Origin of the sequence: Pseudobacteriovorax antillogorgiicola, from assembly GCF_900177345.1 — a bacterium.
In the GTDB taxonomy this organism is placed as follows: domain Bacteria; phylum Bdellovibrionota_B; class Oligoflexia; order Oligoflexales; family Oligoflexaceae; genus Pseudobacteriovorax; species Pseudobacteriovorax antillogorgiicola.
On sequence record NZ_FWZT01000015.1, the window covers coordinates 115,343 to 173,013 of the forward strand.

General features: G+C 46.6%; 51 protein-coding genes and 1 pseudogene (2 of these 52 running past the window's edge). 22 read left to right on the forward strand and 30 right to left on the reverse strand.

The features are described from left to right. The 4 genes from B9N89_RS18970 to B9N89_RS18985 form a co-directional block, all read left to right on the forward strand. Positions 1–470 carry the 3' portion of a c-type cytochrome gene (locus tag B9N89_RS18970; RefSeq protein ID WP_132319796.1) on the forward strand. Its footprint begins 76 nt before the window's first position, so the window shows 470 of its 546 coding nt (coding positions 77–546); the start codon falls outside the window, past its left edge; its stop codon occupies positions 468–470. Between the two features lie 207 nt (positions 471–677). Continuing rightward, positions 678–2,603 (forward strand): response regulator, encoded by a 1,926-nt coding sequence (locus B9N89_RS18975; protein ID WP_132319798.1) that lies wholly within the window; start codon positions 678–680, stop codon positions 2,601–2,603. Then, complete coding sequence (locus B9N89_RS18980) at positions 2,593–4,728, forward strand: response regulator (RefSeq protein ID WP_132319800.1); 2,136 nt, start codon at positions 2,593–2,595, stop codon at positions 4,726–4,728. Before B9N89_RS18975 ends, B9N89_RS18980 begins: the two co-directional genes overlap by 11 nt. An 89-nt stretch (positions 4,729–4,817) precedes the next feature. Then, on the forward strand, positions 4,818–5,714 hold the full coding sequence (locus B9N89_RS18985) for an HDOD domain-containing protein (protein ID WP_234996131.1): 897 nt from the start codon (positions 4,818–4,820) through the stop codon (positions 5,712–5,714). 17 nt (positions 5,715–5,731) lie between these two features. On the opposite strand, the gene B9N89_RS18990 is transcribed toward B9N89_RS18985, so the two are convergent. Beyond that, entirely contained in the window at positions 5,732–6,151 is a 420-nt protein-coding gene (locus B9N89_RS18990; protein ID WP_132319804.1) for a hypothetical protein, read from the reverse strand. A 208-nt stretch (positions 6,152–6,359) separates the two neighbouring features. After that, a complete protein-coding gene (locus tag B9N89_RS18995) occupies positions 6,360–7,025 on the reverse strand; it encodes a class I SAM-dependent methyltransferase (protein ID WP_132319806.1) in 666 nt (221 codons plus the stop codon). Positions 7,026–7,220: 195 nt separating this feature from the next. Here B9N89_RS18995 and B9N89_RS19000 point away from each other — a divergent pair, with 195 nt between their 5' ends. After that, entirely contained in the window at positions 7,221–8,939 is a 1,719-nt protein-coding gene (locus B9N89_RS19000; protein WP_159455489.1) for a sensor histidine kinase, read from the forward strand. 54 nt (positions 8,940–8,993) lie between these two features. On the opposite strand, the gene tdh is transcribed toward B9N89_RS19000, so the two are convergent. From tdh to rlmM, 3 genes are all read right to left on the reverse strand, one after another. Further along, entirely contained in the window at positions 8,994–10,028 is a 1,035-nt protein-coding gene (gene tdh / locus B9N89_RS19005) for an L-threonine 3-dehydrogenase (protein ID WP_207912275.1), read from the reverse strand. Between the two features lie 11 nt (positions 10,029–10,039). After that, entirely contained in the window at positions 10,040–11,227 is a 1,188-nt protein-coding gene (locus tag B9N89_RS19010; RefSeq protein ID WP_132319810.1) for a glycine C-acetyltransferase, read from the reverse strand. 95 nt (positions 11,228–11,322) lie between these two features. Continuing rightward, complete coding sequence (gene rlmM, locus B9N89_RS19015) at positions 11,323–12,357, reverse strand: 23S rRNA (cytidine(2498)-2'-O)-methyltransferase RlmM (protein ID WP_132319812.1); 1,035 nt, start codon at positions 12,355–12,357, stop codon at positions 11,323–11,325. Between the two features lie 167 nt (positions 12,358–12,524). On the opposite strand from rlmM, the gene B9N89_RS19020 reads away from it, so the two are divergent. Beyond that, the gene (locus B9N89_RS19020; protein WP_132319814.1) at positions 12,525–13,502 is read left to right on the forward strand and encodes a GGDEF domain-containing response regulator; all 978 of its coding nucleotides are present in this window, start codon (positions 12,525–12,527) and stop codon (positions 13,500–13,502) included. Between the two features lie 31 nt (positions 13,503–13,533). Next, complete coding sequence (locus B9N89_RS19025; protein WP_132319816.1) at positions 13,534–14,400, forward strand: hypothetical protein; 867 nt, start codon at positions 13,534–13,536, stop codon at positions 14,398–14,400. Here B9N89_RS19025 and B9N89_RS19030 read toward each other — a convergent pair. Continuing rightward, a complete protein-coding gene (locus B9N89_RS19030) occupies positions 14,327–15,049 on the reverse strand; it encodes a hypothetical protein (protein WP_132319818.1) in 723 nt (240 codons plus the stop codon). The two genes, B9N89_RS19025 and B9N89_RS19030, sit on opposite strands and share 74 nt — an antisense overlap. Before the next feature lie 162 nt (positions 15,050–15,211). On the opposite strand from B9N89_RS19030, the gene B9N89_RS19035 reads away from it, so the two are divergent. Then, the gene (locus tag B9N89_RS19035; RefSeq protein ID WP_234996132.1) at positions 15,212–16,213 is read left to right on the forward strand and encodes a FecR family protein; all 1,002 of its coding nucleotides are present in this window, start codon (positions 15,212–15,214) and stop codon (positions 16,211–16,213) included. Here B9N89_RS19035 and B9N89_RS19040 read toward each other — a convergent pair. The 3 genes from B9N89_RS19040 to B9N89_RS19050 all read right to left on the reverse strand — a co-directional run bounded on the left by B9N89_RS19040 (position 16,210) and on the right by B9N89_RS19050 (position 20,880). Continuing rightward, positions 16,210–18,009: a DUF885 domain-containing protein gene (locus tag B9N89_RS19040; RefSeq protein WP_132319822.1), complete on the reverse strand. Its 1,800-nt coding sequence runs from the start codon at positions 18,007–18,009 to the stop codon at positions 16,210–16,212. The genes B9N89_RS19035 and B9N89_RS19040 overlap by 4 nt on opposite strands. Positions 18,010–18,123: 114 nt before the next feature. Then, on the reverse strand, positions 18,124–19,407 hold the full coding sequence (locus B9N89_RS19045; RefSeq protein WP_132319824.1) for a sensor histidine kinase: 1,284 nt from the start codon (positions 19,405–19,407) through the stop codon (positions 18,124–18,126). A 99-nt stretch (positions 19,408–19,506) separates the two neighbouring features. Further along, positions 19,507–20,880, reverse strand: a complete 1,374-nt coding sequence (locus tag B9N89_RS19050; RefSeq protein WP_132319826.1) for an ABC1 kinase family protein — start codon at positions 20,878–20,880, stop codon at positions 19,507–19,509. A 290-nt stretch (positions 20,881–21,170) separates the two neighbouring features. On the opposite strand from B9N89_RS19050, the gene B9N89_RS19055 reads away from it, so the two are divergent. Beyond that, positions 21,171–22,529 carry a hypothetical protein gene (locus B9N89_RS19055; protein WP_132319828.1) on the forward strand — a complete coding sequence of 453 codons (1,359 nt, stop codon included), beginning with the start codon at positions 21,171–21,173 and terminating at the stop codon, positions 22,527–22,529. Positions 22,530–22,796: 267 nt separating this feature from the next. Here B9N89_RS19055 and B9N89_RS19060 read toward each other — a convergent pair whose 3' ends face one another. Further along, complete coding sequence (locus tag B9N89_RS19060; RefSeq protein ID WP_143478219.1) at positions 22,797–23,036, reverse strand: hypothetical protein; 240 nt, start codon at positions 23,034–23,036, stop codon at positions 22,797–22,799. Between the two features lie 271 nt (positions 23,037–23,307). Here B9N89_RS19060 and B9N89_RS19065 point away from each other — a divergent pair, with 271 nt between their 5' ends. Together B9N89_RS19065 and B9N89_RS19070 are read left to right on the forward strand one after the other, a co-directional pair. Then, positions 23,308–24,249 (forward strand): type 1 periplasmic-binding domain-containing protein, encoded by a 942-nt coding sequence (locus B9N89_RS19065; protein ID WP_132319832.1) that lies wholly within the window; start codon positions 23,308–23,310, stop codon positions 24,247–24,249. A 41-nt stretch (positions 24,250–24,290) separates the two neighbouring features. Next, a complete protein-coding gene (locus tag B9N89_RS19070; protein WP_132319834.1) occupies positions 24,291–27,467 on the forward strand; it encodes a DEAD/DEAH box helicase in 3,177 nt (1,058 codons plus the stop codon). Positions 27,468–27,470: 3 nt separating this feature from the next. Here B9N89_RS19070 and B9N89_RS19075 read toward each other — a convergent pair whose 3' ends face one another. Further along, positions 27,471–28,508: a metal-dependent hydrolase gene (locus B9N89_RS19075; RefSeq protein ID WP_132319836.1), complete on the reverse strand. Its 1,038-nt coding sequence runs from the start codon at positions 28,506–28,508 to the stop codon at positions 27,471–27,473. A gap of 142 nt (positions 28,509–28,650) precedes the next feature. Further along, the gene (locus B9N89_RS19080; RefSeq protein ID WP_159455490.1) at positions 28,651–29,394 is read right to left on the reverse strand and encodes a substrate-binding periplasmic protein; all 744 of its coding nucleotides are present in this window, start codon (positions 29,392–29,394) and stop codon (positions 28,651–28,653) included. 375 nt (positions 29,395–29,769) lie between these two features. Between B9N89_RS19080 and B9N89_RS19085 the strand changes: the two genes are divergently transcribed. Continuing rightward, positions 29,770–32,487 carry a HAMP domain-containing protein gene (locus tag B9N89_RS19085; protein WP_132319840.1) on the forward strand — a complete coding sequence of 906 codons (2,718 nt, stop codon included), beginning with the start codon at positions 29,770–29,772 and terminating at the stop codon, positions 32,485–32,487. A gap of 84 nt (positions 32,488–32,571) precedes the next feature. Here the strand turns inward: B9N89_RS19085 and B9N89_RS19090 are convergent, their stop codons facing one another. The 3 genes from B9N89_RS19090 to B9N89_RS19100 all read right to left on the reverse strand — a co-directional run bounded on the left by B9N89_RS19090 (position 32,572) and on the right by B9N89_RS19100 (position 35,882). Beyond that, positions 32,572–33,282, reverse strand: coding sequence for an outer membrane protein OmpK (locus tag B9N89_RS19090; protein WP_132319842.1), 711 nt, complete (start codon positions 33,280–33,282; stop codon positions 32,572–32,574). Between the two features lie 102 nt (positions 33,283–33,384). After that, a complete protein-coding gene (locus tag B9N89_RS19095) occupies positions 33,385–35,088 on the reverse strand; it encodes a hypothetical protein (RefSeq protein ID WP_143478220.1) in 1,704 nt (567 codons plus the stop codon). 11 nt (positions 35,089–35,099) lie between these two features. Next, the gene (locus tag B9N89_RS19100) at positions 35,100–35,882 is read right to left on the reverse strand and encodes a hypothetical protein (protein ID WP_132319846.1); all 783 of its coding nucleotides are present in this window, start codon (positions 35,880–35,882) and stop codon (positions 35,100–35,102) included. A gap of 519 nt (positions 35,883–36,401) precedes the next feature. Here B9N89_RS19100 and B9N89_RS19105 point away from each other — a divergent pair. Further along, on the forward strand, positions 36,402–36,812 hold the full coding sequence (locus tag B9N89_RS19105; protein WP_132319848.1) for a response regulator: 411 nt from the start codon (positions 36,402–36,404) through the stop codon (positions 36,810–36,812). Positions 36,813–36,822: 10 nt separating this feature from the next. Here B9N89_RS19105 and B9N89_RS19110 read toward each other — a convergent pair whose 3' ends face one another. Next, positions 36,823–37,299: a Fur family transcriptional regulator gene (locus B9N89_RS19110; protein ID WP_132319850.1), complete on the reverse strand. Its 477-nt coding sequence runs from the start codon at positions 37,297–37,299 to the stop codon at positions 36,823–36,825. 376 nt (positions 37,300–37,675) lie between these two features. On the opposite strand from B9N89_RS19110, the gene B9N89_RS19115 reads away from it, so the two are divergent. Together B9N89_RS19115 and B9N89_RS19120 are read left to right on the forward strand one after the other, a co-directional pair. Beyond that, on the forward strand, positions 37,676–37,918 hold the full coding sequence (locus B9N89_RS19115; protein WP_132319852.1) for a type II toxin-antitoxin system Phd/YefM family antitoxin: 243 nt from the start codon (positions 37,676–37,678) through the stop codon (positions 37,916–37,918). A 12-nt stretch (positions 37,919–37,930) separates the two neighbouring features. After that, complete coding sequence (locus tag B9N89_RS19120; protein ID WP_159455491.1) at positions 37,931–38,320, forward strand: type II toxin-antitoxin system VapC family toxin; 390 nt, start codon at positions 37,931–37,933, stop codon at positions 38,318–38,320. Positions 38,321–38,497: 177 nt separating this feature from the next. Here the strand turns inward: B9N89_RS19120 and B9N89_RS19125 are convergent, their stop codons facing one another. Genes B9N89_RS19125 through B9N89_RS19150 form a run of 6 tightly spaced genes read right to left on the reverse strand, consistent with a single transcriptional unit; the run spans position 38,498 to position 42,993 of the window. Then, positions 38,498–38,830 carry a hypothetical protein gene (locus tag B9N89_RS19125; protein ID WP_132319856.1) on the reverse strand — a complete coding sequence of 111 codons (333 nt, stop codon included), beginning with the start codon at positions 38,828–38,830 and terminating at the stop codon, positions 38,498–38,500. Positions 38,831–38,837: 7 nt separating this feature from the next. After that, entirely contained in the window at positions 38,838–39,710 is an 873-nt protein-coding gene (locus tag B9N89_RS19130) for a hypothetical protein (RefSeq protein ID WP_132319858.1), read from the reverse strand. Further along, a complete protein-coding gene (locus B9N89_RS19135; protein WP_268808820.1) occupies positions 39,710–40,258 on the reverse strand; it encodes an ATP-binding cassette domain-containing protein in 549 nt (182 codons plus the stop codon). The genes B9N89_RS19130 and B9N89_RS19135 overlap by 1 nt, the downstream gene beginning before the upstream one ends. Positions 40,259–40,307: 49 nt before the next feature. Next, entirely contained in the window at positions 40,308–41,258 is a 951-nt protein-coding gene (locus B9N89_RS19140; protein ID WP_132319862.1) for a metal ABC transporter substrate-binding protein, read from the reverse strand. A 5-nt stretch (positions 41,259–41,263) separates the two neighbouring features. Continuing rightward, positions 41,264–42,361, reverse strand: coding sequence for a hypothetical protein (locus B9N89_RS19145; RefSeq protein ID WP_132319864.1), 1,098 nt, complete (start codon positions 42,359–42,361; stop codon positions 41,264–41,266). 8 nt (positions 42,362–42,369) lie between these two features. Continuing rightward, the gene (locus B9N89_RS19150) at positions 42,370–42,993 is read right to left on the reverse strand and encodes a hypothetical protein (RefSeq protein ID WP_132319866.1); all 624 of its coding nucleotides are present in this window, start codon (positions 42,991–42,993) and stop codon (positions 42,370–42,372) included. Positions 42,994–43,534: 541 nt separating this feature from the next. Between B9N89_RS19150 and B9N89_RS19155 the strand changes: the two genes are divergently transcribed. Continuing rightward, a complete protein-coding gene (locus B9N89_RS19155; RefSeq protein ID WP_143478221.1) occupies positions 43,535–43,729 on the forward strand; it encodes a hypothetical protein in 195 nt (64 codons plus the stop codon). A 315-nt stretch (positions 43,730–44,044) separates the two neighbouring features. Next, positions 44,045–45,277 carry an EAL domain-containing protein gene (locus tag B9N89_RS19160; RefSeq protein WP_132319870.1) on the forward strand — a complete coding sequence of 411 codons (1,233 nt, stop codon included), beginning with the start codon at positions 44,045–44,047 and terminating at the stop codon, positions 45,275–45,277. 256 nt (positions 45,278–45,533) lie between these two features. Here B9N89_RS19160 and B9N89_RS19165 read toward each other — a convergent pair whose 3' ends face one another. Further along, a complete protein-coding gene (locus B9N89_RS19165) occupies positions 45,534–46,751 on the reverse strand; it encodes a cytochrome D1 domain-containing protein (RefSeq protein WP_132319872.1) in 1,218 nt (405 codons plus the stop codon). Positions 46,752–47,140: 389 nt separating this feature from the next. On the opposite strand from B9N89_RS19165, the pseudogene B9N89_RS32450 reads away from it, so the two are divergent. Next, a pseudogene (locus B9N89_RS32450) lies at positions 47,141–47,485 on the forward strand (DUF1428 domain-containing protein); the annotation flags it as partial. An 81-nt stretch (positions 47,486–47,566) separates the two neighbouring features. Here B9N89_RS32450 and B9N89_RS19175 read toward each other — a convergent pair. From B9N89_RS19175 to B9N89_RS19185, 3 genes are all read right to left on the reverse strand, one after another. After that, the gene (locus B9N89_RS19175) at positions 47,567–48,262 is read right to left on the reverse strand and encodes a response regulator (protein ID WP_132319874.1); all 696 of its coding nucleotides are present in this window, start codon (positions 48,260–48,262) and stop codon (positions 47,567–47,569) included. Between the two features lie 17 nt (positions 48,263–48,279). Next, positions 48,280–49,356 (reverse strand): HDOD domain-containing protein, encoded by a 1,077-nt coding sequence (locus B9N89_RS19180; RefSeq protein ID WP_132319876.1) that lies wholly within the window; start codon positions 49,354–49,356, stop codon positions 48,280–48,282. A gap of 239 nt (positions 49,357–49,595) precedes the next feature. After that, positions 49,596–50,390, reverse strand: coding sequence for a hypothetical protein (locus B9N89_RS19185; protein WP_132319878.1), 795 nt, complete (start codon positions 50,388–50,390; stop codon positions 49,596–49,598). Between the two features lie 249 nt (positions 50,391–50,639). On the opposite strand from B9N89_RS19185, the gene B9N89_RS19190 reads away from it, so the two are divergent. Continuing rightward, positions 50,640–51,671 (forward strand): serine/threonine protein kinase, encoded by a 1,032-nt coding sequence (locus B9N89_RS19190; RefSeq protein WP_132319880.1) that lies wholly within the window; start codon positions 50,640–50,642, stop codon positions 51,669–51,671. A 47-nt stretch (positions 51,672–51,718) separates the two neighbouring features. Here the strand turns inward: B9N89_RS19190 and nadA are convergent, their stop codons facing one another. From nadA to B9N89_RS19205, 3 genes are all read right to left on the reverse strand, one after another. After that, positions 51,719–52,759, reverse strand: a complete 1,041-nt coding sequence (gene nadA / locus B9N89_RS19195; RefSeq protein ID WP_132319882.1) for a quinolinate synthase NadA — start codon at positions 52,757–52,759, stop codon at positions 51,719–51,721. Between the two features lie 174 nt (positions 52,760–52,933). Next, a complete protein-coding gene (locus B9N89_RS19200) occupies positions 52,934–53,386 on the reverse strand; it encodes a hypothetical protein (protein ID WP_132319884.1) in 453 nt (150 codons plus the stop codon). A 40-nt stretch (positions 53,387–53,426) separates the two neighbouring features. Further along, complete coding sequence (locus B9N89_RS19205; protein WP_132319886.1) at positions 53,427–54,527, reverse strand: tetratricopeptide repeat protein; 1,101 nt, start codon at positions 54,525–54,527, stop codon at positions 53,427–53,429. 236 nt (positions 54,528–54,763) lie between these two features. Here B9N89_RS19205 and B9N89_RS19210 point away from each other — a divergent pair, with 236 nt between their 5' ends. The 3 genes from B9N89_RS19210 to B9N89_RS19220 all read left to right on the forward strand — a co-directional run bounded on the left by B9N89_RS19210 (position 54,764) and on the right by B9N89_RS19220 (position 57,230). Further along, positions 54,764–55,258: a DUF420 domain-containing protein gene (locus tag B9N89_RS19210; RefSeq protein WP_132319888.1), complete on the forward strand. Its 495-nt coding sequence runs from the start codon at positions 54,764–54,766 to the stop codon at positions 55,256–55,258. 67 nt (positions 55,259–55,325) lie between these two features. Next, a complete protein-coding gene (locus B9N89_RS19215) occupies positions 55,326–56,057 on the forward strand; it encodes an FHA domain-containing protein (RefSeq protein WP_132319890.1) in 732 nt (243 codons plus the stop codon). Positions 56,058–56,267: 210 nt separating this feature from the next. Further along, positions 56,268–57,230, forward strand: a complete 963-nt coding sequence (locus B9N89_RS19220; protein WP_143478222.1) for a S1 family peptidase — start codon at positions 56,268–56,270, stop codon at positions 57,228–57,230. A 57-nt stretch (positions 57,231–57,287) separates the two neighbouring features. Here B9N89_RS19220 and B9N89_RS19225 read toward each other — a convergent pair whose 3' ends face one another. After that, on the reverse strand, positions 57,288–57,671 hold the 3' end of the coding sequence (locus tag B9N89_RS19225) for a hypothetical protein (RefSeq protein ID WP_132319894.1). It continues 1,020 nt past the right edge of the window; 384 of the gene's 1,404 nt are visible here — the last part of the coding sequence; its start codon lies beyond the right edge, outside the window — the gene reads right to left on this strand; the stop codon is at positions 57,288–57,290.

Below are 57,671 nucleotides of genomic sequence, written 5' to 3' on the forward strand. Positions count from 1 at the left end.
AGCCGGAGGCTGACGCTCCTGCTGATACTGTCGAAGCGCCGCAAGATGAAGTTCATTCTATGGCTAAGCCAACAGGGCAACCCGATGAAGACGGGGCAATCTTTGAGAAAAAGAAGGTAACTCCGGTTCAGATCCTGAAGATGAAAGAGATCGAAAACGATGGCCAAGACTTTGCGTATACGAAGGATAACACCGATAAAGGTAAGGCAATCTATATGGCGCAGTGCTCTCGTTGCCACGGAGTTGAGGGTCGCGGTGATGGGCCAGAAGAGCGACAGCTTTCCATTGCCCCTACCAACCTCCGAGAGTGGGAGTTAAAATTCGGCTCATCCATCGAGGATCTTGTCTATACCATTAACTACGGTAGAAGTGAGGGCGAGATGCCCGCCTTTCGGGACCAGCTTAGCGAAGAGGACATATGGACCGTGGCTTATTATGTGGAAGCCTGGGTTTCCCAAGCTAATCCATAGAGAAAGCGAACGTCCGCCCTCTGCTTTGGGAGCCATGATGGAAACTATTCCAAATTTGTAAAGCTATAGAGGGCGGCTCTGACCTGATAGAATGACTCCAAAATTCCCACCCCAAGAAGTGTTCGATCCGCTTAAGATGTTCCGACGTATCTGAAGACTTATTTCGATGTTCGAGTCAACCGTTGAGAATCATCGGGAGGCAGAACTTTGAAATCTAAGTACGATCTATCCATATTTATTAAGGAAAATGCCTTAGGGATTGTATCCGATCTTGGCCCTTTGGCAAGACTCCGGGATCGCACCCACGCTCTCGTAGAACTCAATCTATTTCAAGTAGAGTTTATCACTAGAAGTGCAATTAACGAGCTGATTGCAGAGGTGGATATGTATCCTCATTTTGTCTTTGTGATCAATCAGGTGCGCTTCAGTGTTCTAAAGCAAATCTTTATCACAGGTCAACTTCCCTCCCACGTAAAAGTAGATCAAATTAGAGTAGAGGAGCGAACTGGTGGATCGGCTGGTGTGGAGAGAGACAGATGTCGCAGTTTACCAGTCCTCGACCTGATCAAGAACCTCGGACAGAGCGAATCTTGTAACGGTAGCCACTTCCTAAACGAGCAGACACTTGCATGCTTCTTTAATCACGTTCTCACTCAGGTAGATCTCAGACCTCTGTATCCCACCAGCTTAGAATTTTGGCAATCCTACGGTGCATTTGTGGGTACAACATTCGATCATGTGACCTTTCAAATCCAAGGTATTTACTTTTATATCGAAAGTCTTCTACCGTCGTTACCCATGAGCTTTGAAGAAAATGATAACTTGACTGTAGAGCTTTTCACTGACTTCTCAGAGCTTACGAAGCAGCTTCACGTGATCGACGATATTATCGATTTTCGCCTTGAAAGGTTGTTGTCTGTGGATTGGAGTGATGACTATTGCCCCGATAGTGAGATACTGGATTTCTTGCTGGCAGTAGAACGGGCGACCAATGTGGTGCCATGCTTAGAAAACCTGGCTGATGATGTCGGTCGGAAGTTCAATCGCTGGCTTGATTGTGCGCCCCTTGCTCTCAATCCACAACTAAGGCAGCGCAAAGCACTTCTTTCAGCCAACTTACAAAGCTTCGACCTTTATCGACAAATGATCGAGCACCGGTTGGATGAAGTTCGTGCCCTGAGACTACTCATCGGTCAGTCAGGGGATCATGTCATCAGCCGCTGGCAGAAAATTATTAGCGGAAGCATCCGTTCTAGGTTCGAGGTGAAGGCTTTTCAAGCATTCTTTGGCAGCCGTTTCGATCCTTTCATCGAGCCGGAAGAACGCTTAGATTCAGGTTCTGTGTTAATATTCGAAAGAGAGGTCAAGGCCATGGAGCAAAAACTTGATGAGCGTCCTACGGTACTGGTTGCGGAAGATGAGGCGATGCTTCTTGATTCCATTTCTATCTTCCTCCATGAAGAGGGTTATCACGTCATTGAAGCAAAGGATGGGGCAGAGGCTTTTGAACTTTTTCGGCAGCACAAGGTTGATATTCTTGTAACTGATATTCGCATGCCGAAAATGACTGGTGACGTGTTGATCGCAGATATTATGAAGGTTCGACAGCTTCCCATCGTGGTCTTTACTGGCTATTCTGATGTGCCAAACTATAGATTACGAGATCTTGGTGCCAGCGATATCATTGCAAAGCCTGTAGACTTTTCTGAATTGAGCGATGCGATCCGTAGGCGCCTAAGAAAAAACCACTTGGAAAGTGAATTAGAGGCGGTTGCTCACCTAAAGCTTCTTGAAACTCGTTTGGAGAATGAAAACGCAGATCGTACTATTCGCCTGGGCCGTGATGGTTTCTTTCTGTGCGGAGATTGGACTGGGTACAATCGGGGTGACACTGTTCGTTTCAATATTGATCATGAAGACCCCAAACTACCCTTGCTTGTCGGGGTTGGAAAAATCTATTGGGCAAACCACAGCAAATATCGTGATGAGGAAATTTGCCCTGGGATCATGATCGAGTTTTTGTCTCTCGACGATCAAGGTGCTTCGGTTAAGGCATGGCTAGAAAAGGCGTCACCACTAAGCTCTATTCCTTTAATTTTGGAAAGTGAGCGCGGGGGCAGAAATGCTGCATGATAAAGAAAGAGCAAGGCTTTTGCTCGTCGAACCAGCTTCGACAGTGCGGCAAATGATTTCAGATGTCCTTAAAGACATGGGATTCAATAATATCATGCTTGCATCGAAGGGTAAGGATGCTTTGCATATTCTTGAAGTGGAAACTGTGGACTGGCTCATTACGTCCACCTTGATCAATGACGATGTGAATTTCATTCACCTCCTTGACATCATCGTGAAACAACCAGAGCTGCGGCGGGTCCGAACCAGTGTTTTAATTGAGTCAGACACAGAAGAGTATGTATTGCCCTTGGCATTTGAACTAGGGCTGTTCTCGTGGCACAGGAAGGCCTATGTGAAAGAAAACATCGTTGGAGAGTTTGAAGACCTGTTCTCCCTATTCTCTATTAAAAAGAAGAGCGATATTCTTACCTCAGCCGAATACCTTAGAAAGTATCTAGATGAATCGAGAAGCTATCGCAATCGCCTCATCTTTGAGCAAAACTTACTGAGTCTATTCCCAGGGTCGAGTCAATGTCTGCTGGCACTGGCAGAAGCTCAGAAACTCAATGATCGGGAAAAAGATGCTCTGCTTACATTGCAACAAGTGGAGATACTCAACCCTAAACTTAAGCCACTTTGCGACAGAATTCGCAATTCAATAGATGCGTCACTTGATACAGCTTTGCGAGAGGGCAAGGCTCAAAACTGCTTGTCTCTCAAGCGGTGTGTGGTTATCGATTCTGATACTGATGCCCTCCATCATATTAGCGAGCTATTAAGCCATATTGGGGGCAAGTCCATCGAGTGTTTCGAAGATGGCGATACTGCTTTCTTGAGCTTGAAGCAGCAGCCAGAGCCCAGTGCTATTTTTATGGAATGGCGCGTTCCAGGAATTACCGGACCTGTATTGATCCAAAGAATTCGCAATCATGGATTGTCCTCAGTTCCAATTATCATTGTGAGTTCTTTGGTAGACAAACAGGATGTTAACCTCATCAAGGAAATGGGAGTTGATGACCTTCTTCACAAGCCCTTTGAATCAGATAAATTTTATGCGACTTTGATTTGGTGTATTCAACAGAATCGCAAGCCTTCAGAACAGCGATCTTATGAGCTAAAGATCCAACGTTTGCTTGATCAAGAAAAGTTCGCAGAAGCGGAACGACTTTCCTTTGAGTTTTTGAAGGACCCTCGTATCAATAACATCGATAAAATTGCTGTCCAAGCCCAACTTAAGTTTGTGGAAGGAGATTTTAAGAAGGTAGTCAACCTTTGTTTCACGGTTTTAAAACAGCGCCCTGAAGACTTGAAAATTCTCAATCTTCTCGGTAAAACTTACCTTAAATTGTCACGATTCGAAAAAGCACTCCTTTGTTTCGACAAGGCTCAAAAGCTCTCGCCAGCGAATATCAAGCGATTGATCGATATTGCGGACATAAATCTGGAGCTAGGCAAGGATGAGGACTTCGAAGGAGCGGTTCAAAAAGCAAAAGAGATCGATGGTGAATCAGAGTTAGTGAAGCAAGTTGATTGTCGCCTCGCTCTAGAAAAAGGTGAAACTGCGACGTCGAGGAGTCTTTTTAAAGAAATCGATCACCTTCCTAGCATTGTTCGCGATATGAACAATCGGGCGGTCGCCTTGGCTAGAAACGGCCGGTATGAGGATGGTATCAACTTGTATCAAAACACTTTGGTGTCCTTCAATAAAGACCATCAAGAGCTTCATAAGATTGTTAGTTATAACTTAGCCATGGCCTATGCTCGCTATGGCGACTTAGTGAAGGCTGAGTCAACTTTGGCTTCCTTGGGCGATGGTGACTTTGGAATCTATAAGAAGATTAAGTCATTGCTGGCTAAGGTAAAGGTATGCTTGCAGGAGGGGCGGTCGCTCACCTTCAATACCAGTTTTGAAGAGCTACATCAATCACCTGTGAGGGATGGCGAGGCTCAGGATGAGGAACAAGAACTTGTGGATATCGATCAGGAGCTAAGTTCACTGACAAATGCTCTTCAGGCGCAGCAAGGAGATATTTGCTGTCATCTTTTGTTTTTCGATGTTCAAGGCCTATGTATGGAAGCAGAGAAGCTAAGGGATAACGGGCCGCACTTCAAGCTGCGGCAAGCAATTGGAAAAGTTGTCTAATGAAAGAATGTAAGACTTGTGGTCGAAAGTTTAGTTCAGAGCGTGATTTCCTCAGCGGAACGTCACGGTGGAGAACCTGCTTGAATCGTGTGATTATGTTCAACTGTAGCTGTGGATCGACCCTCACCATCAAAGGTGAGTTGTTTGACTGGTTTAGCCCGACAAAGCTGATGAGTCCGGAGCAGAAACTTGCATTTGGCGAGATGAAAATGGATGACTCTTTGCCTAGAGTTTCGGCGCAGATTTTCGAAATTCAGGAGAAGGTGCTAGACGAACGTCTATCGGCACAAGCACTGGCGGACGCCATCCGAGGCGAACCAGCATTGGCTGCGGAAATCCTCCATTTAGCGAATCTAAAGGTCGGAGGGAAGGCTGGCCGCGTTCAACAGCTAGCTCATGCAATTGCTTATCTGAGTAGAAAAGAATTGCAGCAATTTGTCTTGATGGCAACGGTCAAAGATTTTTCATTCAAGGCGAAGATCTTTTCTTTTGAAAAGTTTTGGAGGAAATCTCTTATGACTGGAAGAGTTGCCAGTTACCTTTGCCCGAAATTTTTCCCGAAATGTGCTGAGCTAGCGTTTATCTATGGTTCTCTATTGAATGTGGGTAAGCTTGCGTTAGGATTTTACCAGCCTCGGCTTATTGATCGTCTCATCAAGACTAGCTTGGATGCTGATCTAAGTTGGAACATGGTCGAAGGTGAACTAGCATTCAATCATCGAATGCTGGGCACTGTCGCAGGCATTATCTGGGCTTTTCCGAATGACTTGATCGAGATCATTGATGATCATCATACCTCATTTACCAAGAGTACATTTAGTTCACTGCTACGGTTTTCAAATGAATGGAGCCATATTCTATTAGACGAGCCTCAATTTGTTGACAGAGAAATTTTGGAGTGTGGTTTCCAAGTTTTTCAGTTTGAGGAACAGCGACTTTTGGAAGAGATGAAAGCAGCGATTAGTGTGACTCCAATCGCTGCTTAGCTAGTCTTAAGTTGGATTTAGAGACAGTAAGGTCCATCCAGTGTGATGCGGTAGTCATGGAAACCGGTGCTGATATCAAATCTTTGGAAACCTCCATCCCGAAAATAGTAAGTGTCATAGCTCGCTGCATAGAGAAAGGTAAAGTTGTCTTCAAAGGTGAAAGTGATATCGCCACCAAAATGATCCCACTTCATCACAAGATCCTCGCCAACATAGGGAGTATCGATATGAACAGTACCTTCGTCATCAGAAAAGTTATCTAGGTTGATACAATCGCTATAAATAAACTCTGTTCTGTTGTTGCTATAGACCTCATAGATCTTATAGCTAATATAGTCTGGTGGGCTATCGTGGCTCCCACTTGAGTGAATGGCAACGCCACATGCTTGTAATAGGCTGAAGAGTGCAATAGCTAGGCTTATGTTAATCAATTTCATTTGTCTTGTCCTTTGGTCTGGTTAATGGTCTGGGCGTCACACCCATACCATGCCTTTCGCAAGGGCTGTGCCGAACATAACTATCTATAAGTATTGGATTAAATTTGATTTGTTGGCTTAAAGTGGGGTCCCACCTGTGCTTTGGGGGACACAGATCGACCCGGAAATTCACATATGAAAATGTGGCGTATTGCTGTTATGAGCCGGCCTAGGAGAGGATAGGTTCGTCGCTCGCAGCGAATAGCGCAACATTGCCGATAACCTTGGTTTCAACATACTTGAAGTGATTGCTCAACATACTCCGTAAGCTATTGAGACTGTCGTACTCATTGCCAAAGACTCCCTTGCGGTTGTATAGTTCAAGAATGACCCTGCCTGGGAAATTAAATGGTTTTTGTTGGCCGAGGATTGTAGCTCCAAAGAGAATACCGAATGGCTGAAGGATAGATTTGAGGTTTTTGATTGCAGGCTCCTTTTTCATCATGGGGCCTTCAAGACAGTGGATCACATAGTTCAGGCTGATAGAATCAAATGGTGCGATGTCTTGTCGAATGGGCCTAAGGATGTCATGAATAAAAATTTCTGGGCTAAAGCGAGAGAGAACTTTCTCAGCTGAATCGAGGCTATTGCGATTGATATCCATTAAACCAAGGCGAACTGCTGATTTTGTAATTTTACTGCGATTCAAATAGTAGCCGGTGCCGACTCCCACATCAAGATGATTCAAGGATTGAAATCGCTGGAAATGCTCCAATTGGCGCTTGGTAGGGCAGTTCCAGAAAAAGCGATTCGAGATCTTCAGCACCCAAAGGTCATAGATTTTTAAGACAAGCCTGGTATAAGCTCGTGCACTGGCTGGGGCAGCAGCTTCCAAAGCGCCCTCCTTTTCTCCTTAAAGCCGGTATCGATTCTTGGTAGAGAATAGTATATCAGCACTTTAGGTGGTGAATATTATTAATTTTATTTAAGACTGCCAAACTCGGTGACATTAAATGAGTATTCATTCTCAAGTACCTGCGTAACTATCCCGAACAAATGGAAAGACACCACGATGACGATTAGAGTCACTATGAACTTTAGGTTAGCTGTTGCTTCTACTATCCAAGCATTGGTGGAAGCTGGTGAAAACTATGTATCGGGCCATGAGGAGCGTGAGAGGCTCAAGCTCCTCAACGTCGTGTGCCTTTTACTTGCTAGCATTTGCTTCTGCTATGTTGTTGGTCTAGGGCCGTTCGTGGGACTTATTCATATTATCCCTATGTTCTTAGCGGGAGTCCTCTATTTACTCGCGATTTATTGCAATAGCCGAGGCTTCCTTTGGTTGGGGCAGCAGAGTGCGTTCTTTATCGGAAATGTCCTAGTGTTTATCGTTAATGAGACTTTCGGCTCCAGCTGCCAAACATATTTATACTACATCGTCGGAGGTTTCTTTGCCTTTCCTCTTCTGAACCATCAAGCCAAACCCTACAAGATTTTTTGGTCTGGGCTCTCCCTAAGTCTGCTTATCATCTGCCACTTTAACGAAACGGTATTCACAACACCCATCGATACAAGTAAGGAGTTTAAATCGGGGCTGGTTTTTGTCTCACAATTCGGTGTTTTCCTCCTTTCATCGATCTTAACGTGGAACCTTGTGAACTTTAATGATCGTTTGTTTGAGGAGGTTCGCTATCAAAACAATCTACTCAGGAAAACCCACCTGATTGGCAAGCTTGGTAGCTTCGAGCTTCTTACTGAGCGGCAGACTTGGATACTATCTGAAGACTTCTGTCGTATTTGCGGCTTGGATACGGGCCTAGCCTTTAAGGAGATTCCTGTGGATGAAAACCTTATTCACCCAGACTCTCGTCAGATTATTCGAGAAGCCTATATATCTACTCGAACTGCATCCCAGGCTGCTATCGAACTAGAGTATCAGATGGTCAGAGCGGATAATGGCAAGATCATCGATGTAAAAAGCTTCATGGACATTGAGCGGGACAGGAGGGGCTGTACAGTAAAAGTTCTCGGTATTATGCAGGATATCACTGAAGAAAAAGCTAGAGCTGCGACTATTAAGGAGCAGGAAGCGAAGATTCTGGCAAACTCGAAACTATCGTCATTGGGTGAAATGGCAGCTGGTGTTGCCCATGAGATTAACAACCCCTTAGCCATCATCAGTGGCAAGTCGCAACAACTACTTCAGCTCGTGGAGCGAAAGCGCGATACACCTGAGATGATGGTCAGTGGTCTGAGTAAGATTGTCTCCACGGCGGAGCGGATCGCGAAGATCATTCGAGGTTTGCGCTCGTTTTCTCGGAACTCCGAGGGTGATCCCATGGAGCCTTTTGCCCTTTCTCAAATTCTCGACGAAACCCTAGCCCTGTGTCATGAAAAGTTAAAGTATAGTGGAGTGGCTCTAGAGTGGCCTGAGGTTGATGGGATTATCGTGGAATGTCGCCCGACGGAAATTTCCCAAATTCTTATGAATCTTATCAGTAATGCTCTCTCTGAAGTGGAGAACCATCAAGAGCCATGGATTCGTATCGAGTGTCAAACCACTCCAGATCGGGTCGATATTCTTATTGTCGATAGCGGTAAGGGTATTCCCACGGTTGTGCAAGAGAAGATGATGCAGCCGTTCTTCACAACTAAGGAACTAGGGCAGGGGACAGGTTTAGGGCTCAGCATTTCAAAAGGTATCGCCGATCAGCATGGTGGTAGCCTCGACTACGAACTGTTTGAAAATCATACGTGTTTTCGACTCAGTTTGCCACGGAAGAAGCAGCTGGGAGAGCGAGTGGCTTGATGGATGGAGCTGGCTTGTTAAGCCAAGCCCCCAATGAGGTAAGTACCAATGAAGCTACCAGGAAAGAACAACCTTGCCTGATAATCCTTCGTTCATAATGGCAAAACCCTTCTCATAGTCATCCACATTCATGCGGTGTGTGATGATAGGCTCAAGATCCAAGCCACTTTGCAGCATGGATGCCATCTTGTACCAGGTTTCAAACATCTCACGGCCATAGATGCCTTTGATTTGCAAACCTTTGAATACTACCAAACTCCAATCAATGGCCACTTGATCTGGAAAGATCCCAAGAAGAGCAATTTTGCCGCCATGGTTCAAGCTTTCGAGCATGCTGTTAAAGGCATGGGCATTGCCAGACATCTCTAGGCCAACATCAAAGCCTTCCGTCATCTTCAATTCACGCATGACATCATAGAGCTGACGATCTTTTACATTAACGGTGCATGTTGCGCCCATTTTTTGAGCGAGGTCGAGACGGTAATTATTGATATCTGTAACGACCACATGTCGCGCACCAGCATGGCGAGCTACGGCAGCAGCCATAATTCCAATGGGACCTGCACCAGTAATCAAGACGTCTTCGCCCACTAGATCGAATGATAAGGCCGTGTGAACGGCATTACCATATGGATCAAAAATTGAAGCGATATCATCGCTGATATCGTCTGGAATCTTAAAGGCATTCCGTGCCGGAATAACAAGATACTCCGCAAAGCTACCTTGGCGATTGACTCCGACTCCAACGGTGTTTCGGCAAAGGTGGCGAGTGCCAGCGCGGCAGTTGCGACAATGGCCACAGGTTATGTGACCTTCTCCAGATACGCGATCGCCCTTTTGATAACCCTTGACATGGCTACCAACCTTTTCCACAACACCTAAAAACTCATGTCCGGTTACCATAGGAACAGGAATGGTTTTCTGAGACCACTGATCCCAGTTATAGATGTGGAGGTCAGTGCCACATATTGCGGTCTTTTTGATCTTGATGAGCAAGTCATCCGGGCCCATTTCGGGGATCTTAACTTCTTCCATCCACAAGCCTGGCTTACGATGACGTTTTACCAGTGCTTTCATTAATGTCGACATAAGTGTCTCCTCTACTGAATGATGCCGAGCTTTCGCCCTACCTTGGCAAAGGCATCAACAGCTTGTTGTAGTTCTTCGAGCGTATGGGCAGCACTCATCTGGGTGCGAATACGAGCTTCCCCTTTGGGAACGACTGGGAAAGAAAAGCCTATCACGTAAATTCCTTCATCCATCAAAGCATCAGCCATCTCGGAAGCTAGCTTGGCATCTCCGAGCATGACAGGAATAATGGGGTGTTCTCCTGGCAAGAGTTTGAATCCAAGTTCGGTCATCTTCTCACGGAAGTATTGACTGTTGCGACGGAGAGTTTCAATCAAGGTACGATCGGTTTCCAGCATATCCAACACCTTAATCGTCGTTGCCGCAATCACTGGGGCCAGCGAGTTTGAAAAAAGATACGGGCGCGACCGCTGGCGTAACCAAGCAATGATCTCTTTCCGACCGGAGGTATAGCCGCCGGACGCTCCCCCCAGTGCCTTACCCAAGGTGCCCGTGATGATATCGATGCGATCCATCACCTGGCAGTGTTCGTGAGTCCCGCGACCGCTCTCACCAACAAATCCAACAGCATGGGAATCGTCGACCATCACCATTGCTCCATACTTATCTGCCAGGTCACAGATCTCGTTTAGCTTGGCAATGTAGCCGTCCATAGAGAACACACCATCGGTGGCAATTAGAATATTTTTTGCGCCCTGTGCATCCTTCAACTTGTCTTCCAAGTCTTTCATGTCGTTATTTGCGTAGCGAAACCGCTTTGCCTTGCAAAGTCGAACGCCGTCAATGATGCTGGCGTGGTTAAGTGCGTCACTGATGATAGCGTCCTCAGGACCGAGTAGCGTTTCAAACAGGCCACCATTGGCATCGAAGCAGCTGCTATAGAGTATGGTGTCTTCGGTGCCTAGGAATTGTGATAGTTTGTCTTCTAGCTGCTTATGGATATCCTGGGTCCCGCAAATAAATCGGACTGACGAGAGTCCGAAGCCATATTGGTCGATGGACTTTTTTGCAGTTTCCACAAGATCTGGGTGATTGGATAAGCCTAGGTAATTATTGGCACACAGGTTGATAACCGACTTGCCTTCTGATTCGATTCGCGACTGCTGGGGAGTCGTGATCACTCTTTCTTTTTTAAAAAGGCCATTTCCCTTTAGCTCTTCGGTTTGCTGGTGGAGAGCTTGGAGAAAATCTTGTTTCATGGGGTTCGACTCCTTTAGTTAAAATGACCGGTTAGGCTGTTTTAGCAGAGAATATCCCCCGGAAAAACCAAAACCTTCCATTTGGTCTCGCCGTCCTATTTCTCCATGAGCACCGTGATTTCCTCCCGATCGTGATAGAGGTGCTTTGCCCTCAAAATCCTTGGCTGCAAAGCTCCCAGGGTGTCGAGACATTGCTGGGCTTCCTGGAAGCGCTTCTTCATTGGTAGCTTCAGATTGAAGATTGCCAGATCGCACCAGCCCTCTGAGAACCACTTGTAAATTAGGTTAGTTACCTGGGAAGGTTGGTCGACCATGTCACACACCAGGATATCAGCCCTCCCCCTGGGTCTGAACTTATAGGCATCCTCCTGGCAGTGCTCGACTAAGCCAGATGCCAGTAGGTCGGGGCTCATGGGGCCGTTATCTACCGAGTAGGTAAAAATATTGTGTTTAACTAACTGGTAGGTCCAGCCTCCTGGTGCTGCACCGAGATCGACACCTGTGCAACTGTCCTTTGTAAAAAGAGGGTGCTTCAGGCCGCCGGGCAGTAGGTCTAAGAAAGCCTCTTCGAGTTTTAATGTCGAGCGTGACGGACCATCTTTGGGAAACTTAAGCCGATGGATACCACCTGGATAAGGTGACTGATTACCACGCCATGATATTCCTGCGATCGCTTCTTGGTAGCTTAGAAAGCAGACGTGCAGACAGGGGGCGTCTTTGTCTTGGCTTGCCCTCGTGATCCCCTCCTGCTTAAGTCCTTTGGCCAAAGGGTGAATGAACTTCTTTAGAAATCGAGATAGGGCCTTGCCATCATTGGTATCGGGTGATTCCAGAATGATGTCTTGAAATCGATCCACCTCTTGGGATTGAAACCAGCGAACGATGGGAGTGACTCGGTCGTGATCTGGAAGGTCTTTGATGTTTTCGGCAGTTTCGTAAAGCTGGCGGGCGAAGATGAGATCACCGAGCAATAGTCGGAATGCATGAGGTCTATTGACCAAAACCAGCCCTAAACCGTCTAGGGTTTGGCAGTACGCTCCCTGCTGCTGATGGCTAGCGTGGTTCATGGTCTCCGCTGCCAGGTCTTTTTCAAAGCCAGGTCGGCAAAATAATAAGGTTTTACCATCCATCGTGACTCCCTCCCGCACGGTTTAAAGCGATGTATCTACCTCATATCATCGCGAACTGAAAGCCAAATCCTGGGCTTTCGGGCCAGGCCGAAACAATACAAGAAAAACAGATTTTGGATCAAAAAATATCCGATTCCTTTATTAGGAGTCCGCAACGGGAGATAAGGATGACGAAAGAGGCCCGCCACACAGTTTTGGTCGTGGAAGACAGTGATGTAGATGCAAAAATTCTACAAAAGTGTCTTGCGCGGGCGTTTGATGTAATTCGATGTAGTACTGGTGAACAGGCTCTGAAGATGCTCAAGCAGCAAAAGATTGATGTTCTCGTACTGGATATCAACCTCCCCGGGATGTCTGGTATCGATGTGCTACGGAAAGTCCGATCCCGAGCGAGAAAGGACTACCTAGGGGTTGTCGTGCTCACTGCAGGTAGCGAGTCTGGAACCACCGAACTCGCCCTGAGTATGGGTGCCGATGGCTTCGGCACGAAGAGCGATGCGGTTCATCATATCGTGCCTTTGACTCATGCAGCTTTGCGAGTGAAAGCGATGACGGATGAGTTGAGAGATCTCAATCGCAAACTGCGACGAGCCAACTCTAGACTCACTCGCCTTTCCAATACGGATCATCTCACCGGGCTCTACAACATGAGATATATCAACCAACAGCTAGAGCAGGAGTTCCGTCGTGCGAAGCGTTATGGGACCTTCTTTTCTGTGATCATGATTGATATTGATCACTTTAAGACGGTCAACGACGACTGTGATCATCTTATGGGGTCCTTTGTGATTAGCGAGCTAGGGAGACAAATCAGACGTGTGACCCGTGACGTAGATTTTGCAGGGCGGTACGGCGGTGATGAGTTCATCATTCTACTACCTGAGACCAATGCTGAAGGGGCCCATCAGGTGGCCATGAGGCTGCGAGATATGGTTAATCATACAATTTACGATAATGGGACGAATCGCAAACGCATTACCTTGTCGCAAGGGATTCACTGCTTTCGACCAGAAATCGATCGTGTGAATGAAGGTGTTCAGGAAGCGCTTCGTTCCGCCGATGCAGGTCTGTATGAAGCGAAAGAAGGAGGGCGGGATCGGATCGTGATTATCCCAAGTTCCAAATCTGTAAAAAAAGCATCGTAGATCCGCTCGTTTTTGGATACAGGGAGGTATCATGCTGGGATCATTCTTGCTAACTTTGGCTCTGCAAGGAGAGGTCGTATCCTTTCAATGTCGTGCTGCCCGAGAGTATATTACAACCTACCGTTACCTCAAGGATCATAAGGAGTTTTCTCTGAATGACGAGCAGGTCGAGCGAATCGCCTTCGAAGTGACGAAAGGATGCAACGGAGCGGCCTATCGCTTTACGGAAGCAGTGAATACTCTGGTGAAGGCGCAGTTAGATACAGCTTCCGCTATTCGAACCGGCCGTGATCTAGCTCAGAGAAACGATGGTGCTGCCGAAACCTTCCTGACAGTTTTTAAAGCTTCGTATGCCTCCGATGTGCTGGACTTGCCCCTCATTGACGCTCTGGCTAAGGCGAAGCAGCTATCTCTAAACCTAAACTCTATTCCGCCATGGCTCGAAGAAGACTTTCGGGACCTAGCGTTTACCTGCGTGGAGGTGTTGCAGCTACCGAGACCTAAGTGTGCAAACTTTGTAACGAAGCTAGTCTATGCTGCAGCTCGGTTGCAGAATGATCAAGGAGACCATCTCGACAAGGGAGTTGCCAAAGCATTTCACGAAGGCTTGGACTTTCTTACCCAGAAGGATGCTGGACCCAAGCTTGCCCGGTTCGATGCTCTTGGAATCCTAGAAGAAATCCTATTAGTTTCTCCTTATGCCCTAGCAGAATTTGTCGATTTGTATCGGTTTGCAGTTGACAAGAAAGACCGACCTTTACCACGAGGTGATGCCGTAGAGTTTGCCAAGGGTATTTCAAAGCTTGTGGTTCAAAGGTCTAAGGTTAGAAACGCCAAGCCAGGCTCAGAGCCGGTTGAAGAACCCCAGCTTCCGGAAGCATCTGAAGCTCGACAATAGGGCTGTAGATTTTTTTCTTGTAGTCTAGATGGCGCTGGTAGGTGATGGACCAGCTATAGTCAAAAATCAATGGTAATGCGCAAGATAGAAGTGCAAAAGCACCCTGGGCCCGAGTCTGTTGGTCTTCCGTAGCGCTTAGTACTGAGACCGCAGCTCCAAAATTTACAACGGCACCGATATAACGGAGCCTCTTGGCCATCCTTGCGGCTGACTCAAGGCTTTCCTCAGCTCGACGCTCGCGGATGAGCTGTTCCCGTTTGCTCTTTCCCGGCAGTTTTCGAACTCGAAAATAATCGTTGCGATAAGGCGAGTAGAAAAGCGACATACCTATTGTCACTCCAAGCCAGCCTCCACCAATAGAAGCAGCGACGAGCCCGGAGTTGTTGATTTCGGTGGCACGTGTCTCAGGCTCTCCCTCTGGAGCGCCTTCTCCCATCGCTCTGATTCCCGTAAAAAGATTGATGATCGCGGGCACCTGTGTTTGGGCGTGAACAAGCCAGCGCTCGTTATTCTCTTCGCGAGCTTCCTGTTCTAGAGTCTCTAAGGCACTGGGCGATACAAGTAGTTCGGGGTAATCGAACTTGGTTTGACCATAAGATGGAGCTGTTAGGGGAATGGTCATGGCAACCGTAAGGAGTTTGGACTTCATAGCAAACCTCGTCTTTGACGATTTGGCGAGCCTCATAGCCTGACAAGGCCCACTAAGAACATAAGTTTTCGAAGCTTTGGCATATAGGTTACAATAAAAGCTGTCATCCATAGTTTAGCATATGAATACCGAGGTTTTGTTTTGGGGGAGGGCATCTTCGTGATGAGCTTGCGATCAGTTGGGCTGTGCTTTATCTTAGTGGCAGGAGTTGGCCTGGCTAAGGGGCGAAACGAAGCGACCTTAACCAAGTTCTATGGCAAGGTTAGGCTATTCAAGAACCCTAGTCAAAACAAGGATGGTCCGGGGCCTTTTGCCAAAGTCGGAGGCACTTATTTCACCGTTGTAAAGGCCGCAAAAGGAGCGACGCTTAAACCTTTTGAGCGAATTCAGACTGGATCACGATCCAAGGCCAAGCTTGTTTATAGCAATGGCGATCAGATCACGGTTTCGGCAAACACCGCCTACGAAGTCTCTCTGGAAGGAGAGTCCGGGGTCAAAAAGCCAGTTTATGACATGATTTTTGGAAAAATTCGAGGTCTAATCAGGGGTGATGGACCACGCCATGGCATGAAGGTGCGATCGAATACAATGGTCATGGGCGTCCGCGGAACCGATTTCTTTGTTGCCGCTAGGGGAAAGTCAGGCCATACTGAGGTCTCTGTACTTCGTGGACAGGTGGAGGTGACTCCGCGACAACCCAATGCCAAGCCAGTCAAGGTAGACTCTGGATTCACTATTTCTGTGCCCAAGGTTCAGCCAAAACCCAAAGGCCAGGCGAATGATCCCCTTTCTGATCTAAAAGTTTCAACGGTGAAAGTTGAGCCGACGACAAAGGCAGCCGTGGCAGAAATTTATCAAGAAACGATTATAACTGCCAAGCAAAGTCAGGAGGAACAAGAGATCGTGCCACCCAAGGTGAAGGCTCAGCTAGAGCAGCTAGAGCGTAAGGCGGTGGAGGCCACCCGAGATGATATTAAAAAACACGACCCCGTGCTGTTCGAAAAAATTAGGAATATTCCAGTCCAGAAAATTGAAAGTGCAGACGATCTCCAAGCTATCACAACGAAGAAGGCCTTTGATGCGGCACCGAAGGCCAAGGCATCAAAGGCTCGTTTTAAGGATCTGGAAAATTCAGATATTTATGATAAGTATTTCAGTGACTAAGTCTTCTTGGGTGTTTTCTTAGATGCGAGCCACTGATCAAATTCTTGCTCCAATATATCAAGGGGGAGTGGCCCGTTCTTTAATATCTGGTCATGAAAATCAGAAAGTTTGAAGTCCTTGCCAAGATTTTTCTTGGCCTTTTCCCGAAGTTCTAAGATTTTCAGCATTCCAATCTTATATGCAGTTGCCTGGGCTGGCATCACAATATAACGGTCAATGGCTTTAACAACCTCGCCCTTATCGGAAGGTGTATTGTCCATCAGGTAGTCAATGGCTTCTTGCCGTGACCATTTTTTCCAGTGAATCCCAGTATCGACAACCAATCGTGTAGCTCGCCAGAGTTCCATTGAAAGGCGTCCAAAATCAGAGTAGGGGTCTTTATAGAAGCCCATCTCCTTTGGTAATTTCTCGCTGTAGAGTCCCCAGCCTTCAGTATAAGCAGTGTAGCCGCTCAATCGCCTAAACTTTGGCAGGCTTTCAAGCTCTTGGCTGATACTCCGTTCAAAGTGATGACCAGGAATCGCTTCATGGTAGGCAAGAGCTTCCATCTCATAGCGCGGAACCTGCTTGAGGTCATAAAGGTTCACGTAATAAATCCCAGGACGCTTGCCGTCAAGGGACGGAGAATTATAAAAGGCGATTCCCGCCGAAGCCTCACGAAAAGATTCTACAGGTTTCACCTCAAGCCCTGCTTTTGGTAAAATACCAAAGACTTTGGGGACAGCTTTTTCGATTTCAGAGATGATACGCCTGGTTTCGTTGAGGTACTGCTGTTTGCCTTTCTCGCTTTGGGGAAAGTAGAACTTGTCATCAGTCCGTATGTAGGTGAAGAATCTATTGAGATCTCCTCTAAATTTGACCTTTTTTCGGATCTGATCCATTTCTTTGTGAATGCGAGCGACCTCATTCAAGCCGATTTTGTGAACCTGCTCGGGGCTTAGATCTGTGGTCGTCATGGTCTTGAGCCGGAAGCGGTAAAACTCATCGCCATTGGGGAGTGTCCAGGCACCAACGTTTTTCGGGGCCTTGCTCTTAAGCTGGGTCATATAGCTAATAAGGGATCTATATCCATTAGCAACATCATTCTCCAAGGCACTTTGGGCAGCCTTGAGAAGACTAGCTTTTTGATCATTGCTTAGCTGAAGCTTCTTAACCTTGCCTTTGAAGTCTTGGAATAGGGTCGAAGGAGTCGCCGTCCGTTCGAATGGATAGCCTTTCAAAAGATTTTGGGAGTCTGTGATGACTTTGTCGTACACAAAGGCCGGGGGAATGATGCCCTTGGTTTCACGAATCTTCAAGTTGGTGATGAGTTGGGTAAATTGTTCGTCGACCTGCTTGAGGCGGGATATATAGGCATTGGCATCATCTTCGCTAGCGATTTGGTGCATGTTGATCATAAAAGCTGGGAGTTGCGACTGCAATCCGAACATCTGATTTACGGGGTAATTATGGTGGCGATACTGGTAGCCTTCAATATCGTTTTCAAGGTCAGCCTCAAAAAGCTGATAGGAAAGCCTATCTTGACCGTTAAGTGAGGTAAGTGAAAAGTACTTTCTAAGTGCCGCGAGTCTAGCTAAGCGCCTCTGATACTCTTTTTTGGAGCTAGCTTCTGATATATCATCTAACTTATCGTAATCGGTTTTGATTCCGAGATAGGTCATTCTCTGTGGGGATTCTTGCAGGTCTTCTTGAAAACTAGTCTCGAAAAATTCAGCGAGAGAAGCTGGTGTTTCTGGGGTGCTTTGACACCCAGTTAGTCCCACTAGAAGAGGAAAAATGAAGGGGGAAAATCTCATATAGACTCCTTGGAAGGTTTGCTAACACTGGCTGAGAATAACCTGCTTTCGGTAACTTTTCGATATGCCATTCAGTGTGGAGTCGCAGGCGTAGCAAAGCTTCGAGCATCTTCATCAACTGGCCAAGTTGTCTATGATTGCGTTTTCGTCTTGAATCATCGGTAGGGTGATGGTGAACTTGGTCTGACCGGGGGCACTCTCCACTTCTATGGTCCACTTTAAGGAGCTACATAAGCGGGCTACCAATGCGAGGCCTACACCGCTGCCTTTGCCAGCCTCCTTGGTGGTGAAAAAAGGGTCGAAGACGTTTTGAATGATGTTCTCTGGGATGCCGGGTCCGTTATCCTCTATGGTGACCACAACATCATCGTTGTTGATGCAGCTATCAATGATTATACGTTTGTCAGCGATCGCGGCAATTTCTAAGGCATCAATAGCATTATCAATAATGATGCGGAGCATAATCCTTAGGTGGTTCGCCGAACCCTCGCCTAAAAGATCACTTACCACACGATTTTCAATGACCAGGTTTTTACAGCGATCGATCTTGCCTCTGATGATATCTTGAGCTTCCTCAACAACGTTTCTCACTGAAAAGGCTGTCAGCATTGTCCCGCTCAGCGGAGTGTGGTGACCAAGCGCTAGTAGGCTGTGCACGATATCAGTGATTCGTTGAACATTGAGGCTTAGTCGCTCCAGTTTTTCCTGGATATCATTGGCAACCTGTTCTTTTAACATCCACCGTTTGAGCTGGCTGATGTAGCCTTTGATCACTGCTAGTGGGTTATTGATCTCATGAGAGATACCCCCAGCAAAGACACCTAGCGCAGCTAGCTTTTCCTGGAGCCTCAGCTTTTGTTCATCCTCGCGGATCTTATCAAGCGCTAAGATTGTGGTGTGCTCTGCATAAACCGTGATCCCATAAATTAATATGATGGTGGCGAATCTCACTACAAATATGTCGGGTGTTTGCTGGAGGTAGATTTGAGAACTCGGAAAAACTCCAAAAATGAGCGCTAATTTGAATAAGATAACGATCCCTAGGGTCAAAGCTCCCCAATAGCGGCCCAGAAGAATTACGGCCACAGCGATAATGACTGGAAATAGGTTGTGTGAACCGGCAGCAGTGGGGTACTTCGAATCTAAAACAATAGCGCAGATCGCAATAGTACTTGCAGCGACAATGATAAAACCACCAAGTTTTTGCAAGCGATGGCGACCAATGAGCCATTGACTGAGAATGAGTGCGATTCCAAGAGTGAGGCATAAACCTCTCACGGTGGCGTTGGCATGCCCTAAAACAAAGAGCATAGACACAGATACGACCCCACCCATCGTCATGATAAGTCGGGTGAGTCGAAGTTTTTGGTCAGCGATGGTGCCTTCAAAATTTATCATGGAGCGCCTTAAGACTCCTTGGTTAGCGTGGAGTAGCCTACAGGTAGTCTATCATCCTTCACTAGGCAAAGATGTCTCAGAGGCTATAGGTCCCGACACTCACTGATCGAGGTAGGGCTTGATCATGTCCCAAGCGTCAAACCGAGCGTCCAGAGTCTTTAGAATGATGAAAACACCACCTATTTTGCGATCGAGGAAGATGACTTCCCTTGGAGGTGGTCTGAGTTTGAAAGTCAGAGCATATTCTGTGGCCTTCTTGGTAATTCGATTGGGTAGCTCCGATTCGCCCCAGCGGTAGCGATTGTTTTCGTCGAGAAGGTCGTGATTGGTCCTAGGGTCATCAAGGGGCAACCATGGCTCCACTGCCAGCGATGCTAGGTCCATGAAGCAGTTGAGCAACTCAGGGCCGTCGGAGTCTTTGAGAAAGCCGACAGCCTTCGCTCCTGCAATGCACATCTCCTTGTCGTTCAGCATGGCCCCAGTGAGAAGCGTGCGGTAGTGACCCACAAAAGTCTTGGAAAATTTTCGTAGGGCTCCAAAGTCCAGCAGAATAATCTGATCTGAGCCATCCTGATTTAGGCGAACTTTGTAGTTGCCGAAGTGGGGATCAGTTTGAACGTGATGGTGGACAAATAACTCCTCCAAGAAAAGCTTAGCGAAAGCCTGACCTAAATAGCTACGGCGGTCGCCGGATAACCGAGCAACCTCGGGACTATCGAGGTTCACTCCCTGTTCATAGGACGTCGAAATGATTTTCGGTCCCGAAAACTCTGGAAAGGTTCTCGGGACGATATAATCCTGCTGCCCCTCCAGCATACTGGCCATTTGATCGGTGTATTTCAGCTCCCGAGTATAATCCATCTCTTGCTTCAATACGGCATTGATTTCTTTAAACATGGCCTCGAAGCCTTCGTTATGAGTTGGTAGCACCTTGAACATGGCTAAGAGAGAGCGGAGTGTTTTGACATCACTGTCGATGGCGTTGGCGACGCCCGGATATTGGACTTTGACACAGATTCGCTCACCGGTTTCTTTGATGGTTGCCAAGTGAACCTGACCCATGGAGGCAGCCGCGAGTGCTTCCTCTTCGATATCAAGTTGAGCGAGTTGCTCTTCGGTGAATCTCTTCCGGATGATTGGCTCAAGGGATTCCCAATTGAGAGGAGGGCTGCTTTCATTCAGGGACTTGAGAGCTGTGACAACCTCCTCTGGGAAGAAATGCTCCCCATAAAGGGCTAGCATCTGACCAACTTTCATCAGGCTACCTTTGAGCTGTCCTAGCTCTTTGGCTAGGCGATGGGCCTGCACCTCTAGGAGGGCTTTGAACGAACTCTTTTTGGTATCCTTGTCTGACAAGGCGTGCTTGAGGCTATTGGCTGCGATGGATGCTCCAGATTGCAAGGCAACCTTTGTCATGGAAAGGCTTCGATTTAGAAATCCAGATTTGATTTTCTTAAGCTTTTTATCGGACAAGAATTCACCTCGGCTGTGGGTCCTGATAGTCGCTTTCAGGGATTTTGGCAATCGGCTGGGGCCGACTTCAATTGTCCGCCTATTATAATTAGAGTTTCTTAAAAAATGGAGCCCTCTCCGGAGGCGCCTAAGAAAAATCACCCATGGGGAAGCTTGCGGAAGGGCTCCACATGCCTGATTATACTGGACTTAAAAATATTTTTTGTGGGGGCTTAAGAGAGCTTCCCATCGATCCGATAAGACAGTTTGGTGAGACACGTGCGTCAAAGCACTTCGTGAGGGGATTGAGAATGAGAAAGCTTCTGATAGCCAGCATGCTTGGCTTTCTGTCGTTTGGCGCGTGCAAGACGACAGAGTTCAAAACTAATGGTGGCCAAAGAGCCATCGGCACTGAGACTGAAACCTTCTTTCAAGATGAGTATCCAACCAAAGCCCTAAATCTTGTAACCGGTGACGAAAGACTGGCTGCCATCGAACAATTTAATCAAAGCCCGATTCCACTTGATATTCTTATCGTTATCGACAATTCAGGGTCGATGGCAGAGGAGCAACAAGGCCTGGCCGATAAAATCGAGCCCTTGCTCTCTGAGGTGAATGATAGCAACTGGCGGGTGAATATTATCAATACGGATGCTGGCGATCCTCAGTGTTCCCGGGCATTGATCGTTAAAGGCGATCCACAAGCTGCTGAAAAGTTCAAGGCAGGGATCAACGCAGGAACCGATGGAGCTGGCTTAGAGCGGGGTGTGCTGCGGTCAGTTCAGGGGCTCGAATGCAACAACAACTGGCTTCGCACCGAATCTGTGGTTGCTGTCTTAGTTGTCAGCGATGAAGATAACTGCTCGATTGCCAATGGCAACTATGGCTGTGAAGATGACCCTAAAGAGTTAAACGGTGAGATGCTCCTAGAGAAATTATCCAGCATCCGCACTGTGGGTGAAACAGCTCGGGTTTATGGAATCCTCTTCGGGCCTGACGATGATATTGCCGAGTGTGTTGGTAATAACAATGTGACAGCGACGATCTACGACGACGTTATCCAAAAGACCAATGGTGTTCGGGGCAAGATCTGTTCTAACGACTACACTCAGACCCTACAAACGATTTCAAGAGACTTGGCGAGCCTTCTAAAAAACCAATTTTCATTGGCAGCACAGCCCCACGATGGCTCTGCTAGAGTATATCTTGACGGTGAGCGCTATGAAAACTTCACAGTTGAAGATAACAAGGTAGTCTTGGCAGATAGACTAGCCCAAGGGCAAACAGTCACGATTGACTATCTCTATGGCGAAGTGTCGGGGCTCCAGACTGTAGCGATTGATTCACAGCCGAACCCTGGATCGATCCAGGTGATCATTGATGGTGAGGTTGTCGACCCATCTCGATTTACCTTTGATGACCAGCAGGGTTACAAGATCAAATTGGCAGATCCTCTGGTTGGAGTTCACGACATTACTGTAAGTTATAAGGAAGAAATTCCTCTTAAAAAACAATTTGCCTTGACGAGAAGAAATTTTACCGGTGTCGAAGTTACGGTAAATGGGCAAAATGTTACCTTCACGGCGGACCCTTTGAACGGATCGGTAAGTTTGGATGAGACTCCTGCTCCCGGTTCGGAGATTGTGGTAAGCTACGATTACATCAAATAATACGACGATCGTAGGGGCTTAGGGAAGCACCAAGCCCCGAAGCCCCTCCGCCAAGCCACTCCCACAACAGTCTCATTGATAAAACTTGATAAGAATAAATAATTTCAAATACGAGCCTTTTGCGTGTTTAATTCCTTCATGACTCCTTCGAGTTATTTGATCCCCTCTATGGCCAGGTAAGCAAGGGCGTGCTTCCTGGCCTATAGCTTTTTTCTCCTATAGCAATTTTCCAAGATTCTCATTACAAGAAAGAAAAGGCAGCAGCCTCTAGCCGTTTGCAAATTTTTTTAACATGACTCGCCGGAATTTTCCCTCTAGAACGTAGACAACCGTCAGGTTGTTGAGGCTTAGGAGGAGATGGATATGCGAAAAATGAATGTCGAGAGAACCGCTAGGTTTCTTATCGACATGAGTTTTCTTTTCTTCTATGATCCCCGTATCTTGGGAGGTTTGCGAGTACGCACCCAAGTGTATCGAGTTCTTTGAAAAGTCGGTATTGGGTTGCATGGATGAATCCTTCCATGTGTAAAACCGTAAAGGTTTGTGAACTCAAGTACTACAGGGGGAGGCTAACGCCTGTGAAGCCTGTATGTCTAAGGAGCTGGTTGCCTTGTGCTGAACAGCTCCCGATTCGGGCGGGAATCGCTGTGGCTGAAGTGCTACAGGAATCCCCCACTAGAAACGCGCAAGCGATTTAGTGGCGGGAGGCCGTCAATATATTGTGGTTTCCAAAGAAGCTCTCTCAAAAGCTCAATTTTAAGAGGTTCTACCTAGTTTTATGAGATATCTCCTTTCGCTCGTTCTTATGATCTCGCTGGCCCCATTCAGTTTTTCAGGGTCACTAAAACGTGTCGTCCTGGTTCTTGATCGCGAGGAGTCCCAGGGGTTTGGGGTTGTCCCCCTTGCGGTAGAAGGTTTGAAAAAGGCTGAGCGTCAATTTAATATTTTCTATCAAATCGTTGAGACCGATGCTGCAAACCGCTACGAGGCAACCCTCCAGGGGTTGGCCCTCAAAGGCTTCGATCTTATGATCGGGGTTGGGCCCCGTGCTAATGATAGCCTTTGCGACTTAGCTTTTTTGCATAGTCATATCCATGTGTCCCATGTGTCACTCATCGAGGGAGCCTGTGACAAAGGTCGCAATGTGTCCCTCCTAAAGTTTGATCAGGACGCCATGAGCCAAGCGTTTCAGCAGTTCATCCGAACGGCACGTCAGTCCAAGGAGCCCCGATTTGCTTGGATCGAGGAGCAATCAGATCCCCAGGCCCTAGAGATTCAGAAGCAGGTCATCCAGGGCTTACGGGGTGACAAACCAGCGCCAACGATCGAGGTTTACGATTTGGATCAAGATCTATTTTCCCCCCTAAGTGCCCGCGTCCAATCCGGGACTTACGATGGGGTGATCCTGATGGCAAACCCAGAGTTGCAAAGGCGCTGGCTTGAGCAATGGAGCCGTGATGTGCCATTGATGCTCTCTGGGAAAGGGGCAGGGGGAGCAGCTTTCCGTCTTGTGAAGCGGACTGATGAGTTGGTCTTTCGAGAGATTGGTAAGCTTGTCACGGATCGAGTCCTGGCTCGGGAGACGGTCTACGGCTTTGCCGATGGAGCCTTAGAACTAAAATTCCCTGAAGGCAAGGCACGGATTTCTAAAGACGTTCGGCAGGCATTTGATGTGGTGATACGGCCCCGGAACCCGCGGCTTGACACAGCTACTGAGTAATCCAACCCTTATTAATTTTTGCTTTTCCTAACTGAGCGTTTATGAAATACGACAACCTCCTGATTCCCGATGAATACCTCGAAGATCTGATATCGCTCTTAGAGCGAGAGCTTGAAAAAGAATACCCCAAGACCAAGGTCAATAAAGGGCGACGGCTCCTCGACAACGGCATTCAAAGTTTAGGCTTTGAAGGGGAGGAGGGGTTTGCTGAGATCTCCGAGAGAGGCGAGATCCATCAGGTTTCTATGACATTGCCAATCTTTGATCTCGCTGGGGGCTATAGCGTGATCAAGTGTACTTGCCTTCAGGATCACTTTCAGCTTGAGCCAGAGCGTTGTCACCATATGTGGGCGGCCCAACACGGCTTGCTCGATGGAGCGAAAGCACGTCTTGAAGAGAAACAAGGTACTGGCAATTCGGTTGAGTCTCTCTTTGCAACCTTGGAAGCCGTAGTCGAAGCCGAGGATAATATTGAGGACGAAACTTTAAAGCCAAGGCTTCTGTGGCAGCTGAGTAAAGATTTCGAGCTAAGTCCAGTGGCATTATCAGCAGGTCGTGGGAGAGCAAAAAAGAAGGTACTAGGCTGGAGCGAACTTTTACGCCGCAATGATCTGTGGCAAGGAACAGTACACCAGCCTTTGATGACATATGTTCGTGTCGATCCTGGCTCAGGGCATGCCCTTGTTGACCACTTTAGTATCCTGCTAGACCTAGCAAAAATGTTAGATGCTCCGGTTCAGAATGAGGATGGCGATAGCATTAGCGTCGATGTCATGGGTACGGCACTCATCGGCAAGAATCAAGAAGACGGCTTGATCGTTCAGCCCCGCTTTCATGATGGAACGGAGATTCAGCATCTGGATGCAGAAGGTGGTGCTGTGAGCTTTGCCACTGCTACACAAGTTCTCCTAGCCCCTCTCAACCCTAAGCAATTTACCTTGATGCAGAAGCTGATTGAACAGCCTGTTGCGGTTCCTTCCAGTGACAAAGATCGGCTTTTCCAGTATTTATCAAAACTTAGCGATCAGATTCCAGTATCGATGGATCGTATGGCAGAGGGTGAGGCAGCTGACGATCGATTGATCCTCAGGCTTATTCCTTTCGAATCCGGTGCGATTAAGGGCGAAGTCTGGGTGAAGCCCAGCCCTACCGGAGCTTATATGATTCCAGGAGTTGGAATGGAGTCGGTGCTAGATCTTAGCGATCCTGAGCAGCCATACTCACGGCCACGAGATCTTTGGCGGGAGCAAGAGGTAGCCCAGGAGCTAGCTGAAGATCTCGGGCTCGATCGAATGCCACGTCACGGACCCAATGACTTCATTCTCGCTGATGTGCAAAGAGCCTTGGGGTTGATCGAGGCCTTAAAGCAAAGTCGACTGCGGGAGCGGTGCTTGATCGAATGGCCCAAAAACGGTGCCCAGAGTCTTGAAGGTAAGCTCGAACTCGGTGACAAGCTTGAAGAACAGGCCATCTCCATTGCGATTGGCGAACCACAGGACTGGTTTCAAGTCAAAGGCCAAGTGGAGGTTCAGGGAGAGTCCCTGCGCCTTGAGGAGCTACTCGCTGCGCTTAAGAAGCAGCGCCGCTTCATTCAATTGCCTTCTGGTAAATGGGCCACCATCACGGACGTTTTCCGCAAGAGAATGGAGGCAGTCCAAGGAGTTTTAGAAGAGGACCAAGAGGAGGTTTTTGTCAGCCCTGGGCAAGCAGAAGAACTTGAGCGCCAAGTGGAGCAAGACAATATCCAGATTGAGCAAGCCTCCCAGGCCTGGTGGCGCTTAAAAAAACGAATCGTTCGCAAAGATATCCTGGACGAAAATCCTCCCAGAGACTTCAAGGCAACCTTACGGCCGTATCAGCTAGAGGGCTTTCGCTGGCTCCATCGCTTGGCTGTTTGGGGTATGGGAGCCTGTCTGGCCGATGATATGGGACTTGGCAAGACGATCCAAACTCTGGCTATTCTGCAAAAACACGCTCGCAAAGGGCCATCGCTGGTGGTGGCACCGGTGTCAGTGGCGAGCAACTGGCAGAAGGAGTGTGAGAAATTCTGCCCTAATCTTCAGGCCATGATCTATCGAGATCGAGATCGGCAGGATTTGCTTGATAACCTGATGCCTGAGGATATTCTTATTACAAGCTACGGCCTCCTGCTTCGAGACGTTGAATATCTGAAGGAAGTTGACTGGAATTGTCTCATTTTAGACGAAGCACAGAGCATCAAGAATGCTAAGAGCAAAACTGCGAAAGCAGTTCAATCCCTTTCGAGTCAGTGGACCCTAGCCCTATCAGGCACCCCTATCGAAAATCACTTGGGTGATCTATGGAGTTTGTTCCGCACAATCAACCCAGGATTGCTTGGTTCGTGGGAGCGTTTCAAGCGATCCTACGGATTTCCTATTAGTCGTGACAACAGTGAGGAGGCGCGCGCGCGCCTAGAAAAGCGTATCAAGCCCTTTATCTTACGCCGTTTGAAGAAGGATCATTTAAAGGAATTGCCGCCAAAATCAGAAATCAATCTCGATGTGGAGATGTCGTCGGATGAGATGGATGTTTACCAAGCCATTCGCCTTGAGGCGGTGCAAAAGATTGAAGGTGGCGATGAAGGCCAAACCGAGGCTCAGAAACGGGTGGCGATCCTTGGGGCATTGACCCGCTTGAGGCAGGCAGCCTGTCACCCCAAGCTAGTCATGGATACTTGGAATGATAGCTCCTCCAAACTAGAGCTATTTGCGAGCCTTGCTGAACAAGTTCACGAAAATAGACATAAAGCTTTGGTATTCAGTCAGTTTACCAGTCATCTAGCTCTGGTTCGCGAGAAGCTTGATGACCTAGGCTATACCTATGCCTATCTTGACGGCAGCACTCCCGTCACGGCACGTCAACGACAGGTGGACGCCTTTCAAGAAGGTGGTTTGGACTTCTTCTTGATTTCCTTGAAGGCTGGGGGTACCGGAATCACACTTACAGAAGCAGACTTTGTTATCCATATGGACCCTTGGTGGAATCCAGCGGTGGAGGACCAGGCCACCGATCGAGCCTACCGCATCGGCCAGACAAAGCCTGTTACGGTATACCGCCTGGTGAGCCGGGGTACCGTGGAGGATATGATCTTGAATGTGCACCGCGAGAAGAGGCAGTTAGCGGCATCCCTCTTAGAACACAGTGATAAAGTGGGCTCTCTTGGTAGCCAGGATTTGATGGCCTTGATCCAATCATAAGAGCTATGGCGATGCCTTGTGGGCATCGTCCACATCGAAAAACATGAAGCGATCGAAGAACTCAGAACCAGCACTTTTTCGGTCTGGAGGGATGAAAGCAAGCTCACCGTTGTTCTTGATCTTAACACTACCGAAATATGGCTCGTGAGCGTTTAAATTGAACGCATAGCGCATGGAATGACAATGGCAGCCGCCATCGTCGGTGTTCTCACAAATAGTCCAGGTAGCCCATCGCTGGTATTGACGATAGGCTGTGTCCGCCTCTGGAGTGCCGGACAGGTTGGAGCAGAGCTGGTCAGAAACGTACCTGTTATCGAGAGGTTGGGGAATGATCCGCGCTTCATCATCGGTCATGTAACTAATGATGCTTGAATTATAGCCATCGGGATGATCGTGCACCACCAGCCATACCAATGGAGATAAGGGTCCTGGAAAGGATAAGATCTCCTGTCTTGGTTCATTTGGAAACGCAAGTTTTTCGCCCTTATACTTAGCAATGCCAATGATCGTCCACCAGCTCACCATTACTGAGAAGACTGCAAAACCTATGGCTCTGACACGTGAGCAAGGTAGATCAAGATTTCGCCAGACCTGTATAAGTCCAATGGCGCAGATCAACCAAAACATGGGATCGATAATAAACATCATGGGCCAGGCATATCGGGCAAAGCTAGCAGGGTACCAGAACATCACGCCGTAACTAGTTAGGTAGTCTAGCAGAAAGTGGCTAATTAAAAGCTGTGAGCTGGCCCAGATGAGCGAGTCTTTCCAGGTGAAAATAGGGTTTTTGCGACAAATAAATCGTTGGATCAGGGCACCTAATACGACCATGAAGGGTAGGCCCAGGAATGAATGTGTGAAGCCACGATGATGGAAGTGGTAGGTCTCTTGCCCTAGGGCCGCCAGAAGAATATCGATGTCCGGGATATTCGCAACGATGGCCGAGGATAAGAGGAGAGCCTTGGGGCTTTTCTTTAAGGCGCGGGGATGAGTGGCGGCTGAGGTTGCGGCTGAAGCCAGAGCATGTGCAAGATTGTCCATGAGTCGGTTCCTAAAGAATTTTAACTACGGGATATTAGCAGAGGTAGGAGGTGTTGGCTAGAAACCATTCGTAGCTGGAAAGGGGCCTAGCGCCCCTTTTTTCAATCTGTTGAAGCATAGTCTGGAAGGCAAAGCCTATGCCCTACATGGCATTGACGCCCCACTTTTGTTTTAGAGCAGCCACATCACCTTGATTCTTCTTCATCCACTTGTTGAAGTCTTCGAGTACTTTAGGGTGCTTGATCGTTGAGAGGTGATAGGCTGATTTTGTATGAGGAAGATTGGGATCAAAAACTACTGCTCCTGGCTGCTTAAGTTGATTTGCTAGATGGTAGCGCGCGACTGCGATATTGATGTAAGCACCATCTACTCGACCCGAGATAACTTGCTTTAGCAAACCAGCGAAGCTGTTGTTTTCTTTGACAGTAATAGCCTTGGATTTAATATCTCCTAAGTAGTCCCAGGCTGTAAAACCGCGGGCTGTGCCCAGCTTCTTGAGAGCTTGCTTGCCTTTGCCCATATTTCCTGGAGTAACAACAACACCATCGATATAGTCTACAACTGCATCACTGTAAGTGACGTTTTTGCCTTTCTTCATGTCTTGTTGCCAGTAAGAGTTGTCGGGGTACTTAAAATCGAGCTCCGAATTAGGCTTAAGAAGCTCTTTGAAAAGTCGTGAGATGGGGAGGATCTTGTATTCTACAGTATGATTGTTGTCCTTGGCCCACATGTCAAGGAATTGTCGGGCAAAGCCTCCGTACTCACCCGCATCATGGGTATATTGAGGCAAGTATTGAATACGCTCGACTCCAACGACGAAGTGCTTTGCGTAACTGCTGGCAGAAAATAAAAGGGTAACACTGATTAGAAATAATCGAGTAAGCATAACGGCCTTCCTTAGTGATAAATTCCTCTCTATACATTTTTTTTCATTGGAGATCATTTGTCTACACCCAGGCTCTTTTTTTGAGAACTTTCTCGTTGGGAATAGCCTCGCTCTGTTTAAAAAACTTACTTTCTGCAATAATAGGCTGCTCGAAATCACACTTTTCGTCATTAGCTGCTAATGAAACAGCTTAAATGAGATAGTCCTCGTGAGTGTGTCCAATAATTTTACAGTTCTTTAGTTAGGTTTATTAGGTGCTTATCCCTACCTTTTCCGAGGGGCTGGGTGCAAGTCAGCAGACTCCGTAAAAAACTAAAGATATTTTTGACAATCACGTTAAGGAGACCATGGTATGACTACGTCCAGGAGTTGGTAATGGCGAACCTTAACCGTTCCGAGTCGATCGCACGAAAGCTCAATCTCAGGTTGCTGATCCTTGTGACCTTAGCGATGACTGTGTTCTCAGGGATTTTAGGGCTCCGTAATTACCAAAAAATTGAGAGCACCCTGAAAGCGAGAAGCCATAGCATACTTCAACTAGCATCCATAGCTTTCAGCGAACCTCTTTGGAACTATGACCAGGAAAGCATCGAAAAATTTTCGGAATCGATTATCAACGACGATGTCGTTGAAGCCTTGGAAGTCATCGATCAAGATGGCAATACAAATTACTCCTACTCCAAGACAGGTAACTCAGATGAGATCGCAGCGTTCTCTGGCAATAGTGATTATCTCTATCACGAGGCCAATGTCATCCGTGAAGATAATCCTATTGGCTTGATTAAACTTGTGGTGTCTACTAAGTCAGCAAAAGAAGGGATTAAAGAAAGCCTTACGGCACTAGCCGGTCTCACGACAATCCTTCTCATTTCATTGGCGTTCACACTAAAAGTTACATTAACTGCACTAATCAAGAAACCTATCAATTATCTTACGGGCAGAGCTGCTGAGCTAGCTGGTGGTGATCTTTCGCAGTCAATCAAAACCGATCGCAACGACGAACTGGGTATCTTAGCGGGGGCCTTCGATACCATGAGGGTTTCGATTAAGAAGAAAATTGAGGATCTGGACTTTCTCAATTTGATGGGTGAGACGGTGAACCAATTACCGAGTCGGAAGCACGTTCTGAAGCATGTATTGCGGGGTTTGGAAACTCACACCGATGCTCAGGCAGCGGTTATGTACAATCGTTTTGATGGTCGCTTAGTATCTGAGAAAGACTTCCATAATCACAACTTCTATGAAGAAATAGATCTCAGTCACCCCGAACTTCAAGAGAAACTAGGCACCAATGAGTCTGTGAACTTTGCTTGTTGTGGGCTTTTTCTCTCTCGCGATCACGGGGGGCAAGTCTTCGTTCTGCCGCTAATAGACGAAGGAGAGCTTGTGGGCGTCATTGCTCTGTGGAACGCTGAGGGCTTCGAGCAGGGACAAGATGAGATCGGTCACACCCTAGACACCTTAGCTCGCATCGTGACTACGCGGCTCAAGAATCTCAACATGATTGAGATCATTGAAGATCAGAATCGAAACTTGGAACGTAAGGTTGAAGAAAGAACAGCAGAGTTAGCAGAGAAAACCAATGACATCAACGCGATGTTGCAGAATATTCCTCAGGGTATTTTTACCATTGTTGACGGCAATCAAATCCATCATGAGTATTCACACCACTTGGAAGATATTCTGGGTCGAAAAGATATCGCTCAGCACAATGCGATGGACCTTATCTTTGCCCGATCAAATCTATCAGGGGACGCCTGTAGCCAGATCGGAAGCTTCCTGGATTTTGCGATTGGGGAAGACGATATCAATTATTCAGCAAACCAGGATCTATTGGCCAGTGAGATTGAATTTCGAGATTACCACGATGAGAAAAAAGTACTGCAAATTGATTGGTCTCCGATTCTAAACGACTCTGATGAGGTTAGTAAGATACTTGTCAGTTTGAAGGACGTCACGGATCTCAAAGCATTGGAAGCCCAGAATGAAGCCCAAAAAAGGGAGTTGGCAATGATTGGCCAAATCCTGAATGTGGGGCCTAGCAAATTCCGCGAATTCTTGACCACTGCCGATTCTCTAATTGAAGAGATCAAAGGCTTAGCTATTGGCAATATGGGAGAGAGAGCGATTGCCGAGGTCAAGCGAGACCTTCATACTTTGAAGGGCAATGCTCGGATTCGTGGGATATCTTATCTTTCCGAAGTGGTTCACGAGGTGGAAGATCGCTTTGCCAATGGTTTGGAACTCAACAGCGCTAACGTGATTCAGGAAGTTGACCATATCGAAACCTGTGTTGCTTCTTATTCCTCAATCTTGAATGACAAGCTTAGCTCGCAAAATTCGGAATCAGCTGTAAGTGCGGATATGGTACATCGCTTGGTCGCTATTCAGAAGATGTGCAAGGAGACGGCGAACTGCTCCCAGGATGTGGTTGATGCCATCGATGATGTTTGCAACAAGGTGCAGGGGAATCATTCGATTGATGACGTTATCAACGAAATGCGAGGCAACCTGAAATCGATCGCATCGAGTCTCGCTAAGCCAGAGCCTGTGTTTCGGGTTAAGGTGCCTTACTTTGAAATGAAGCCTGAATTAAAGCAGGCCTTGGGTAATGTCTTCCCTCACCTGATTAATAATGCCTTAGATCATGGCATTGAATCTCCCGAAGTTCGGCTCGGAAAGAATAAGGATCAGCGGGGAACAATTTTCGTGAATGGCCGCCAAGCTGGAAATGATATGCAGATCGAATTTTATGATGATGGTCAGGGTCTCGATATCTCTCGGATTAGAGATAAGCTCTCTCAGCAACGGGGAGTTGACGCTAGCCAGATCAATGAGATCGAAGTCGCGGATTCCATATTCGCGTCTGGCTTTAGTACAGCCCAGAAAATTACTGATATATCTGGTCGTGGTGTGGGCTTGGATGCGGTCAAACAAGCATTGATCAAGTTAGGTGCCAATATTGAAGTTCGACTGATCGGAGATCCCACGGACGATGGCTTCCGGCAGTTTAAGTTTATTATGAAAATACCCATCGAAGTTTCAGAAGAAGCAGGATCGGATGCCAGCAACAAGCTGGAAAAGCTTTCCTAAACGAAAAAGTCGGGCGATGGACCCGACTTTTTTCCGAACTGCAGAATTTCTGAACTAAAGTGAAATTAGTTGAATCTCAGTACTTTAGAGAGTCCAGCGAATCATGGCTTGAGGGACCTGCTCGGTATCAGCATCTTTAACAGCTAGCTTGGGGTCCCAGTATTGAAACTCCACACCGAGTGCAATTTCCTTTGTAACTTGGTAAAGAAGTTGGGGCTGCATGAGCAGGTTGGCTTCTTTCTTTCCGGTGTCATCACCTTCTTCACCGGCGTAGTCAAGAAAGCCACCAAAGCTCAGCTTATCGATAATATTAAGACCCCAAACCAAAGTGACTTGGAAGCCTGTACCCTCAACGCTTAAATCATCACGTACGTAAAAGTGTGATTGGAAAAAGTTGAATCCAGGAATTTTTAGATCAACATAGAATCCATACAGGTAAATTCTTCTAAACCCAACTGGAATATTAATCTGTGCTGCAATACCAAAATCAGCAACAAGGCCATCAGATTGCTGGCCCATAATTTTATTATAGCTAAAGCGAGGGTTCCACTCTAGGTACATGGACTGATCGTCTTTAGTATCAGCCTTTTCAACGTCTACAAAGAAAAAATTGTCACCATAGGTCCAACCGCTGACATGTTCAAACGTGATAATTGTTTGATCGTAATCCTCTCCAAAAGGATTCACGTAGTCGGTACCGCTTAAGAGACTGATCGAAGTATTACTCCAGTCAGCAGCGACGGCGGAGCCGGAAAGTAGAATAGAGCTTAAAGCAAGATTTTTTAGCAAACCCATCGATGACACTCCTACGACGTTATTATTGATTTTCTCCAGAATAACGTGTCATTGGTAATTCATCTACAGAATTTGCCAAAAAACCTAGGTTTTTTTTAGGCCTTAGCTGCCAAAGTCTCCTTGGCTAAGGCCCATAGCTGCATTCCATTGCTGGCATAAGCCCTGAAAACGCCTGCCATCAGCTTGAAGGCTGTAGTCTAGCTCAACAATATATTCTTGAATAGCCAAGTCTTTCATAGCAAAGCAAGAATCTTCCTGGCAGTTGATAGCCGTATCGTAGGACAACACGCCAGATTCCGAGGTGCCCTTACACGGCTCGTAGGCCGGTGCGTCGAAGTCATGCTCACGACCGATTGCATGTAAATTCTCATGGAGGGCTGTCACAGCAATTAGCATCAATACCAGAGGTGATCGTTGTTCACTAAGGTCTTGCTGCCTAACTCCGGCCAGCTCACACCAGAAGATCTCGTCGGTATCGAGGCTGGTGACATAGGCCAGAACCCCTTGCTCCGCACAAGCCTGCGTGTTGCCAAGGTAGGTTATTTTAGAAATATTGCCTTCCCAAAACGTAGCATAGGACGTGGGGCTTGCACCCAACCAAAAGTCGAAGGCACGTTGTAGAGAGTCGACCTGAGGGGTGCTGAAGGTTGTCACATCTAAGGTGTTCAATGTGATTGGGTTCTTGTCTTGGGCTTCGATGACTTTTAAAGCCCCAACGGGATTCCCAATATCGATCGTTTCAAACGGCGTTGGAGACATCCGTAGGCCCACCGAAACTGTATTTTTTGGGTCATTGGGGTTACTTGCACTTGCTGCCCAACCACAGGTATCGCCCTGGCCCTGAGTTTGGATTTCCATATACGACTCACAGGAGATGCCTAAGGAAAACCCCGACTCAAGGGGCGTTGGAGATGCTACCTGACAAGCCTCCAAACTTCGTCCGCCAGAACTAGTAGGTATAATCTCGCCCACGTCGACCCCGTCCGGTGCTGAAAAATTATATGCAAAGGACTGGAGGTCTTCAGGGTTGCCGAGCTTCGTCTCGCCATTCAAGCTATGGTAGCGGCAAGTTGTTTGGCTGTCTTGGGGAGTCACCTGGATGTCTTCTTGGTGTAAGCCTTCGACTCCGAGGATGATGTCGCTGGGTTCGTCGATAGCGATCACTTCATAGCTATGATTACCAGCAAGGCGGGTACCACTAGCGGAAGAATCGATCATCATCAAAATTTCATCGATCGCAGCATCAGCCTGCTTCGTGCCTAGGATTTCTCCAGCCACAGTGGGAACGGGATTAAAAACAATATCCACAGCCTCGTCACCAATAGAAATGCTTAGGCTACACTGAATTCGACCAGAAATAATGAAGTCGGCGAGATTTGATTTAAGTTTCGCTGGATAGTGAGAACGCCAAAAAACATAGAGCTCTTCGCCTTGAGAAATGGTGCTAGGGCTTAGACTTGGGTCTGTGCTGCTTGTTGAGATTTCTAGGTCACGACAAAGCTCAGTGAGCATAGGGCGATTTTCTTCAGACACCTGTGAACGGTCGATCAGTGCTGATTTCTGAATGCTGATAGCGCCCCCCTGATCGAACTTCATAGGAACCACACCGAAGGTGTATTCGAAGGCGTCTTGTTGTGGCTCACTAGCAAAATTTAGAGAGACTTTAGCTGGTTCCCGGCCAATATCGAGATCGGCAGAGGTTTGTGTGCCTCGACGAGATTGAATCTTAGGAGCCTGTGAGCAGGAACTTAAGAAAACCAATAGCCCTAAACTGAAAAACATAACTTTTGAAACATCCTTGTACATAGCAACTACCCTCATGGTGTTCTTGACGAAAGTCGTGTATAGAGTTGATCTGTCTTATCGATTCGAGTCATAACTTTTAGATATGCATTGGGGTCTGATTCACCGAGTATCTTGAGAGCATGTTCGCGATGAACTAAAGACACAGGGTTCGGTGACAAGCCAAGGGCTGTATCAAACAAGATCCCTTTGGCGACATGGTTATCAAATGCTAGTTGTCCCAGTTTGCGGATCGCCTGCATCTGCTCAACCGCAATCAATCGTGATTCCAAAGTTGGATGAGATTGAAGTTGAATTAGTTCTTCATTTTCAAATCGGGGCGTCTCGCGATAGAGAATGTCCTGCCAAAGGGGGAGAAGTTCAGGATCTTCGATCTTCCCCGCGAGAAATAGTATCTTATCCCGACGGAGCTCTTGTCCTGGTATGGTTTTCTTAAACTTTGAAACTAATATTGTTGCTGACTCAGGAGTTTCTCTAATGCTTCTTAAAGCTCGAAGGAATGACTCTTTATCCTCAAGATCCACGGTTTCCAAACTGCTTTGAACGAGTTTTAGGCTTTCTTCTGGAAACGAATCGCTGTCGTCTTCAGAAAATTCCTCTGCAGTTGACTCTGAATCCAGTTCTAACTCTGCAGCGTATTGTGGGCCTTTGATAACCATCACCTCAGCCGGTTCAACCTGTGGCTCGCTTAAAACATGCTGTGCAAGCTCAGGCGGGATATCCCGGAGCACAAATGTCCAGCAAAGAAACAAAGAAACTGCTGTCAACGCACAAATCGTGATGAGTCTAGAGATCATATTCCACCCTACCTGAAGTCCATAGGTATGAAATGCAAACTCTGGGCCGAGCTAAGATGTTAGAATAAAATGGCTTTGTGTGGCTATACTATAGATAGTGTAAGAATCTTACGCACTCTAAAGGATTTGTTCTGCTGAAGGTTGCTGATCGATATCTCGTTATCCCCGGGGTGAGTTTTAGTAGTTTCTTTAATGTTCGTTAGATGATCTACATTATAACATTCATTTAAAAAACCTATATCGCTTAAAGTTCGCTCATGAAACGCCAAAGCAGCGGTTAGGCAAATTTATAAGATTTTTTATCTTTTCGTATCAGTTATTCATGAAGTAACATGACCCTGCAATCAATCGATCATCACGGATTCAACAGAACTTAAGTCTGATAAGGCTTCTGGGAAACTTACCCAGAAGTTTTTAGAAGATCACAAGAACTTTGAAGTAGGGGGCCTAAGGCCTACATAGCGTGGGGCTTGAAGCCCGAGACCACTATGCAATACACGCGAATAGGGACCAGAACTTATGAGCAACAGCACATTGAAAGTCTTGATCGTGGATGACGAACCCGAACTTTTGGAGCTTTTAGAAACTCATTTGGAGCTACACGGTTACTTGGTTAAGAAGGCCAGTAATGGTCTTACAGCTTGGCAAATCATCCAAGCAGAGCCCATCGATGTGGTCGTTACAGACGTTTATATGCCATGCAGAACTGGTCTTGAACTTCTCGACGACGTTAGACATAGGCCTTGTCACAAGCCGAGGATGATTGTGACATCAGGCTCGTATCATTTATCGGAAAGCTTAATTCTTGCGAAGGGGGCTGAGGCTTTTTTGCCAAAGCCTACGAACCTTCGAACTCTGCTATCACATATCGAAGACTCGATTCGCTTTGACCTCACTGTACAACATCAGGTCTTGCAGTCCATAGGCTAGACCCACGGGCTCAAGCCTTGTCGGCGCAATCTGAGCACTGGCCAGATAGCTCCATAAGCATGCCCTTAGACTCAAAGCTAGGATTGATCTGTTTGGTCATGAAGAAAAATGATCCCACCAACTCTTGGTCAAGTTGATGCTCTTCGACTTTGCTGCACTCTTCACAGCGATAGATAATATGGACCAATTTATCGTGACAAATATGCTCTGAATTGCACTTGATGTATCTTCCTGATTGACCCACCAAATGAATCAACTCAAGGTCTGAATAAGTTTGGAGGGTGCGGTAGACGGTTGCAAAATCAAAGGAGGTTTGCCCTTGGTCGATGAGTCGCTGGTGAACATCCTTGGCAGTAAATGGAATATTAAGTTCTTGCAAGGTCTCGGAAATAGTCATCCGTGTGCGTGTGATGCGATGCCCCTGATCTTTAAGCTTTTCAGCGCACTTCTCTTTAAAAGAGTGGCAACAATCTAGACTGGCTTCCATTTTTGTCCCTTTGGCGGTTCACGGGTGCAGGTCTCCGCTTCCGAAAATATAGGAAAAAAGCCATTTTGGCAACACTCAACAAAATTGAATTCGGCCTCTGACGGCTGACTTGCTTTACAGGTGCTTCGGTTTTATTCGAGATTGAAAAACATCCTATCTTGCTTCTATGAGAATAGCGTTTTTAAAAGTGATTCAACCGTCGCTTGACATCCAAAAGACATACTTCATGGGCTGTGCTGCATCGTATAAGTTGCTAGTAACACGTATTTATATTCGGTCTATGCCAAGCCCCAAGGCCGTATCTCTTGACAAGAGATGGCGAGATTAGCTAGATTGGCTAGAGGTGGCTAATCTAGCTTGATTTTGGAGGGCCCGAGTGGATAAGAAAGAGGTAAAACTGAACCTTAGCGAGGTGAAAAACAATCTGTCCAAGATAGTTTCTGACTTAGAAATGGGTATTACATCGAAGGTCATCCTGACCAAAAATGGGAAACCTGCAGTAGTCCTAGAAGTCTACAGCGAGCCGAAGACATCAGTTCGTGGCCTCTGGAAAGGGAAAGCTCAGGTTAGCGATGACTTTGATGAGATTCCAGATGAGTTCTCAGACTATATCAAGTGACTGGAGGAGATTTTGCGCTACCTTTTGGACACATGTGCTCTGATATTCTACCTCCAAGATGAGGGAAGTATTGCTGAGGAGATTGAGTCATTGATCGCTCGCCATGAAGTAAGTTATTCGGTGATCAATATTTGGGAAATGTCTCTCAAACGACGCCTGGGAAAGCTAAATTCTCCGCCTATTGATCGTGAATTCACTGATCAGCTGGCAAAATGCTTTAGGTCTAGCGTGTCAGTAGAGGATGCTCACATTGTAGCCATGGATAACCTTCCCGTATTTGATGATCATAAAGATCCTTTTGATAGATTGATTATTGCTCAGGCAATCTCTGAAAATCTCACAGTTGTAACCTCCGATGACAAGTTTAGCCGATACGATGGTCTCAACCTTTATAGCCTTTGAGTGCGAGAGGGTCTAATGCCATCGAGTTTAATGATCCTTAGTCACTAGCAATGAGGGCTTTTCTATCGAGATCGAAAGGAGAGGGCTGCCCTGGGATGATATGAAGCCATTAATGCTGGAACTCAGAATGCCTGCATAATTTCACCAGGGTGCTTTCTTGTTCCAGAAGGGTGATGACTAACCAGATTTAAGTGTGTCTAGAATTTTCTGGACACCCTCCCTACGCTCTCCGTCGATTTCAAGCGATAATTCCTTCAAACAGGCCTTGTGATACATATCCCAGATACCATTCGATTTATCTTCAGGTTCTAAATGAATCAATTGACCTTGTATTGCAGCACTAGCGACGGCAACCCTAGTCATTTCATATCTAGGGATTTTGTGAGGCATTTCAGGGCTGAAGTCTTTGTCTTCCAAGTCTTCATCAACGTAGATCACAAAATCCAGCATCTCTAGTCTTGTTCCGTAAAACTCATTCCTATAAACGGGAATTGTTTTTTCTTTTACCATTCCAGCCTCACTTGAGAGTTTTCATACTTTGAACAAAAGTAAAGAGTAACGCAATAGCTCCCATCATTAGAACGATTACAGAAATTGTTGGTAGACTAGGAACTACCAGGCTCAAAATGAATCCAGATGGAACTCCGATGGTAATTAAGAGAGATACTGCTCGTAAGTGGTTGCGAATATTCGAGACATTCCAAGATTTCACCAATACCGTTGGTAGGAATAAAAGTGCCAATGTGCTCACGAAGCCCAATGTTTGTATGCATAAACATATATAGGCTAGTACTGAAAATTCGAAGACCGTTCTCTTGAGCTTTGAACCTCTATCGTGAACGAAACCAAAGAAGGCGTATTCGAAGGTTTCCCCCGCATAGGTTTTCCATCTCTTAAGGTAAGCACCGCCAAGGAGGAGAGTCGCTAAGCCGAGAATCTCTAGGGTATGAATACTGGCTGTCGTAAAATTTCCGAAAAAAACCCTACTGAACTGCTGTTCCAGAGCTGGAAATAGACGGCTAATCAAAGAGTTCATAGAAATTAGGCATATGAATATAGCTATGAAAATCGTATTACGAGATTCGGCTAGGTTCCTACTGATTTTAGCTAGTAATAGACTTAAACAGGCAGCAAAACCCAGGGCGGCTAAACTTGGAACAAGGGAGTGGCCTTCCACGCTAGCATGTAACGCCTCCTGTCCCCCTACAGATAGAATCCCCAGAAGTCCCAGAAGAACTCCTGACAAGGCTCCTTGTGACAGGCAAAAAACTTGTAGAGACTGGTCGCGACCAGCAAGATGGCTCCCTAGTTGGGCCAAAAGAATCCCAGAGAAACTGGCCACTACGATTGAAATCCAATATACATCCAGTAGGATTAAGAGATCTTTCATTACGAACTCCTCTCGACTGGCTTTAAATCAACAAGTTTTGGGTTAAAGGCATCCACAAGCATTTGCCTTTCTTCCCCATGAGCGATGATAACCATACTAGGAAGTCCTGGTGTTTCGAAGTAATCTCCAAGACGTTTAAGCACCAAACCAGCATGGTTCACATCCAAGTGATTAAAGGGTTCATCCAGCAAAAGGAGCCTGGGGTGAGAGAGCATCGATCGACTAATAAGGGCTCTTTGGCGCTCACCACCACTTGCAAAATTCCACTTTCTCTTTGCGAGGGCTACGTCGACTAGTCCCAACTCAATCATCTTCTCGAATTCGATTCCGGTGCCCATAGTTACCACATCGCCAATTGTGTACGGTAGGTGGGAACTAATGTTGTGGCTTTGAGCTTGGTATACAAACTCATCACTTGAAACATATTTCTTAAGGGTTCCGCTGTAATTTTGTTGTAAGCCGGCAATGGCTCGCATGAGGGTTGTTTTACCGGACCCATTGGGGCCTTGGACGATCGCCACCTCACCCTCATAAAGCTGGAGATTCACCGGCTGAAATAAAGGATGATGTGCAATGTGGGCTTGGAAAGAATCTAGCTCAAGGATGAGCTTTGTGTGTTCTTGGGAGCTTATCAATAATTGTATCCACCAGGCTTTGCTGTAATAGTAGCGGGGTTTTTATGGACTCACGACCTGGTTGAGCCATGTCGCTATGAATTATGGCAGGGATCTTAGCAATTTTGGCAAACTTTTCAACTACCGATCTGGAGTTGAATGGCACCGCTAAAACAGCTGAGACCTTGGCCTTCTTTGCGTCCATTGCTTTCAAAGCAACTGCGCCAGCAGATGGTGCAACACCTGGAGTTTCCTCCACATTGCCGAATAACTTAAATCCGTAGGACTTGAAGAAATAGGTGAAGTTGCCATGGTACTGCGCTAAAGTCGGCAACTGGTCTCCAAAATGCTCCAGTAGCTTAGCTTTCAGTTCAACGTGCTTGGTTTGTAACCGTTTCTTAAGCCGCTCAAGGTTTCCCTGCATGCGCACCATTCCTGCCTCGTCAAGGTTGGCTGCGAAATGAATGGCCATCTTTTCCGCTGCCTTACTTAAGTCAGGAAGGCTCGCATAGTAGTGAGGGTTTCCCTCAGGGTGAACATCACCCATACTTCGATCGATGGGGCCTTTGGGCTTTTCCAAGGTCTCAATTGAAGCTCCCACATCGCAATAACCATCGCGACCGAATTGAATCTTTTGGTTTGCTGTTTTCTCGATAACTTTAGGTACCCAGCCAACCTCAAGAGATACACCAACAAAGCAGAATACATCAGCTTTGGAGGCAGCCAAGATAAAGCTCGGGACAGCATCCACGGCATGGGCATCTTCGTACCCATTTAGTAGGGTTGTGACGCTTCCATCCTTTTGGAGCAGTTCCGAAGCAACCCATGCGATATCAGGGGTGGTCGCCACAACATTCAAAACTTTTCCATAAAGGGAAGATGTCACGATCAGAGACGTTAGCAGTAGCCATAAGGAAAGTTTTCGCAATTTCATGTCTCCTAAAAATCATGACTGGGGTGAGCGCCCAGAATGAAGGCAGTTTGCATTAGCACTTGAGTGGTTTCTTCTTTGTCTCGACCTTCCTGATCCCTTTGATTGTGGTAGTAGGCCAGCCCAACCCTTGCAAACTCGCTGCTGAAATAAAGTAAGTTTATTTCGTAGCCGCCGCGGCTGTTGTCATTCTCAGTGGAAGTTACAGTACTGTAGTCATAGCGTGCACCAACAGCTAGGTCACGTGTCAGATAGTGCTGAAGGTAGGCATAGCCTCCCAGCAACTCATCAGTTGTTCCCGAAAGAGTTAACTCTCTCTTCCATAGTTCAGCCTGTAGCAGCCAGGTCAGGTGGCCGTATGTTCGGATCTTACTGGTAAGATCGAAACCATAAAGCTGCATTTTCTCGCCAATGGCACTGGTGCGTCCCACGTAGTTAAAGCCTATCTGAGTCGGTGCAACGATGTCGTTGTAGGTTACGATACGGCTATAGTGGGTTGGACTCTTGGGAAGGTCGTCTTCCACGTGGCTATGACCAAAGTCGCGGCCATTAGTTACACCAATCGTTACATCCATGTAGAAAGGTAGTGGCAGAAGTGAAGACACTTCGAGGCCAGTGTCAATGATTCCTTCGTTGGAACCGAACAATTCTTTCTGCATGATAGTTGGTGTTATGAATGGCCAGTCATGCTGATGAATCTGGTTTATGCGGCCGATCCCCAAGAAGAACTGCCCGGCTTTGAATCGAAAACCATCCAAAAGCTTAACAGAGCTTAGGTAAGCTTCGTGAACTTCAGGTTCTCCATAGGCCTGACTTCCCTCAGGGTGGGCAGCGAAGCTTAGAACACCGTCGAACCTTGGGTCGATAGGTGCATAAAGCATGAATTCAGCGGAACGCAGTTTGTAGGACTCTTTAGATTGATACTGGACAGATGATGTTTCTTCACCAACAGGAAAAGAGCCGACAAGGTCAACAGCCAAGCTGGTTTTGAGCCCACCTTGGTCTGCTAACGCGGTGGATCTTAATATCGGGCTTAAGGCTGAAAGAAGAAAAAACCCCAGCGACATAAGTCGAGCTGGGTTTCGGTTTTGCTTAGTTCTTATCAAGGGAAATCTCACTCTTCATCTTCGGCTTCAGCAGCGCCAACTGTGAAAGCGGTGACTGTTGCATTGTTGAGATTGAGTCCCACGAATTTACCGGCGCCGTAAATCCCGTCTGTTTTTTCAGCGGGCTCCGCGGATTCTGGGAAGTCATCTCCAATCCAAGCAATCACATGAGAACCATTATCTTCTCCGTTGTGTACTTCGACGCTAATTGTGAAGCTTGTCGAGGTGTCCGCAGTACTGTTGAAGGTAGTAACGGTATCTTCTGTACCGCTACCAGTGGTATAGTTCATCGCTAGGTTACCGTCGTTCTTACCAAGGGTGACAATTTGTCCGCCAGTTAAGTCCGATTCAGAGAAGCTGTGAAGAGCTACGGAGCTGTCATCAGCAGCACTTAGATCGATGGTTAGAAGGAAGTTAGTTTCTTCGGCGCGTTCTTGTACGAGGGTGTCTCCGAAATTCAGGGTGCCTGTGCCCGAAACGGAATTACCCTCTACTGTGGGCGATCCTGAGATAACAGTATAAGCCTTGCCGAAAACACTGGTGGTCGCCACTGGGTCGTCATCATCGCTACCACAGCCCGTGAAAACTACTACAGCCAATCCGGCGAATGCGAGTTTAGTCATAACTTTCATTTTCTATTCTCCCTTAATTTTAACCTCGGCTTATTGGCTAGTGATGGAGCATCCAGCAGCTTTTCCAAGGTTTTGTAAAAAACAGTTATCCGCAACTATAGGCAGATCAGACCCAGGTAGAGTTAACCTAAAAGCAACTATGAGGCAACGCACTATACACACCTAGTAGCTATCCTAGAGAACTGAGCTAAGGGCATAACGCCTTTAGACTCAATCCGTATTGACACCGACTCTACACGTATCGCACCATTATTGCAACTATTTGCAATAGATAGGAAATAATTGAAGCAGGAGCTGAGAGTTGAAGGCTGTGGGCAGAAACCAGGAAGTGAAGGAGCGGCGACGCTAATACGGATTCAGAAAGATCTATAGACTCATCTAAAGTGTTTTGTCAACAGTATAGAGCTTGAAAGATTTCCAGACTTTCCCGTCTTACCCGCAGGTGGTTGGTATCCATATTTATGCCCATAAATAGCAGATATTATTGCTTTTATGTGAGTCCGGGTTTTGGTAGTAAGTGTGATCTCCTGCAGCTCGTCGAATGATGATGACACTCCAAATGGCCTTCGATAGTATCAAGTACACGACGACCAATGCAGGCGATGCGAGCCTCGCAAGCGAGGATCAAGCCTTAGCTAGCTCAGGAAGTCTTCTTTTTCGCGATGTGTTTGCTTGTTCAGTAACCGAAGGTGGTCAGATCGAACTAGGTTTTAGTCCCGTAGAAGGGGGGATCTAGGCTTTTGTGAGCTTCTCAGATATTGGCATTCACTCGCACACTCTTTTCAAAGACAGCATATAATACAAATATTTGCAATATAGGCTTAGTTTTTAGCTTTGGATAAGGATAAAATGACTAGTATATATTTACAGTATTCGGTTACAACAGTATCGATGTCAAAATTTTTAATGCAAATATTTGCAATAAAAATCATTTTGATGTCAAAATATAATAAAAGGTCTGTGCCTGTGGGGATTAAGACCGGCTCTAGCCAGCAGTGTCGACGCTAATCAGTTAATAAATCTCCGTCGGCCTTTGTATAGTGGGAGCAGCGTGCTGGGAACGACTAAAAAACGTCGCTATTCTCCTGGGGAAGTTATTTTTTCTCAAGGCGATAGTGGAAACTGTGCTTTTATTATTGAGATGGGGCGGGTCGAAGTATTCGTTACTTCAGATTTAGAAAAAGTCGTTCTTGCTAATTTAGGTGTCGGAGAAATTTTTGGCGAGATGTCTGTTCTCGACGGTTCCCCTCGCTCCGCTTCGGCAGTTGCACTGGAGAGCGCTGAACTAGCGATTGTTTCGAATGAAGCGATCTCAGAAAGATTCGAAGCCGCTGATCCAATTGTTCGCCTTCTGATAACTATGCTGTTGAAACATGTTCGATTTTCAAATCGTTCTGTATTAAATCAAACAGATGTTTCGAGGTCCGTATCGAGACTACTAGAGGCAGACGCAATAGCGAAGCAGAAACATGAAGCTCTAGATCGCCTGAGGTTGGAATCTGACTTGAAGCAAGGGTTGCAAGAAGGGCAGTTTCAGCTCCATTTTCAACCTATCGTTAATATGCTGGATCGTCAGTTGGTGGGGTTTGAATCCTTGATACGCTGGCATAGCCCCAATAGAGGGCTAGTAAGGCCTGATGTTTTCATTGGTATTGCGGAGGAGACGAGTCTCATAGTTCCCATTGGTAGATGGGTTATAGAGCAGGCATGTAAGCATCTCTCCTTATTCAAAAAGCAGCTTGAAAAACATCGTTTCCCACAGGCACTATTTATGAGTATCAATATATCAGGCCGTCAGTTCCAAGACCCACACTTCTTTAATCACCTCTTAGAGGCTATAAAAGAAACTTGTACTTCCCCAAAAGATATTAAGCTAGAAGTTACAGAAAGAACACTCATGCAAGGTGCTTCCGCACTTCATATGATCAACAAGTCTAGAAAGCTTGGGTTTCAGGTTGCACTTGATGACTTTGGAACAGGTTATTCTAGTTTGAGTTATTTAAGCCGATTCGAGGTTGATAACTTGAAGGTTGATCAATCATTCGTGAGAAATATGAATAAAGATAGGAAAGTGCAAGTTATCACAAAAGCTATCATCGATATGGCAATGGGTATGGGGCTGCCTTCGATTGCAGAGGGAATTGAAACAGAGGGAGACTTTGAGACACTTAAACAGATGGGGTGTGAATTTGGTCAAGGGTATCTGTTCGCAAAACCACTGTCATATCCTCAGGCGATATCGTACCTCTTGAAACAAAAAGAAACATATGGATTCACGGGATAGCCCTTCTCGAATTACTGGAAAAACCTATAAAACAAGCTACTTTCCTGCCGTCATCGGGAATGGTGAAGTGCATTCAGATTCCTAGCTGAGTGCTAATTTAGGATCAAAATCTTGCAATGTATCGAGGCTCCACTCCTGATCGGTTGAAAACAGATTTTTTTCAAGTTTCTCGATCAAAAGCGGCATCTCAGTAAGAAGATTCTCAGATATACTCTTCCGTGGAGTTGTCCTCCGTAGTTTGCCAATTCTCAACAGTCTACTGGGAACCAAAACTAGTCAACATAGTGGGAGTTCCACCAATCTGGATAACTTTCTTAATGGAGAGAGATATCAGGTCAAAGACAACCACTTCACCATCCCTTGGGTTGCTGATGAAGACAAACCCTTGGCCAACAGTTATCTGAGGGTCTATAGCCCCATGGTTCTCCCCGGTGGACTCTGATGTGACTTTCGATTGGTGAATAAGTTCTCGGGTTTCTACATCAAGGACTCCAAGTGTGCCATCACGACCTAAGAAGATAAGATAGCGACCATCACTTGAAAATTTAAAGCGGCTATAGTCCATCGACATCTCGCGAATAGTCATTGCCTTAGTACTTGGGTCGATCTCAACATAGCGATTTTTACCGAAGTTACCCACTATGTAAGGGGCCTTGTTATGGGCTACCAAGGTACCCACCCGCCCCTTATCCTCAGGGCCTAGCTCACTCGGGGCAACTTTATAACTCTTCAGCCCTTCATCTGCTTCTTCAATCATCAACACGCCATCACCGCAACCGAAGGCTACCACTTTATCTGTCGCAGCTTCTCCGTGTAACGCTGGGCAGTCTTCAAAATTTTGGCCTACCCGATTGCCTGTCTGATTGAACACCTGAATGCCGACAGGAAGCCCTCCTTCCTGTGCCTCCTCAATCAATGGTTTTGATACCAAAAAATGATCTCCGAAGGCAAGTGCTACGCCGTGGTGGGGAGCCCCTGAATCTATGGTTATTGGGTCGTTTCCAAGGCCATCTTCTAACGATTCAGGGATGAACTGAGCGATTCCTCCTTCATCGAAGAAGATCGCTGCATAGCCAGCTTTGGCGACGAAATGGATGGGAAGAGGGCCTTCAAGGCTTGTTTCCATGAGGCGAGGGTTGTCTTGAACTTGCACTCCATTTTCAAACCATAGCCCCCCATCGACAATGTTCACCTTATTTTCCGTCATCTGTATAGCATAGGCGAATCGTCCAGTTTCTCCGGTATAGACCCTAGAAGTTCCAGAGGTTGGAATGCTTTGTAGAACCTTCCCTTCACCTAGGTCCACGACCTTAAGAATAGGCTCCAAACCGTCTGCTACGAGAATTCTACTAGCAACTGGACCTTGAAGGTTTAAAGGGTTTTGCTGATCCTGATCATCTTTGCTATCCGAGCAGGATAAGATCAAGAGGAGTGAAAATATTGGTAGTGATACTTTATTCAAAATGGACTGCACGATCATCTCCTTTTCCACCCATAAGGGTCAGTGGCAACGTACTGCCTATTGATACACACCCCACATGAGAGCGCTTTGGTCATTGCCGATATATGTCACAACCAAATTTTATTTGCAAATACTTGCATTATACCTAGGTGGAGAGTCATTACAGCTCACCTACGTTGTTGTGTAGTTTATGGCGTGTTTCGCAGGTCGTCGTCTTCGGCTCCGGTAGTTCACGTCCTGCTAATCCTGGCTTACTTTCATCACCATTGGGCAGGAGCTACCATTCGGGCGCTGATATGAACTGACGTGGGTTCCAAAACTTGTCTTTACGAGGTTTTCATCGTAAGCTCTTCCAGCTTTCGAACTAAATCTAGGGATCCCCTACGAGTAAATATGTCGACGGTTTTTTAATTCCTTTTCCCCAAAATAAGCTTGATGAATACAAAAAATTAGCTCAGATTTCAGCGGATGTTTGGAAGGAGCATGGGGCTATAGACTACTTTGTGTGTATTGCTGATGACGCTCCTATTGGTGAAATTACCTCATTTCCTGGGAGTGTAAACTTAAAGGAAGATGAAATCGTGGTTTATGCTTGCATAACTTATAGAGACAGAGAACACAGGGACCAAGTAAATAAAAAATGCATGGAAGACTCTAGACTAAGCTACATGACAGATCCAAGTGTTCTCCCCTTTGATGGCAAAAGAATGATTTGGGATGGTTTCAAAAGTTCATTGATTGAATAGCAGTTAAACTACTGTAGTAGGTAGTTAGTGTTGACTAATAGAGATCGGCTTCATCCAGCTAGGAATCAGGCGCATTCAGGGCTAAGTAATTTTTACCCACTTTTGGAAGGTCTCGTTCTTGGAAAGCTCTTGCTTGGTGATCGAGTCGAACTCAAAGCCAGCTTTGGTAGAATCAGAATCGATACTTTTCCATCGACAGTGCATATAACCTTGAACAGTCTCGTTATCTTTGCTTAATTGAAACGATACCGTAGAAATCGGCACAACAGGTGATTCCAGCTCGACTCCCAATCCACCGGTACTCAGGTTGAGCAAGTCCCCCCGCGAGGACTGTCTGCCGTTTGATACCATCACATCGAGCTGCAATTGGGAAGGCTTTCGGCGCAGAAATTTCCGTTGGTAGGTGTTTAATTCGTTGGCGAGATGAATGTCGTTGTTTTTTAGAAACTCGATAAAGCCTTCCGAGTCTATTGGTTTGGCAAGAATACCAGAAATCCCAGAGCTGTATAGTTTCTCAAAGGATATGTTCGCGTCTCCAGTCATGATCATCACAGGAATATCGTACTGGTGCTTGATGCTGAGGGCGAGTTCATCGCCTCTCATTTCCGGCATAAAATAATCAGTTAAGATGCAGTCGATATCTTTGTTCTGTTTGACGATGGCCAGTGCTTCAACTCCTCCACCAGCAATTACGGTGTTAAAGCCAGCGTCGTCGAGAGTTACTTTTAGCACTTCAAGAAACTCTGGTTCGTCATCAACAAGTAGTACCTTACCCATTTGGCTATCCTTTCAGCCTAGCTAGCCGCTTTTTCGCGGAACTCCATTAGAGAGGTCCCCACTTCGTCCCGTTTTTTCTCATCGAAGCCAAAGATTTTCGCGTATTTCTCAAACAGAGTTTCATCCATGCGATGAGGCTGCAACATCACCCAATGGGTGTACTGGTTCGCAAGAGCAACCACTTGCTGAAGTGTCGGGCCTTCATGCTCTGGTTTATCATCATCCTCGTCAAGGAAATCGGTATCATCTTCAGCGAGGTCATCCACATCATTTGGCTTGAGGTGGTGGCTCGAAAGGCTATGAACGATGTATTCTGGGAATCCCCATAAAGCTGCCGCGACTTCTCCCAGAACAATGTGAGAAATCGAGCGCAGCTGATCTTCCGCCTCTTGATAAGTCTTGGGTCGACGAGGATTGTCTGATGTTCGGGTTATGTCATCGGTAGTTTCTGGAAAACAAATCGCAGAAACCACTTTGCCCACGTTACACAGGGAACCAGCGATATAAGCCTCATCTTTATTCACTGAGGGAGCATAATTTTTTGCGATATATTCTGCAATGCGACCTGTTAATATAGCTTCTTGCCAGTACTTATCTTTACTAAACTCATTGGTTTTAAAATCGAACTCTTGAAGTGTTTCAGCGAGAATCATGTCGCTCAGTGTTTTGCGGCCCACGTAAGAAACTGCATGCTCTAGGCTGGTGATCTCAGGAACGGATGCGGCTCTGATATTATTCGCTGAATTAATGATCGCTAATGCTATGTTGGGAGCCATTTTTAGGGCTTCTTTGATATCTTTAGTAGACGAGTTTTCGTCAGCAATCAGCGACTGCAGCTTGATTACAGCAGAGGGAATCAAAGGGATATTTTTAATCTCTTGGACGCTGGAGAAGACGGTTTTCGCAGCATCAGACATATTTAGGGTTGGGGAATACCACTCAAATTCACCCTTCTTTAAGATCATTCCACTGCCACAGGAGCATTCGAACCAAAGATTGCCTCTTGAGCAAACCCGGAACTTCGAGGTGCCCTTAAGATAATCTTCGGGGGTCACGTACTGACGATTGCAACATTGGCAGAAAGTTGGTTTCATCGACTCACTCCGGAGGGTACCAGGTTAAAAAGGTTCACCATGTTATCGTAAAAAAATGGGCCAACTTAAGAGATGATTTGTCTTCGAGTTAAATGATTGAATTTATATTCAATTTTTTTGGAATAGAGCCAAAGGAAAGTAATTTTTGTAGGACCTTCAATGGTGGGTGAGGGAATTTATGTGGAAATAGGAGGGTCGGAAACGCCCTCCTCAAAATACCGCTCAATGGTCTTAAAGAACTAATTCCAACCGGGTTGTCCCATCTCACGACCCACCGGGCTCATACTTAGTTGTGAAAGTAGGATATAGCCTCGGTTTACAACATTGGCCCAATCTCCTTCTACTGTTACCAGGCAAGGGTCGCCTTGGGGAAGGTTTTGAATCGTAGTACCGTTCGGTGTATCTTTAAGTTCGGCACCGCCGGCCATCACAAAGTAAACTCTTGCGCCTCCAGGGGGCGCCATGGCCGGGGCTGCTGGGGCTGCTGTTGCGCCTGCAGCGTTATTCATCATACCAGCGTCCATTCCCATATTTGCTCCCATCCCCGGGTCCATGGGCACACCTCCAGCAGCGTTGCCGGTATTCATGCTATTCATCATTGCGTTGAGATCTTCCATCTCATTGCCCATTCCCATGGCGCTGTTAGCCATGTTGTCCATGCCTATGGAATTATCAGCACCAGGGATACCAGTACCCGCACCGAGATCATCTGAGATGACGGGATCGGTATTGGTTAGATTCGAGAGAGTGTCGTTTGCGGTATTGTCCATTCCCTCCATACCCAGGGAATTTGCTTCGTTAAATTGATTCGACTCTTGGCTTTGTTGATTCTCTTCTTGGTTCTCAAAGTTATCATCTTCTTGCTCTTGCTGATCCTCATCACCCTCTTGTTCGTCATCTTCGTCTTCCTGATCGTCAAACGATTCGAACTCTTCTTGCTGCTGATCACCCCCACCAAAGAGAGCGCAGCCCTGAAGGCTCATGAGCCCGAAGAACATTATAAGAATCCCGATGTATGAGCGGCTTAGTTTCATGGTTTAACACCTTCCCGAAAATGGATGTTAGATTTAGACCTGGCATTTCATTCGGGTAAGTTTCGCGGGATACTCAATGAGCAGGTCTATCTGCCCGAAAATATTGTATTAAAATTTGAGGTGGACACAATATTTTGCCCGTGGAGGATGGTCTCCTTTTTAGTTTCTTTTACGAATCAATTCTTGTTACCTTAAGAAATTCGTGGCAAAAGCCATTGGAATTAACATCCTAAATGGGGACTACCATCATTGGCTGAGTCAGAATCACCATGGGGTCAGAAGGAAACGCAGTTTTTCTATGAGTTAACCCCAGATAAGATTCTCGATGCAATCGAGAGTGTGTTAGATGTGCGATGTACCGGTCGGGCATTTGCCCATAATAGTATGGAGAACCGGGTCTACGAACTAGAACTCGACCTGGAACATGATCCTGCCCATCCCTACGATAAGCATAAGATTGTTAAGTTTTACCGTCCGGGTCGTTGGAATCGTGAGCAGATCGCCGAAGAGCATCGCTTTTTATTGGCATTACGGGAAGATGACATTCCTGTGGTGGCCCCTGAGATTTTATCAGATGGATCAACTCTGGCGAGGCTTGAAGGTTCAGGACTGTTTTATTGTGTGTTTCCGAAGGTAGGTGGGCGCTCACCTCATGAGCTGAGTGGGGAACAGATCGATCAGGTTGGTCGGCTGTTGGCGCGGCTCCATAATGTGGGGGCTGCTCAGAACGCTGAGCACCGCATTCGCATATCCGCGGAAGCTTACGGCCGTCAAAATCTAAGCTATCTTATGGACCATCAGCATCTGCCGCCTCACCTAGAGTCCACTTATCGTGATTTGGTCCAGGAGATTTGTGACCAGGCTGAAAGCAAGCTGGAATCCGCAGAGCAGATTCAAATTCATGGCGACTGTCATCTCGGCAATCTGCTGTGGGGAGCTGAAGGACCTTTTTGGGTTGACTTCGATGATTCGGTGATCGGACCCCCTGTGCAGGATCTATGGCTCATGGTGTTGGGGCGAGGGGCAGAATACAAGCAGCAAATGGATCGCCTGATCCGCAGCTACGAGATGATGCGAGAGTTTGATTGGGCGAGCCTTGATCTGATTGAGCCGTTGCGAGCTTTACGAATGATTCACTTTCATGGTTGGATCGCACGAAGAGCCAAAGATCCAGCCTTTCAAAGGGCATTTCCAGACTTTGGCACTGAGCTGTATTGGGCAACGCAAATCCATGATCTGCAAGAACAGAAAAGTTTTATGGATCAGAAAGGCGTCTGGTAAGGCGCCTTCCATGTCTATAAAGGCTGTTAGCTAAGGTTTGACGGACCTTAGTTAATTTCCATCATCCGATCGATAGACAGTTTCGCTTTCGCGGCGACATCTTCTGGAACCGTGACTTCGTAGTGGAGTTCCTCTAAGGCTAGTTTGGTATCTTCCAAAGTAATCTGCGCCATATGAGGACAGCGGTGGCTGCACAGTCTTAGAATATCTTTGTCATTGGTTTCCGCAATGATGTTGTCGGCCATCGAGCATTCGGTAAGAAGTAGATACCGTGGTGCGTTCACTTCTTTCACGTACTTAATCATAGCTGACGTACTACCGGAAAAGTCTGCTGCTTGGGCGACTTCAGGAGGGCACTCGGGGTGTGCTAAAACTACCACATCTGGGTACTGACTCCGAACTGACTCGATATCCTGAACAGTGAAGAGGTCGTGAACCTCGCACTTGCCGTGCCAGCCGATGAAGACTTTTTCTATGGACTCCTGGCCAGTGGCTGAAGCCATATGAGTATCGGGGAAGATAATCGTTTTGCCAGTCTCTCGGGCGACATTTCGGGCTAGGTATTCATCCGGGATGAATATGACCTTGTCTGAGTCCAAGGACGCAACGACCTTAGCAGCATTGCCTGAAGTACAGCAAACATCGGTTTCAGCCTTCACATCAGCATAGGTGTTGATATAGGTAACCACTGGCACCCCTGGATACTTCTCTTTCAGCTGGCGAACATCGGCAGCCGTAATCGAGGACGCCAGTGAGCAGCCGGCCTTTTTCGAGGGTATCAGAACCTTACGATCGGGGTTTAAAATCTTTGCGGTCTCAGCCATGAATTCGACGCCGCAGAAGACTATCACATCCTTATCAGCCTCTTTTGCGCGGTGACAGAGTTCTAGGGAGTCACCGGTATAATCGGCTACGCCATGGTAGAGGGCTGGTTCCATATAGTTATGGCCTAGAATGACGGCATTCTTTTCTACCTTCAAGCGGTTGATTTCATGAATCAACTTTGCCTTTTCCTGAAGCTCAAAGTCAGGAATAAGATCTGCCATTTTTGATTTTAGTCTTTGATAGGTTTCTTCAACGGTAGTCATGACTTACTCCAGGCGCGTTACGAGGAATCAAGCAGTTTGTCTAATTTTTGGGAAAAATTCAATGTTAAATGTAGAGCGCTAGGTAGCAGCTTTTCCTGGCTTGAAACATGAGGTCATGGAGAGACAGCCCGCTACCTTTACAGGGTAGCGGGTGGAGTTAATCTTAGATTAAACTTACTCGCTGACGCTGAACTTAAGTTCGCGAGCGGCACGGCCGTTGATGATGGCAGCTGTTCCTTCGAATAGCTGGTATCCCTGGCTTGCCTTGCTCAATAGGCCATCGAGAACGATCCGAGACGTTCCGGCTTCGCCGATGACGATTCTGTCACCAAGATTGACGCTGGTCGCGCAAATTGTGGTGACGGTATATTCCACACCAGCAACAGTGATGGTACCACCGAAGTCATAGTACTCCATGTTGCTCGGGCAGTTGCTCGCTTCCCGCGCATCAAGGGGCTGAGTGAAGTTGCGAGGTTCGAAGTTGAGCAGCAGTTGCTCCGTTGTTCCATTATCGAACACCTGACCGCTCATGGCATAAGCGCCAAAGGGCAGGGTACCCTCGCCACCAATGGCTAGGCTGTTGATAAGAATGGTCATGCCGAACAAGCATCGCATTACAAGTTTCATGATATGGGGCCTCCCGTGTAATATTCTGTGCCCATCCAACTCAAAGATGTGCAGCGCTTTGAGTTGGTGCTGCAGGGCTGTGGTTTACGTTGACTTCAATATTTCGATCTTTCGAAGCTAATTTATACCCAAATCGGCCTGAAAGTAAGCACACTGGTTGATTCTCATAGGGCTCGATCAAAGCCCTAATCCGCCTGGCTAGGTCAAATATCCGAGGGTCGTGGGTTCTCGGTTTGTATTGTTGGTCAGGCCAGAGCTGAGCTGCGATCTGCTCCTTGTTCACAAATCCTTCTTTGCGATGGAGCACATCAAGAAAGTTGTAAATCAGAGGCTTGTCGTGCAGAGGAATCCACTTGCCTTGCACCGCAATTCGTTTGAACTCATGGTCAAACTGAAGCGGTGAACTCAGAGTGAAATTATTGTCCTTGAACCTCTCATTGACCAGGTAGGTGAGATAAACTGATTCGTCTGTATTAAGGTAGCAATGCATCAAATCGAGTGTTGCTTCGAGAGATTCTGATCGCCCTGTTTCCTGATACATAGATGAAAGTCCGAACAAGCTTTTAATGATGAAGTAATTCCATTGGTGCGGAATCGACTTGCGGATCACCTCTTGAAAGATTCGCTTCGCCTTCTGAATATTGTTATCGACGCTATAAAAAACGTTGGCTTTTAGCAAGCGGAAGCTTAAGTCTTGGTCTAATGGAACAACATCGAGTAGTTCTTCCAACTCAGGTAGTAATCGTTTAATTTCTGAGGTCTTGCGGATGGAAAAGTAGGAGTTCGTCAAACCGAGAATTGCCTTAAAGTACTCCCGAACCGATTCACTTTTGTCGGCCAAGAGCCGAAATAATCGAATCGCTTTTTCCCACTCTTTGTCAGAATAATGAAGTTTCGCCATCACATAGAGGTAGAAATCGGATTGCTTTTCTTCGTGCTCGGTAAGGTGCCGGAGGAGGGCCTTTGCATCGTTAACTTTATGCATTTCAAATAGAGCCTGGGATTTATAAAGCTGCATTTTGAAAAAAGGATCGGAACCAGGGTCCATCACCAGGCTTCGATCGACAGCTTCAACCACTTTTCTGAATTCGCATTGATAACAGAGATTCTTAATCTCATCGACTTTACTGTTCCAGTCCATTAGCCATCCCATTTATAGTCATTTGCACTCGAGCAGATATTGCTGCACAAACCGTGCCTTGCTAAAATAGGTTATAATGGCTCGAATTGCCGCCTATTTCGTGAAATTCCGGCAATCATGGCGGGGGTGTTGGTATACAATTGTTACCGCTAGCCAAATTATTGATACCATAGCAATGGATCTAGTTGCGCTTGTGACTTATGTCTTGATTCGGGGATTGACGCTGATACTATACCTTGCTTTTTAACCAACTATCTTCCGAGGTTGCTTTGATCGATCAAATGTCCCGGGCTCCTATCGTCGTTGATATCATGGCTGTCGTTTTAGTCTTAGTGCTTCCTGCCATAGTTTTAAGTATTGTTCTTGCTAAAAGGCGGCAATATCTTCTGCATAAAAGAATTCAGCAGGTGATCGCTGTGGTCATGGGAATTTTGATTATTGGTTTTGAATACGAAATGCGAACCATGGGCTGGAGACAGATAGCAGAGGACTCACCATATTACGATTCTTATGTTATGCCCGCGCTGATCGTTCATCTACTATTCGCTATTCCCACGTTTGTATTGTGGATATTGGTGGTTTATGGCGCTGCTAAAAATTTCGGGACCCCACCAAAACCTTCCAAATATAGTATGATACATAAGAGGATGGGGCGTGCCGCGTCCTACCTTTCCTTTGGCACAGGTATTACCGCTTGGTTGTTCTACTGGCTGGCGTTTGTCGTAGGATAAGCCTGAAATCCATAGGCGGCGAATCATCCATGCAGTCGCGGTTGAGATCAGAAGGGGATGGTCGAAGATGACTCAAACGGGTTCGAATAAGGACAAGCGCGGAGTCCTGGTTTGTATATCTGGGAAAAGAAAGGATGAGATCGTCAAACTTCGCCGCGACAATACGATCTTTGGCCGCGAAAAAGCCGATGTGATCGTGAGCGATGCGGAGGTTTCAGCCACTCATTTTCAAGTCCAGAACATTGATGATGTTTACCATATATTCGATATGAATAGCAGCAATGGCACCTACGTCAATGGCGAGCGAATCGTCAAGGCTAAGCTTCGGGAAGGGGATGTGATTGAGATTGGCAAGACCAGTTTTCGATTTGCCCTGGAAGATGAGAAGAATGTTCGTCATATCCCAACTCTCTTTTCTGCAAGTCGTAAAGGCAAGGATCGCACCAATAGCTTGGTGGATACGCTGATTGAAGATGAACTAAAATCTGCAAAGCATATTCAGATGGTTATCCAAGTCACATATGGCGATCAGTCTAGCGAAACCATTGAGCTTCAGCAAAAGGTGGCATTTATCGGCCGAGCATCGAGTTTTGGTCACTTCGACCAGGACACCGAGATTTCTCGCAAGCATCTCATGATTAAGCTCAATGACACTGGTGAGATTTTTGTCGAAGACCAAGGCTCTACGAATGGCTCCTTCATCAACGGCAAGAGGATTACTGGTATGCACCTCGTCAAGAAATCCGACAAGATCACGGTTGGTCAGTGCCACCTGTATATCTACCCAAAAGGAATCTGACCTCGCTATCCATCCTTGTACCAACAGAACGCTAGGGTTCATCGTGTCGAAACCGTCTATAATCAGACGGTGCTAGTTGACTCTATCAAATTTTGCTTTCGGAATTATTTCATCCTGAAAAAACTTTGATTATCCCCGATTTAAAGGCTTCGGATAAGTCTGTGTGAAGGTGGTGCGATCGTGTACTTAGACCTTCTAACGGAGCGAAAGATGAATTACCTGAAGTATGTTTGGATCGCTGTATTATGTAGCTGTGTCCACCAGCCAGAAGATAGTGCGGACCACGAAATATTTGTTAAACCAAAGGGCAGTCTTCAAGTAGAACGATCAAAGGCCAGTGCAACGTTTGCTGGGGTTCAGGTTGTCGTCGAGCCGTCTCTAAAAAGTTCTGAATTCTCCTTCTTAGTAAGAAAACCGCATCGGATGGATTTGATGGATGACCTCATAGACATCGTCGTCGACTCCGCCATGCTCAAAGTAAACTATACCAACGGTACGATTTATATTTCTAAGCAGCCTAAATACCAGCCTCAAAGAAGCCAGCACAGGCGGCGGGCATTTAGTCTCGCTTCCATAAGAGACTCACTTGGAGTCATGGTGAGCTCAAATGGAATGAAATCCTATTCGTGCAATGGATTTTTTATTGACTCTCGACACTTTGTTTCTAACCATCACTGCCTTGTCGGGTCTGAACCTTGCGATGGAATTCAAATCACAGCAAGCAACAGGAAAGTCTTCTCCTGCAAGAAAATCATTGGGACCGATCAAGAGATGGACTATGTGGTCATTGAAACCAATCGGCCCAGATCGGCGAAGAACCAATTTCTCGAATTTGATACCAAGCTCTACTCCTTCGAACAAACAGACAAGCTATGGGTTGTCAGCGTCAGAGACAACATGGAACTTGTCAGCCCTTGCTCGGCGTTAGGCAATGGTATTTCCACAAATGCGGGAGTTCTTTGTAGTAGCCAGAAGGGCTGCCGCTTGGCGAGTTTGCTAAGCCAGTGCTCTAATCGGACGATTGCTTTGGGAGATTCTGGAAGTCCAGTTCTCAATAGCAAGGGAGAGGTTATTGGGCTGCTTTGGGGGTATGTTCATGGCGGAGAAAAAAACTTGCCAGCGTTTGTACCATCACGTCTGCTAAAGCAAGAATTTAAGAATATGGATATATGAAGTTGCCTTATGGTGTAAATGATGATCGCCTCGATCATCATTCCCCTTTTTTCCGATCTATCTATTGTTAATCAGCGTGACAGCTTTTGACTTGTGCTCGGAGTTGATCCAATTCACGCGACAAGTAATGGTATGGTCATGGCTTTCTTCCGACTGCTCATCACCTTCCACCCGCTTTTTGGGAGTGGTCGAGCCAACAACTTTGGCAAATAGAGTTTGACCATCCTTGAGAATCAACTTTACCAGACCATAATTAGCTAGCCCCATGGGAATTCGGATCTGAAAGAAGTCACCGCCCACTCGTTCCAGCCTGGCATCAAGATTGATTTCACAAAAGGTGTAGCGATGGCTCCGCGAGATATGAATGTTTTGTCCTGAGCTGCCATTCTTTGTTTTAAGGTATTTTGATTGGATCAAATCTGGAAGGTTTTTGGGAATCTG

Coding starts and splice junctions, on each gene's coding strand:
- B9N89_RS18980 (WP_132319800.1), top strand. CDS start 2,593: ATGCTGCATGATAAAGAAAGAGCAAGGCTTTTGCTCGTCGAACCAGCT.
- B9N89_RS18990 (WP_132319804.1), bottom strand. CDS start 6,151: ATGAAATTGATTAACATAAGCCTAGCTATTGCACTCTTCAGCCTATTA.
- B9N89_RS19000 (WP_159455489.1), top strand. CDS start 7,221: ATGAACTTTAGGTTAGCTGTTGCTTCTACTATCCAAGCATTGGTGGAA.
- tdh (WP_207912275.1), bottom strand. CDS start 10,028: ATGTCGACATTAATGAAAGCACTGGTAAAACGTCATCGTAAGCCAGGC.
- B9N89_RS19010 (WP_132319810.1), bottom strand. CDS start 11,227: ATGAAACAAGATTTTCTCCAAGCTCTCCACCAGCAAACCGAAGAGCTA.
- rlmM (WP_132319812.1), bottom strand. CDS start 12,357: ATGGATGGTAAAACCTTATTATTTTGCCGACCTGGCTTTGAAAAAGAC.
- B9N89_RS19020 (WP_132319814.1), top strand. CDS start 12,525: ATGACGAAAGAGGCCCGCCACACAGTTTTGGTCGTGGAAGACAGTGAT.
- B9N89_RS19025 (WP_132319816.1), top strand. CDS start 13,534: ATGCTGGGATCATTCTTGCTAACTTTGGCTCTGCAAGGAGAGGTCGTA.
- B9N89_RS19030 (WP_132319818.1), bottom strand. CDS start 15,049: ATGAAGTCCAAACTCCTTACGGTTGCCATGACCATTCCCCTAACAGCT.
- B9N89_RS19035 (WP_234996132.1), top strand. CDS start 15,212: ATGAGCTTGCGATCAGTTGGGCTGTGCTTTATCTTAGTGGCAGGAGTT.
- B9N89_RS19040 (WP_132319822.1), bottom strand. CDS start 18,009: ATGAGATTTTCCCCCTTCATTTTTCCTCTTCTAGTGGGACTAACTGGG.
- B9N89_RS19045 (WP_132319824.1), bottom strand. CDS start 19,407: ATGATAAATTTTGAAGGCACCATCGCTGACCAAAAACTTCGACTCACC.
- B9N89_RS19055 (WP_132319828.1), top strand. CDS start 21,171: ATGAGAAAGCTTCTGATAGCCAGCATGCTTGGCTTTCTGTCGTTTGGC.
- B9N89_RS19060 (WP_143478219.1), bottom strand. CDS start 23,036: ATGCAACCCAATACCGACTTTTCAAAGAACTCGATACACTTGGGTGCG.
- B9N89_RS19065 (WP_132319832.1), top strand. CDS start 23,308: ATGAGATATCTCCTTTCGCTCGTTCTTATGATCTCGCTGGCCCCATTC.
- B9N89_RS19070 (WP_132319834.1), top strand. CDS start 24,291: ATGAAATACGACAACCTCCTGATTCCCGATGAATACCTCGAAGATCTG.
- B9N89_RS19075 (WP_132319836.1), bottom strand. CDS start 28,508: ATGGACAATCTTGCACATGCTCTGGCTTCAGCCGCAACCTCAGCCGCC.
- B9N89_RS19080 (WP_159455490.1), bottom strand. CDS start 29,394: ATGCTTACTCGATTATTTCTAATCAGTGTTACCCTTTTATTTTCTGCC.
- B9N89_RS19085 (WP_132319840.1), top strand. CDS start 29,770: ATGGCGAACCTTAACCGTTCCGAGTCGATCGCACGAAAGCTCAATCTC.
- B9N89_RS19090 (WP_132319842.1), bottom strand. CDS start 33,282: ATGGGTTTGCTAAAAAATCTTGCTTTAAGCTCTATTCTACTTTCCGGC.
- B9N89_RS19095 (WP_143478220.1), bottom strand. CDS start 35,088: ATGTACAAGGATGTTTCAAAAGTTATGTTTTTCAGTTTAGGGCTATTG.
- B9N89_RS19100 (WP_132319846.1), bottom strand. CDS start 35,882: ATGATCTCTAGACTCATCACGATTTGTGCGTTGACAGCAGTTTCTTTG.
- B9N89_RS19105 (WP_132319848.1), top strand. CDS start 36,402: ATGAGCAACAGCACATTGAAAGTCTTGATCGTGGATGACGAACCCGAA.
- B9N89_RS19110 (WP_132319850.1), bottom strand. CDS start 37,299: ATGGAAGCCAGTCTAGATTGTTGCCACTCTTTTAAAGAGAAGTGCGCT.
- B9N89_RS19125 (WP_132319856.1), bottom strand. CDS start 38,830: ATGGTAAAAGAAAAAACAATTCCCGTTTATAGGAATGAGTTTTACGGA.
- B9N89_RS19130 (WP_132319858.1), bottom strand. CDS start 39,710: ATGAAAGATCTCTTAATCCTACTGGATGTATATTGGATTTCAATCGTA.
- B9N89_RS19140 (WP_132319862.1), bottom strand. CDS start 41,258: ATGAAATTGCGAAAACTTTCCTTATGGCTACTGCTAACGTCTCTGATC.
- B9N89_RS19150 (WP_132319866.1), bottom strand. CDS start 42,993: ATGAAAGTTATGACTAAACTCGCATTCGCCGGATTGGCTGTAGTAGTT.
- B9N89_RS19155 (WP_143478221.1), top strand. CDS start 43,535: ATGATGATGACACTCCAAATGGCCTTCGATAGTATCAAGTACACGACG.
- B9N89_RS19175 (WP_132319874.1), bottom strand. CDS start 48,262: ATGGGTAAGGTACTACTTGTTGATGACGAACCAGAGTTTCTTGAAGTG.
- B9N89_RS19180 (WP_132319876.1), bottom strand. CDS start 49,356: ATGAAACCAACTTTCTGCCAATGTTGCAATCGTCAGTACGTGACCCCC.
- B9N89_RS19185 (WP_132319878.1), bottom strand. CDS start 50,390: ATGAAACTAAGCCGCTCATACATCGGGATTCTTATAATGTTCTTCGGG.
- nadA (WP_132319882.1), bottom strand. CDS start 52,759: ATGACTACCGTTGAAGAAACCTATCAAAGACTAAAATCAAAAATGGCA.
- B9N89_RS19200 (WP_132319884.1), bottom strand. CDS start 53,386: ATGAAACTTGTAATGCGATGCTTGTTCGGCATGACCATTCTTATCAAC.
- B9N89_RS19205 (WP_132319886.1), bottom strand. CDS start 54,527: ATGGACTGGAACAGTAAAGTCGATGAGATTAAGAATCTCTGTTATCAA.
- B9N89_RS19215 (WP_132319890.1), top strand. CDS start 55,326: ATGACTCAAACGGGTTCGAATAAGGACAAGCGCGGAGTCCTGGTTTGT.
- B9N89_RS19220 (WP_143478222.1), top strand. CDS start 56,268: ATGAATTACCTGAAGTATGTTTGGATCGCTGTATTATGTAGCTGTGTC.